Here is a 57,671-nt window from a genome sequence, read left to right on the forward strand (position 1 = left end):
GGAAAATGACTCAGGCCATAGATGGTTAAGGCAGATCATCGTTAACGGATGCCGCGAATTGTCTAGCCGATAATTGCAGGCGCCAGCCAAAAGCGCTACCGTAACCGGATCAGCTTGCTGCCGTCGTCAGGGTGATTAAGGCACAGGCTTGGCGCATCCCCCTGGGATGACCTCAACAAAAAGGAATAGAGACAGATGCAATCAGTGATTTCTCAACGCGTGGCACAGATCCGCGAGTGGCTGGCCGCAGAACAGCTTGACGCTCTGGTGATCCCGCATGAAGACGAATTTCTGGGTGAATACATCCCGGAACACAATGAACGCCTGCTGTGGGCAACCGGGTTTACCGGCTCTGCCGGTGCAGCCGTCATTGCCCGTGATAAGGCTGCCGTCTTCGTGGATGGCCGTTATGTGGTTCAGGTTCGTAAACAAGTGCCGGGCGACGTGTTTGAGTACCGTCATCTGATCGAAGAACCACCGATGCACTGGGTGGAAACACAACTCGCTTCGGGCAGCAAAATTGCCGTCGACCCGCGCCTGCACAGCGGTGCCTGGCTGAAGCGTACTCAGCAAACCCTGAACAGCGATCTGACGCTGGTGCTGCTGGAAGCCAATCCGATTGATACGCTGTGGGCAGATCGCCCAGCCCCTACTCTATCGGATGCCCGCCTGATGGGGCTGGATTTCGTCGGCCAAAGCAGCAGCGACAAACGCGCTAAGATTGCTGCCAGCCTGCAAAAACAAAAGGCTGATGCCGTTCTGCTGACTCAGCTCGACAGTATTGCCTGGCTGCTGAACGTACGCGGCAGTGATGTTGCCTGCTTGCCTGTGCTGCTCTCCGCAGCCATTCTGCACAACGATGGCAGCGTCGATTTCTTCATTGATCAGGCCCGTCTGCCAGCTGAGTTTGCGGCACACGTCGGCGAAGGTGTCCGCGTTCAGGCTCCGGAAACCCTGAAAAACAGCTTAAATGCCCTGCAAGGAAAACGCGTCCTGCTCGACCCGGCCACCAGCAATGCCTGGGCCGGACAAACCCTGCGTGACGCTGGCGCCATCATCCTTGAAGGCGCAGATCCCTGCATGCTGCCAAAAGCGGCGAAGAATGCCACCGAAGTTGCTGGCATGAAGGCCAGCCATATCCGTGATGGCGTTGCGGTTTCCAAGTTCCTGGCCTGGGTCGATCGTCAGGTCGCAGACGGTAAATTGCTGGATGAAGCGACGCTGGCCGACCAGCTGTGGCAATTCCGCATTGAAGACCCAAGCTGTACGGATGTCAGCTTCGACACCATTTCTGCAGCAGGCGGCAATGCCGCCATGTGTCACTACAATCACAATAATCAGCCTGAGCCAGGTGTGCTGGAAATGGACAATGTCTATCTGGTGGACTCCGGCGGTCAGTACCCGGACGGCACCACAGATATCACCCGGACCATCGCCATCGGCACGCCGGGCGAGGAAGTGAAGCAAACCTTCACGCTGGTCCTGAAAGGCCATATCGCGCTGGCCAGTGCCCGTTTCCCGCGCGGCACCACAGGTTCGCAGCTTGATGCACTGGCCCGCCAGCATCTGTGGGCTTATGGCTTTGATTTCGACCATGGCACCGGCCATGGCGTCGGCCACTTCCTGAATGTGCATGAAGGCCCGCAGCGGATCTCCAAAGCACCGAACCCAACCGCGCTGCTGCCGGGTATGGTGCTGTCGAATGAGCCGGGCTACTACCGTGCCGATGCATTCGGCATCCGGATCGAAAACCTGGAACTGGTGGTGGAAGTGGCAACCGAAGGCGACATGACAGTGCTGGGCTTTGAATCCCTGACCCGTGCGCCGATTGACCGTCGTCTGGTGGATCTCAGTTTACTGAACGATGTCGAGCTGGACTGGCTCAACACCTATCATCAGAAGGTCTTTGATGTGATCAGCCCATCTCTGGAAGGTGCCGATCTGGACTGGCTGAAACAGGCAACGGCACCGATTCATCGCTAAGCGCTCGTTCCGAGGATGCTTCTGAAAGTCCGGCCATCGTGCCGGGCTTTTTTTTATGGATCGCCGTTCATGCGGCGTCACGTAAGAAACAGCCACTATTAACTCTTTTCACACCAAACATTCACCCGTTAGCATGCCTGACTGAAACGATAATTAATGAAATTCATAAGGTTATGTCATGAAAAAACCACTCTTACTCGTCCTCCCTTTCTTATCGCTGAGCGCGTTTGCCAATACCAATCCTCATCTGGACATATACAATAAAGCGATCAGCCAGACCATTTACAAAGGTCAGCGGGTCAACATACCGGTCAAATTCAATCTGCCGACTGACCGCCGCCATCTGGTGACGCTGGGGTTTGACAACAATGAACCCCGGGCGGTGGACTGTAAGATCGAAATTTATAATGCAGCGAACCAGCGCGTCCATAATCTGGATTGTCGCCCTGGCCGCGGCGAACATGCTTTCGAGACGCCTATCGCGTACTGGCAGGATAATTACCGCGCGATCATTTCATTGTATAACGCAGATTTCACGCAGGGCAGCCAGCGCTTTGAAGGAAACTTCCGGTTCAATTACGGCGAAAGCACATCCATTGACAACGATCACCTGCCCACCTGGTGGAAAAAGACATATGACGTGGTGGGTCTGGATGCCAACACAGATCACGATGGTGACAATTTTACCCTGCTGCAGGAATATTTCGGGAACAGCAAACCGAATGACGCCACCAGCTTTCCGGATCACGATCCGGTGATCGATTTCGATGAGACGCTTTCAGCCGGGACATCAATCTATGCCCGCTTCGGCACTCCGGTCACGAAGACCGTTGAAATCACACCCTACAACAACAAAAAAGTAAAATCGCTGGAGCTGATCGTCGAGACCACTGCCAACGCTCGCAACCAGTCGGTAGTCGCTTTCTTCTACGACGAAAACAACGAACAGATTTACCCGAGCTACCTGAAATACCCATCCGGTAAACTCTCGGTGTTCTTTGAACAGCCTGTCGAAGTTCAGAAACTGAAAATTGAACTGACCGCCAAACATTTCTCATCCAACATCCATGCGCGTTACGACGCCAAGGTTAACGCCGTCTTTACGGAATAATCCGATTGAATCCATAAAAAAACAGGCTGAAGTTATGCTTCAGCCTGTTGTTTCAGAGCTCCTGTGCCAGGGTTCATCAGGTCAGGATGACTGAACCCCGGAATACGCGGGATGCCAGTCCTTCCACACCACTTCAAAACCGTGCTGCTTCACCGAATGTGCAACATCGGCGACAGCTCTTTCATCACTGATCGCGAATTGCTCCAGCTCCGGTTCGTCATCGGCATAGCCGCCCGGCTGGGTTTTCGAACCCGCAGACATGCTAGTGATCCCAAGCGGCAGTACATTGTCGCGAAAATGCGGAGATTCCCGGGTCGACATCGACAATTCCACTTCCGGATTAAACAACCGGTAAGCGCAAATCAGTTGCACCAGCTGGCGATCGTTCATCACTGATTTCGGTTCTAAACCACCGGTACATGGCCGCAGGCGCGGGAACGAAATCGAATAACGACTCTGCCAGTACGTGCGTTCCAGATAATCCAGATGGCTGGCGACAAAGAAGCAATCCGTGCGCCATTCCTCCAGACCAATCAGCGCACCAATGCCGATTTTATCGATCCCTGCCCGGGCCAGCCTGTCCGGGGTCTCCAGCCGGTATTCAAAGTCCATCTTATTGCCGCGCAAATGATGCTGAGCATAGGTCGGAGCGCTGTAAGTTTCCTGATACACCATCACCGCATCCAAACCCAGAATTTTCAGTTCGGCATAATCGTCCTGATCCAGCGGCTGGACTTCCATTGATAAATAGCTGAAATGGCGCTTAATCGCCGGGACAGTCTCACGGAAGTAGTCCATCCCGACCTTACGCTCATGCTCTCCCGTCACCAGCAGCACATTGTCAAAATTCATGGCCTTGATCGCGTCGCATTCCCGCTCAATCTCTGCCAGATTCAGGGTACGGCGCTTGATCTTATTTTCCATGGTAAAGCCACAGTAAGTACAGCTGTTCGCACAGAGGTTCGACAGATACAAAGGCACATAAAACCCGATGGTCCGACCAAACCGCTGCCGGGTCAGGGCTGCCGACTGCTGGGCCATCTGCTCCAGATACGGCTCTGCCGCCGGGGAAATCAGCGCTTTGAAATCTTCCAGATCCCGCTTGCGGCGGCTCAGCGCCCGCTCAACATCGGCGGCCGTCTTGCTGTAAATCGACATCCGGACATCATCCCAGTCCAGTTGCCGCCATACATCGACATAACTCATGGGGCCTCCTTAGCTGCCGGCATCCAGAAATGCGGTCAGCGGACTGGAAGCCACCGCCTGATTGACGGTGCCCGCAAGGCCCGCCTCAAACGCCATCCGACCGCTTTCCACTGCCAGTTTAAAAGCCCGGCCCATGGCAATCGGATCGGCAGATGCCGCGATGGCCGTATTCACCAGCACCGCATCCGCACCGCGTTCCATCGCCTCAGCCGCATGAGAAGGCGCACCAATCCCGGCATCCACAATCACAGGGACGCGCGCCTGATCGATAATGATGTCGAGAAAATCCCGCGAAGCCAGCCCCTTGTTTGAGCCAATCGGCGCCCCCAGAGGCATGACCGCAGCACAGCCCACCTCTTCCAGGCGCTTGCACAACACAGGATCAGCATGGCAATAAGGCAACACAATAAAGCCTTGCTGTACCAAGGTTTCTGCCGCGGCAAGGGTTTCAATCGGGTCTGGCATCAGGTACTTGGGATCCGGATGAATTTCCAGCTTCAACCAGTTGGTGCCCAGCGCCTCCCGGGCCAGTTGCGCGGCAAAAATCGCCTCTTTGGCATTTTTGGCCCCCGAAGTATTGGGCAACAGATTGACACCAGCCTCCCGCAGCGGGGCAAGAATATCGTCATCCCGGTTTTCAATGTCGACCCGCTTGAGTGCCATGGTCACCAGCTCAGAGCCGGATGCCAGAATTGACTGTGCCATCGCGTCCCGGCCGGCATACTTACCGGTACCGGTGAAAAGACGGGAAGAAAATGTTTTATCAGCAATGGTCAGCATCTTAACCTCCGGCAATGGCTTGAAACAGGGCAATGGTATCGCCATCACTGAGCCGGGTATCAGCCCAGCTGTCGCGACTGATAATGCCTTGATTGAGTGCAACCGCCGTCGCATCCAAAGGCAGCGCGAGTTGTTCCAGCAATTGCAGCAGCGATGTTTCGGCTGTCAGTTGCAGGGCTTTGTCGTTCACTTGAACGGTCATCGTGGTCATAAAGATTCCTTACTGCATACAGGACATTGCGGGTTCATCGGCAGTCCAAATTGCTGCCATTGCAGGGTTAGTGCATCAAACTGGCGAAACTGGCCGACACCGGGCTCACCGCTGCCCGTAATGGCTTTGATCGCCTGCAGGGCCTGAAATGTCCCCATAATGCCGACCACAGGTCCGGCAATCCCGGATTCACTGCAGTTCTGCGGAGCTTTCATCTCGCCGTTCGGAAACAGGCAGTGGTAACAGGGCCCCTGCTGCGCGCGAAAGTCAAAACTCATCAGTTGCCCCTGCCAGCGGATCGCCGCGGCAGAAATCAGCACTTTCTGATGGGCAAAACAAGCCTGATTGATCGCATGACGACTGTCGAAATTGTCGGTACAGTCAAGCACGACATCAGCCAGACTGATTTCCATCGCCAGTTGCAGTTTGGCCAGATTTGCCGTGACGGCACGGGCACGGATATGCGGGTTCAGCGCTTTGACCTGCGCGACTGCCGCCTGCGCTTTGCTTTCTCCCTGATGCCGATCGCGGTAGATAATCTGACGCTGCAGATTCGAGCGCTCGACCCGATCGCCATCCGCAATCACCAGACTACCCACACCTGCGCCGGCAAGATAGAGCGCAGCCGGTGCGCCCAGACCACCCGCACCGATAATCAGAACCTTCGCCTGCTCAAGGGCCTGCTGACCCGACTCACCAATCTCGGGCAACTGCACCTGACGGTGATAGCGCATAAATGATTCATCAGACAACACGGTTCACCTCACCAGTTTGTCTGCGAAGGCTAACAATGCCTGCGCTGTATCCGGGGCGACAGTCACGGCACGCACCACAGCGATACTGGAGACGCCGGTCTGCCAGACTGCATCGACGTTGGTCAGGTCAATGCCGCCAATCGCCACGGTCGGGAATCGGCCCCCAACGGTCGCCAGATGTTCTGACAACTGCGCAACGCCTTGCGGCGGGGTTGGCATCTCTTTGGTCGGGGTCGGGAAAATATGGCCAATCGCCACATAACTGGGTGCGATCGCCATACCACGCTGAAGCTCTGCTGCGGTGCGGGTTGAAACGCCCAGACGGATCCCGGCAGCCCGCAATGCATCCAAATCAGCAATATCCAGATCTTCCTGTCCCAGGTGTATACCATAAGCACCGTGCTTCAGAGCAAGTTGCCAGTAATCATTGATAAACACCTGTGCCTGATACGCCCGTCCCAGACGGATGGCCTCAATGATTTGTGCTTCCAGTTCAGGATGCGCCGGATCCTTGATACGTAGCTGAACGGTTTTCACCCCTAACGGCAACAACTGAGCAATCCAGCGAACATCATCCACCACGGGATAGAGCGGCCCGATGCCGCCCTCCATCGCAGGAAATCCCTGTTTTACATCACCACTCATGCCTGCTCCGCCTCATGGTTTTTTGCCTGATGATACAGCTCGCTGCCTTTCTCACGGAATTCCTCTGCCTTCTGACGCATCCCTTCCAGCGGGTCCTCAAGCATCTGAATCACCTGCGCTTCTTCATTCGCTTTGGCGTACTCGCGCACTTCCTGAGAGATTTTCATCGAACAGAATTTCGGACCGCACATCGAGCAGAAATGTGCGACCTTGCCGGATTCCTGCGGCAGCGTTTCATCGTGATAAGCACGGGCAGTATCCGGGTCGAGGCCCAGATTGAACTGATCTTCCCAGCGGAACTCGAACCGCGCCTTAGACAGCGCATTGTCACGTACCTGTGCCCCCGGATGGCCTTTCGCCAGATCCGCGGCATGCGCACAAAGCTTGTAGGTGATCAGGCCGGTTTTGACGTCATCCTTATTCGGCAGACCTAAGTGCTCCTTCGGCGTGACGTAGCACAACATGGCACAGCCATACCAGCCAATCATGGCCGCGCCGATCCCCGAAGTGATATGGTCATAACCCGGTGCAATATCCGTGGTCAGCGGGCCCAGGGTGTAGAAAGGCGCTTCATCGCAGTGTTTGAGCTGCTCTTCCATGTTCTCTTTGATCAGATGCATCGGGACATGCCCCGGTCCTTCAATCATCACCTGAACATCGTATTCCCACGCAATTTTGGTCAGCTCACCCAAAGTTCGCAGTTCACTGAACTGCGCTTCATCGTTCGCATCGGCCACCGAGCCCGGACGCAGACCATCGCCGAGTGACAGAGAAATATCGTACTGGGCACAGATCTCGCAAATCTCGCGGAAATGCTCATACAGGAAGCTTTCTTTATGATGGGCCAGGCACCATTTCGCCATGATGGAGCCCCCACGGGATACGATGCCCGTGACACGCTTCGCTGTCATCGGTACAAACCGCAGCAAGACACCGGCATGAATAGTGAAGTAGTCGACGCCCTGCTCTGCTTGCTCCAGCAAGGTATCGCGGAACACTTCCCAGGTCAGATTCTCGGCAATACCGTTCACTTTCTCCAGCGCCTGATACATAGGCACCGTGCCGATAGGCACCGGGCTGTTGCGAATGATCCACTCACGCGTTTCATGGATATTACGTCCGGTCGACAGATCCATCACGGTATCGCCGCCCCAGCGTGTCGACCAGACCAGCTTCTCCACTTCTTCTTCAATGGAAGACGTCACCGCAGAGTTACCGATGTTGGCATTCACTTTCACCAGAAAGTTCCGGCCGATAATCATCGGCTCCGATTCCGGGTGGTTGATGTTCGACGGAATAATCGCCCGACCTTCGGCGACTTCTTTGCGTACAAATTCAGGGGTAATGTCTTTAGGCAGGTTTGCCCCGAAGCTTTGTCCCGGGTGCTGCTGGTTGAGGACCTCATCCCGGTAACGGGCGCGTCCCATATTTTCGCGAATTGCGATATATTCCATTTCCGGTGTAATGATCCCCTGACGGGCATAATGCATCTGTGTCACACACTGACCTGCCTGAGCGCGACGGACGCGGGCACGATGTGAAAAGCGAAGCTCATCCAACGTGTCATCCGCCAGACGTTCTTTGGTATACGCTGAACTCAGTTCATCCAGCAGTTCGGTATCACTTCGTTCTTCAATCCAGGATTCACGCAGTTTCGGCAAACCCTGATAGATATCGATGGCCTGTGCAGGGTCGGTATAAAAGCCGGAGGTGTCGTAGACACGAATCGGCTCATTCGGTTCAAAGATCGGGTTATTTTTATCACCACCGACTAATGAATCAGCCTGAGAAATTTCCCGCATCCCGACACGGATATCGTCCCGGCTGCCGGTTACATAGATTTTTCGTGAATTGGGATAGGCTTGGGTGGTGAGAGAATCAATGAATTGTTTCGCTTCCAGTCTCGCTTGTTTGCGACTCGACATAGCAATTTCCTTTTATCCATTTCAGGGAAGTTGCTTGGCGGATGGGCGCGTAAACAAGAGGCAGACACAAGTAGGGCGTGTCGCATCGTCTGATACAGCTGCTATCACGAAAAGATAGCAAGGCAGAAGATTTTTCTCTTGTTCCCTTCGCAGATACTAATCTGATCAGGTTCAACGGATCCCGCGATGCGGTCTCAGCCAGTTGGCACTCCGACAAGTTGAGCCACGAGTATATGCAAGACGGCGGCTTCCAGCAAGCAGCAGCTGATGTTTTATCCACTCAGCGGATCACCAGCAGATCGCAGTCGAGCTTCTGAGCCAGATGATGATGAAGATCGTTCAGCCAGAGTATCTCGTGCCGGGTACGGCCAATAATCACCAATTCAGCCTTCACCTGATGGGCCAGCTTTGTGATTTGTGCTGCAATGTCCCCATCTGCCAGATGAATCGCCCGAACCGGCAGAGGGGAATGCTGCGCCAGCTCAGACAGTTGTTTCATCCTTTTTTGCTGCTGTGCGTTGTGTGCTTCTTCCAGTTGTAATTCAATATCCAGAAAACTGACCTCCCCGGCACCTGGTTCGACATAGCCCAGAAAGTAATCCGCCTGATGATGTGAGGCAATCACACCGGCTTTCACCACCTGCTGTTGCGCCTGCGGATGATCCGGATTCACCGCCAGCAATACGCTCTTATACAGCCTCATCTGATCTCCTTCGCCATCATTCTTTTTTTGCCTGCTTTCAGGCATTCAACATGGGCTCCATTTCATGCTATTAGTATGGCTGAACATTTTATTGTCAGAGAAAACCTATGAATCAATTGATGACGCTGAGTTTCATTGCCGCAGGCGGTGCTTTAGGTGCCTGCAGCCGTTACCTCATTGCTGAGCTCTGCGTAGTCCTGTTCGGACGGGGATTTCCTTACGGTACACTGGCGGTCAATGTGATCGGTTCACTGATCATGGGGGCTCTGATGTCTGCGCTGAACCAAGGCTGGATTGCAGCAACCCCGTGGCGACCACTGATCGGTCTGGGCTTTCTGGGCGCACTCACGACCTTTTCCACTTTTTCAATGGACAACCTGATTCTGCTTCAGCAAGGTGCTCTGGTGAAAGCTGGGCTTAATATCCTGCTCAATGTCGTCCTGAGCCTCGCTGCCTGTTTTCTGGGGTATCAGTTGCTCCAGCGCGGATAATGCTGCTGAGTGCCTTGTAACGCCGAGGATAAACGACATCAACCTCGTTCAGAAGTGGGCTTTATTTCGCAGGGGATGACGGATCGACCGGGCTGGCGCTCCAGCCGCCGACATCAGCGCAACGCGCTGAACCTCAGATACGACAAAGCCCCGTCCGGAGACGAGGCTTTTAAATTTGGCAGGGGATGACGGATTCGAACCGCCGACATTCGGTTTTGGAGACCGACGTTCTACCGGACTGAACTAATCCCCTAGAAGTGATGAGTATTGTATACAGCTTGGCGAGAATTACCAGCCCTAGATCCTGAAAATGATTCATTGCTTTATCAAGCGCTTATAAAAACAGCAGCTTGACGTCGCGTTCAATCCAGCATTCCGGCCCGCAACCAAAGTACGCAGTACTTTTCGGAAGTCCTGATATGAAAAAAGCCCCAGTCTTTCGACTGGGGCTTCTAAGAAGTGGCGGAGCGGACGGGACTCGAACCCGCGACCCCCGGCGTGACAGGCCGGTATTCTAACCAACTGAACTACCGCTCCACACGGTCGAAACCAGAGTGACTCTGATTTCTAAATAGGGTGCCTGGCGATGTCCTACTCTCACATGGGGAGACCCCACACTACCATCGGCGCTGCTGCGTTTCACGTCTGAGTTCGGCATGGGATCAGGTGGGTCCACAGCGCTATGGTCGCCAGGCAAAATCGGTGTGATCATCCCGCTGGTGAGAATCAATCCTGACGGCATTGCCTGCCTCCTTCACTCAGTTATGTACTCATGTACACGCCTTCGTTCAGTGCGTGGGCGGCTTTGTCAGCCTTGATTCTTCCTGCGCTACCCTGGGCACGCAGTTCGGGACAATCTCTGGAAAACTGTCTAGTGTTCTCAGCACATCATTCAAGTGCTTATGGAGTCCGTACTTCAAACCCTTTGGGTGTTGTATGGTTAAGCCTCACGGGCAATTAGTACAGGTTAGCTGAGCGCCTCACAACGCTTACACACCCTGCCTATCAACGTTCTAGTCTCGAACAGCCCTTCAGGAGACTTAAAGTCTCAGGGATGACTCATCTCAGGGCCAGCTTCCCGCTTAGATGCTTTCAGCGGTTATCTGTTCCGAACTTAGCTACCGGGCAATGCGTCTGGCGACACAACCCGAACACCAGCGGTTCGTTCACTCCGGTCCTCTCGTACTAGGAGCAACTCCCTTCAATCATCCAGCGCCCACGGCAGATAGGGACCGAACTGTCTCACGACGTTCTAAACCCAGCTCGCGTACCACTTTAAATGGCGAACAGCCATACCCTTGGGACCGACTTCAGCCCCAGGATGTGATGAGCCGACATCGAGGTGCCAAACACCGCCGTCGATATGAACTCTTGGGCGGTATCAGCCTGTTATCCCCGGAGTACCTTTTATCCGTTGAGCGATGGCCCTTCCATTCAGAACCACCGGATCACTATGACCTGCTTTCGCACCTGCTCGAACCGTCATTCTCGCAGTTAAGCGGGCTTATGCCATTGCACTAACCTCACGATGTCCGACCGTGATTAGCCCACCTTCGTGCTCCTCCGTTACGCTTTGGGAGGAGACCGCCCCAGTCAAACTACCCACCAGGCACTGTCCGCACCCCGGATAACGGGGCGACGTTAGAACATCAACACGACAAGGGTGGTATTTCAAGGACGGCTCCACAGATACTGGCGTACCTGCTTCGAAGCCTCCCACCTATCCTACACATGTAGGGTCAATGTTCAGTGCCAAGCTGTAGTAAAGGTTCACGGGGTCTTTCCGTCTAGCCGCGGGGACGCAGCATCTTCACTGCGATTTCAATTTCACTGAGTCTCGGGTGGAGACAGCGTGGCCATCATTACGCCATTCGTGCAGGTCGGAACTTACCCGACAAGGAATTTCGCTACCTTAGGACCGTTATAGTTACGGCCGCCGTTTACCGGGGCTTCGATCAAGAGCTTCTCCGAAGATAACCCCATCAATTAACCTTCCGGCACCGGGCAGGCGTCACACCGTATACGTCATCTTTCGATTTTGCACAGTGCTGTGTTTTTAATAAACAGTTGCAGCCACCTGGTATCTGCGACTGCCAGCAGCTCCAAGAGCAAGTCTCTTCACCACCGGCAGCGTACCTTCTCCCGAAGTTACGGTACCATTTTGCCTAGTTCCTTCACCCGAGTTCTCTCAAGCGCCTTGGTATTCTCTACCCGACCACCTGTGTCGGTTTGGGGTACGATTCCTTACTATCTGAAGCTTAGAGGCTTTTCCCGGAAGCATGGCATCAATGACTTCACCACCGTGGTGGCTCGACATCGGGTCTCAGCCTTAAAGATGGTCCGGATTTGCCTAAACCATCAGCCTACACCCTTGAACCGGGACAACCGTCGCCCGGCCCACCTAGCCTTCTCCGTCCCCCCATCGCAATAGTAAGCAGTACGGGAATATTAACCCGTTTCCCATCGACTACGCCTTTCGGCCTCGCCTTAGGGGTCGACTCACCCTGCCCCGATTAACGTTGGACAGGAACCCTTGGTCTTCCGGCGTGGAGGTTTTTCACCCCCATTGTCGTTACTCATGTCAGCATTCGCACTTCTGATACGTCCAGCATGCCTTACAGCACACCTTCAGCCGCTTACAGAACGCTCCCCTACCCAATACGATAAATCGCATTGCCGCAGCTTCGGTGTATCACTTAGCCCCGTTAAATCTTCCGCGCAGGCCGACTCGACCAGTGAGCTATTACGCTTTCTTTAAATGATGGCTGCTTCTAAGCCAACATCCTGGCTGTCTGAGCCTTCCCACATCGTTTCCCACTTAGTGATACTTTGGGACCTTAGCTGGCGGTCTGGGTTGTTTCCCTCTCCACGACGGACGTTAGCACCCGCCGTGTGTCTCCCGGATAGTACTTACTGGTATTCGGAGTTTGCAAAGGGTTGGTAAGTCGGGATGACCCCCTAGCCTTAACAGTGCTCTACCCCCAGTAGTATTCGTCCGAGGCGCTACCTAAATAGCTTTCGGGGAGAACCAGCTATCTCCAGGTTTGATTGGCCTTTCACCCCTAGCCACAAGTCATCCGCTAATTTTTCAACATTAGTCGGTTCGGTCCTCCAGTAAGTGTTACCTCACCTTCAACCTGCCCATGGCTAGATCACCTGGTTTCGGGTCTAATCCCAGCAACTGTACGCCCAGTTAAGACTCGGTTTCCCTACGGCTCCCCTAGATGGTTAACCTTGCTACTGAAATTAAGTCGCTGACCCATTATACAAAAGGTACGCAGTCACCCCGAAGGGCTCCTACTGCTTGTACGTACACGGTTTCAGGTTCTATTTCACTCCCCTCACAGGGGTTCTTTTCGCCTTTCCCTCACGGTACTGGTTCACTATCGGTCAGTCAGGAGTATTTAGCCTTGGAGGATGGTCCCCCATCTTCAGACAAGATAACACGTGTCCCGTCCTACTCGTTTTCACGTTTAAGGTATCGTCGGTTACGGGGCTGTCACCCTGTATCGCGGCACTTTCCAGAGCCTTCACCTGACACAAAAAACGCTTAAGGGCTAATCCGGTTTCGCTCGCCGCTACTGCCGGAATCTCGGTTGATTTCTCTTCCTCGGGGTACTTAGATGTTTCAGTTCCCCCGGTTCGCCTCACCAGGCTATGTATTCACCTGATGATAACTGCTTATGCAGCTGGGTTTCCCCATTCGGAAATCGGTGACTCAAGTGGCTCTTACTGCCTCATCACCGCTTATCGCAAGTTAGTACGTCCTTCATCGCCTCTGACTGCCCAGGCATCCACCGTGTACGCTTAGTCACTTAACCATACAACCCCAAAGGGTCTGTATCGCAAACAACCAAGGTTTGATTTGTTTCGCCGGACTCACTTTATCTTCACTTTGAAAAGTGAAGATAAAAAATACAAGACACTTGAATGTGTATTGCTTGAGAACTCTGTTTCTTTCGAAACAGTTTGATTCAATCGTCATATCGATTGAATTACTAGTCAGCTTTCCAGATTGTTAAAGAGCATGTGCATCTTTTCTCCAGAGAGAAAAAACCACTTTCTAATCACACTCGTAAGTGCAGTTAGAAAGTGGCGTCCCGTAGGGGAGTCGAACCCCTGTTACCGCCGTGAAAGGGCGGTGTCCTAGGCCTCTAGACGAACGGGACACGATGCGTCTTTACATTTTAACCAGGCAATCTGTGTGGACACTGCGTCAACAACGCAGTCTTTAGGTAAGGAGGTGATCCAGCCCCAGGTTCCCCTAGGGCTACCTTGTTACGACTTCACCCCAGTCATGAACCACACCGTGGTAAACGCCCTCCCGAAGGTTAAGCTATCTACTTCTGGTGCAGCCCACTCCCATGGTGTGACGGGCGGTGTGTACAAGGCCCGGGAACGTATTCACCGTGGCATTCTGATCCACGATTACTAGCGATTCCGACTTCATGGAGTCGAGTTGCAGACTCCAATCCGGACTACGACGTACTTTGTGGGATTCGCTCACTATCGCTAGTTGGCTGCCCTCTGTATACGCCATTGTAGCACGTGTGTAGCCCTACTCGTAAGGGCCATGATGACTTGACGTCGTCCCCACCTTCCTCCGGTTTATCACCGGCAGTCTCCCTGGAGTTCCCACCCGAAGTGCTGGCAAACAAGGATAAGGGTTGCGCTCGTTGCGGGACTTAACCCAACATTTCACAACACGAGCTGACGACAGCCATGCAGCACCTGTCTCAGAGTTCCCGAAGGCACCAATCCATCTCTGGAAAGTTCTCTGGATGTCAAGAGTAGGTAAGGTTCTTCGCGTTGCATCGAATTAAACCACATGCTCCACCGCTTGTGCGGGCCCCCGTCAATTCATTTGAGTTTTAATCTTGCGACCGTACTCCCCAGGCGGTCTACTTAACGCGTTAGCTCCGAAAGCCAGTGTTCAAGACACCAACCTCCAAGTAGACATCGTTTACGGCGTGGACTACCAGGGTATCTAATCCTGTTTGCTCCCCACGCTTTCGCATCTGAGCGTCAGTCTTTGTCCAGGGGGCCGCCTTCGCCACCGGTATTCCTTCAGATCTCTACGCATTTCACCGCTACACCTGAAATTCTACCCCCCTCTACAAGACTCTAGCATGCCAGTTCCAAATGCGATTCCGAGGTTGAGCCCCGGGCTTTCACATCTGGCTTAACACGCCGCCTGCATGCGCTTTACGCCCAGTAATTCCGATTAACGCTCGCACCCTCCGTATTACCGCGGCTGCTGGCACGGAGTTAGCCGGTGCTTCTTCTGCAGCTAACGTCAAAGATGGTATCTATTAAACACCACCTCTTCCTCACTGCTGAAAGTGCTTTACAACCCGAAGGCCTTCTTCACACACGCGGCATGGCTGCATCAGGGTTTCCCCCATTGTGCAATATTCCCCACTGCTGCCTCCCGTAGGAGTCTGGACCGTGTCTCAGTTCCAGTGTGGCTGATCATCCTCTCAGACCAGCTAGGGATCGTCGCCTAGGTGAGCCGTTACCCCACCTACTAGCTAATCCCACCTGGGCCAATCTTAGCGCGCGAGGCCCGAAGGTCCCCCGCTTTGCTCCGTAGAGATTATGCGGTATTAGCCATCGTTTCCAATGGTTATCCCCCACACTAAGGCATGTTCCCAGGCATTACTCACCCGTCCGCCGCTCGCCGCCCATCAACGCACCCGAAGGATTATTGATGTCGCTGCCGCTCGACTTGCATGTGTTAGGCCTGCCGCCAGCGTTCAATCTGAGCCATGATCAAACTCTTCAATTAGAATTTTGTTGCCTCTCCGAAGAGAAGCGGCTCAGTGATTACTGATGTTTCAACCGAAGTTGAAACGAATTGACTGTGCCGGTAACTCTTTCAAGAAAGTGCTACCAATTGGTCACTCAGTTCACTGATAAAATCTTTTGACTGTATCATTGTCGAGTGCCCACACAGATTGCATGGTCAAATTGTTAAAGAACTTTGCCAGATTCGCGCTTTGCTCCTCGTGGACAGGGCGGCCATTCTATCGAAATGAAAAACCGTGTCAAACACTTTTTTCAATCTATTTCAGAACAACTTTCCCGTGAACCTTTGGTTTTCAGCTTTCTTTGCCGTAACCCCGTTCAGTGAGGCGGCATTATAGGGACTTTCTTTCAGGGCGCAAGCGCATTTTTAAGATTTTTTTGTTTTTTCTTTTTTTCGGACAAAAGTTAACCAAAACCGCCTTTTTTTTGCCCTTCAGAGTTGCTTAAATGCCTTTGAAAAGGCGGAAACACGTTTCCAGTCCGTATATTCCACTTCTTTTGTCGTATCCGTTTCCCCACCGGTCATTCGCATAATGAACCGAATCATGGTGCGATCGAACCAGTTATACCTCGGATAACGCAGTGCGCCGGCAAAGACTTCCAGTAAATCAGGACGCCAAGGGGACTTCTGTAAAAACTTCTGCATATACACACTGGTCTCGGGCGTATCTTTACCCGGTTTTCTTGCTGTCAGGTTCACACAGTAAAAAGCCACTTTCTGTGCCTCAAGCTGTACCTGATGGTGTGCAATGAACTGATATAACTTTTTGTTCAGATGTCCGTAACGGACAGAGGCCCCATAAGGACTTTGCTGTACTGAGCAAAGTTGATCTCTGGCAACTGATGAATATCCAGAACGTCACACTGAAACTCTGAGCCCAGCTCCTGCTCTATCTGTCTGAGTATTTTGATGGTCTGCCCTTCACGACTGGAGTGCAGCATCAGCACCTTTTCCATAATGATCTCCTTAGTTACGCCAGAATGTCGGGGTAAACAGAACCAGTAGCGTAAAGACTTCAAGGCGGCCAAACAACATGGCGACAATTAAGGTCCACTTCGCAGCGTCATTCACTTCACCAAAATGAACTGAAACCTGGCCCAAGCCCGGCCCCAGATTGTTCAATGTTGCAGCGACGGCCGAAAATGCAGTCAGTTCGTCCATGCCGGTTCCAACCAACACCAGCATACACATCACAAATACCAGCGCATAAGCAGAGAAAAAACCCCAGACCGCATCGACCACTCGTTGTGGCAAAGCCTTATTCCCCACTTTAATGGTGTACACCGCTCGGGGGTGCACCAGACGCTTCAGCTCACGCACACCCTGTAAAAACAGCAACAACACTCGAATCACTTTGATACCACCACCGGTTGAGCCGGCGCATCCGCCTATAAAAGAGGAGAATAAAAGCAGCACAGGCAAAAACAGCGGCCACTCAGAAAAACTGGTGGTCGTAAATCCAGCCGTCGTCGAAATCGATACCGTCTGAAACAGCGCCTGATCCAGTGTCTCCCACCAGCTGTCGTAAGTGTGGTGCTTCATCAGTAAGCTGTAGCAAATCGCAAACAAAATCACCTGCACCACCAGAAAGGCTTTGAATTCAGGATCGCGAAGATAGGTTCGCAAATGCGTTCCCCGATTTGAAAAGGCTGCAAAGTGCAATGAGAAATTACAGGCAGAGATCAGCAAGAAGACGACGGTCACCATATTGATCGCAGGGCTGTTGTAATGCCCGATACTGGCGTCATGCGTCGAAAACCCGCCAATGGCAACCGTAGAAAAGCTATGGGCTATCGCATTAAACACATCCATTCCGGCAGCCCAGAAAGCCACAGCGCAGGCGATGGTCAGCGTCAGATAGATGTACCAGAGCGTCTTCGCGGTTTCTGCGATCCTCGGGGTCATCTTACTGTCTTTCACCGGGCCCGGAATTTCAGCACGGTACAACTGCATACCCCCGATGCCCAGCACCGGCAAAATCGCGACAGCTAGGACAATAATCCCCATCCCGCCGAACCATTGCAGCATCTGACGATAAAAAAGAATCGCCTTCGGCAAAGCATCCAGTCCGACAATCACAGTTGCCCCGGTCGTTGTCAGGGCGGAGAAAGATTCAAAAAATGAGTCTGTAAAGGAGAGGTCCGGGTTTTTCGACAGAATAAAAGGCACAGCCCCGGCACTGCCGATAACGGTCCAGAATAAAACAACAATCAGAAATCCATCCCGGGCTTTCAGTTCTCGCCGGTGATGCCGGTTAGGTAGCCACAGTGCCGCACCACCCGCCAGTAAGATAAAGAAGGTCACCACAAAGGGAAAACCTGCACCATCCCGGTACAGTAAGGCGATAAAGGCTGGAACCAGCATGGTGACACTAAACAGTGCCAGCAGCAGGCCAACGATACGGATAATGGAACGAATTTGCATAATCTTGCGGGCGCTCAGTCTAGTTTGTTTTATAAAGCCGTGTTTGCGTCCTGAATCCGAATCCGGTCGCCACTGCGATTTATCAGACAGGTCTTAAAGTCCTCAACCCGACGACTGTCGATCTCAATCAGCAAAGTGACATCCGCGCCATAGTCGGCTTTTGTCACGTCAGCGCCATACTCAGCCATTACAGCTTCTAATAAAGGCACCTGATTATACGCACAGCACAGATAAATCGGTGAAGTAATCACCTTTTCTTTGGACACGAGCACAGAGAGAGCTTGCTGAACGCCGCCACCATAAGCTTTCACCAAACCGCCAGTTCCCAGACGGATCCCACCATAATAGCGCGTGACCACTGCAGTGATCTCCCCGACCCCAGAACCACTCAATTGAGCCAGAATCGGTTTTCCGGCTGTGCCGGAAGGCTCGCCGTCATCACTGAATCCCCACATCATTGAGTCTTCCGGACGCCCCGCCACAAAAGCCCAGCAGTTGTGGCGCGCATCACCATGACGGGTTTTGATGGTCTGAACAAACGCTTTGGCAGCCTCTATCCCGGACGTATGCGCCAGATAAGTGATAAACCGACTTTTTTTAATTTCTTCCTCGGTCACAACCGATTCTGCCGGGATAAGATAAGGAGCCTGTGCCATGTCTTCCTTTTCGCGATTCACGTCATACAAAAGCGCAAGAATAGCACAACCTTGCTCTGTGTCTCACAGCATCAAAAAAAGGAGCCGAAGCTCCTTTCTTTCACCATGCACAGCCTGAGTTACTGCGGCTCATTGAGCTGTTGATTGAGTTCCAGCGCGACCTGCTCGACCTGGTGGCTTTGCTCCAGTTGCTCCAGTAAAGGCAGCAGGTTCACCCCCTCTTTGGCTTTCAGCAACGCGATCTCATCACCGGTAAAGACCAGTTCCAGCTGATGCTGTGCTGCAAATGCCGCGACATGCACACCCGGCTCCAAACGGATCAGGAAGCTGCCGGTGATCTCAACCGCTCCTTCGGTTGAATTCACTGCGACCAGCTTGTCGCCTTTCCGCAGAATGGGATTGACCGACAAAGAACGTTTCTGCCGCGTTTCCCCTGCCAGATTCTCGGACAACTGTTGATAAGCAACGCCATTAATCATCAAAATGTCGCCACGCCCCTGAGAAAGCGATTCAGCCAATGGAAGCGACGAATCATCCGCCAGCAACGGTGCAGCAAATAATAATGACGTACACAGAATTAAAGTTTTCATAATAATTTACCCCTGATGACCGAAGAAACGAATATCCCATGATTTCAGCACACCGTCCTGAGTGTTGTTTTGCTGGCTGAACAACAACGGTTGTTGATTATTGGGTTCCGCGAGCCAATGAGAAACGGCCTGATTCGTATCCCGAACAACCAGTTGCCATCGCCCCTGTGCAGATTCACCATAAAAATGGTTTGACAGCAGGAGTTGCTGCTCAAAACCGCGCACATTCTCATTCACGGACTGCCCGACTAACCCTGAACGTGGCGACAGAATGACACTGCGCGTCCCTGAGGGTGAAACGAGCTCTATCGCCAGATCGTGCACTCGCTCATGATCGATATCAACTTTGACCTGAACCGCCTCGACCACAAAGTCACTGGCCTGCTGATAGTTGCTCACCGTACCGGCCAGATCGGCATCCGGAATATCATTGGTCGCTGTAATGCGGTACCACGGTGAGATCGTCAATGGCGGTAACGCGTCTGGGTAGGTTTGAGCCATGGCAACCGCATCATCGATATTCACCCGGCCAAATCCATAGAAGTTGTGGAAATCATAGCCCGCGGCATTGGTTTGCCAGCCCGGAATCGCGGAATAAGTCATTTCCGCTTGATTTGAGTCGGTAAAAGTTAGATTCACACCAGGATGGTCCGGGTCAATCTTCGTCGCCGTTGATGCCAGAATATGTTTGATATCACGCCAATTTAAGTCTGGGTTGGCAGACATAATCATGGCAACCGCACCCGATGTATTTGGCGCAGCAGAAGAAGTGCCGTTCATCACACCGTTATAATCACACAAGGGATCCATTTGATTGCCGCCATGCAGCCCATTGGTCAGACGATTCACCGTATTGTAACCCGCATCACAGCCTGAGATATCAGTCGTAATCATTGCTGGAGAGGCCGTACCGTATTCTCCACCGGGTGCAGAGACAAATACATTCGAACCCACGGAAGAGTAAGAAGAACGTACGCCATTGGCATTCACTGCCGACACCACTAAATTCCAGAAGTTGGCATTGTCTGAAGTGATGTTACTGTCCTGCATTGGTAGGCCATGGTTCGCCGGACCAACACGCTGACTATCATAATAATCCCCTGGCAAAATACGGGTATTCCCCAGGGTTTGATCGAAAGTCATACGGAAACTTTGATAACTATTTCCCGCAGATTTCACGAAAATACTGCCCAAACCAGAATGCGACTCCCGAGTTACCCGTTCGTATGATTGCTCTTTCAACGCTGTATTCAAATTATTCAGATCGTACTTAACAGGCACCATCGTTGAAGCACCATAGCTTTGGTTAAATACACGGACATCAGCCGTATTCTCAGCTTCCCCATGCGACAGCAACCAAGCCCCCATCGATTGATATTTCAGCCAGTTAAATCCTTTCAAGCCCGCATAGGGTGCAACGCCGCGAACACCGATATCATTCCAGCCAACTGCAGCTGCAATCCCAGCGACTGACGTGCCGTGTGCATCATTTGGGTTATCCGGTGTGGGGTCATCGTCATTATTGAGCACATCACGAGATCCCGGACGGATATTCGCAGCCAAATCCGGATGTCCAATTTCAAGGCCATCATCAATGACTGCAATCGTCACGCCCTGCCCGCGAACTCGATTATCATGACTGACATACAAATTCATATCCTGGCCCACAATACCTCCAGAGAGCGAAAATGCGGTTTGACCAAAATTTCGTAAGTGCCATTGATGTATATAGAGGGATCAGAAGGAAGCGAATTCAGCACCCCGAACCTCTCAGCATCAGCATCCAGTGCTGGAGCCGGAGCGGATTGGGGCAATATCGTAGCATGACCAACTGACGGTAAAAACGCCACCGTTACCATGACTGGTAGTGATTTCAGCATTGTCTTCATGAGTGTATCCTTATGTAATTGAACTCATTTTACTTCACCAGAAAACATGCCAAAAACTAATGTAAAGTCAGTATTAGTATCTACCTCAAACCAATTTCATCGATGAATATAATGAAATTGCTCGCAAACATCGTTCAAAAAACAACCACCCCCAAGACGAAAATGACCCAATCTATTTCTGTGAATCAGTTTTTCACAGCATATTGATAACAAGTTTAAACAATTGTTTAAAATAGGTGTTGAAATCGCATTACAACAGGTTCAGACTAATCTTTAATCTGGTTGCAGGTCAAACCAGTCAAAATCAAACCGGCAATGCACCGGTATTCACGGAGATAGAACATGATTTACCAAGGTGAAACCCTGTCCGCACGCTATCTGGAGGATGGCATTGCGGAAATCAACTTCAATGCACCAGGCAGCGTGAATAAGCTGGATCGCAAGACCCTGGAAAACCTCAGTGAAGCTATCAACGCCCTCTATCAGCAAAATGATCTGAAAGGTGTTCTGCTAACGTCCGGTAAACCTGCTTTTATCGTCGGTGCAGATGTCACCGAGTTTCCGGACATCATGACACAGGAAGCCGAGACGCTTTCCAGCTGGCTGGCAGATGCCAATGCTATTTTTAATCGTCTGGAAGATATTTCTGTCCCGACTGTTGCAGCCGTCAACGGCTTTGCACTGGGCGGCGGCTGTGAATGTATCCTGGCGACAGATATTCGTGTGGCTGACACCACGGCACTGGTTGGCCTGCCAGAAACCAAACTGGGTATCATGCCAGGCTGGGGTGGCTCTGTTCGTCTGCCTCGCCTGATCGGTGCTGACCCGGCCATGGATATCATTGCAGCCGGTAAAGCGAAGAAAGCTCCGGAAGCACTGAAACTTGGGCTGGTTGATGCCGTTGTTGCACCCGAAGCCCTGCATGATGCCGCACTGACGATGCTCAAAGATGCCATCGCCGGAAAACTGGACTGGCAATCCCGCCGTGCTCAAAAACAAGCACCACTTAAGCTGAACAAAATTGAAGCGACGATGAGTTTCACCATGGCCAAAGGCATGGTGATGCAAGTGGCTGGTCCACACTATCCTGCGCCAATCACCGCCGTGAAGTGTATTGAAGAAGCGGCAGGCATGCGCCGTGATGAAGCACTGAAAGTCGAAAACAAAGGATTTGTTGCGCTGGCAAAAAGCGAGGTGGCCCCTGCACTGGTTGGCATCTTCCTGAATGACCAGTACATCAAAGGTAAAGCCAAACAAGCCGCCAAAGAAGGCAAAGAGACCCAACGCGCCGCCGTTCTGGGTGCCGGGATCATGGGCGGCGGTATTGCCTATCAGTCTGCCCTGAAAGGTGTGCCTGTCATCATGAAAGACATCGCACAGCCTTCACTGGATCTGGGCATGACCGAAGCATCCAAGCTGCTGAACAAACAATTGGAACGCGGCAAACTGAATGGCCTGAAGCTGGCAAAAATTCTGGCATCCATTCAGCCAACCCTGCACTACGCCGGGATTGAAGAAGCCGATGTCATCGTTGAAGCCGTCGTTGAAAACCCGAAAGTAAAAGCTGCGGTGCTGGCTGAAGTAGAAGATCGTGTGAGTGAAGACACCGTCATCACTTCGAATACCTCGACCATTCCAATCAACGTGCTGGCAAAATCACTCAAGCGCCCGGAGAAATTCTGTGGCATGCACTTCTTCAACCCGGTACACCGCATGCCGCTGGTTGAAATCATCCGGGGTGAACACACATCAGAAGAAACCATTTCCCGTGTGGTGGCTTACGCGGCCAAGATGGGCAAATCGCCGATTGTTGTGAATGACTGTCCGGGATTCTTCGTGAACCGTGTTCTGTTCCCTTACTTTGCCGGTTTCAGCCTGCTGCTGCGTGACGGTGCCGACTTCACCAAAGTCGATAAAGTCATGGAGAAGAAATTCGGCTGGCCGATGGGCCCTGCTTACCTGCTGGATGTTGTGGGGATTGATACTGCGCACCATGCGCAAGCGGTGATGGCGGAAGGCTTCCCTGAGCGCATGGGTAAAGACTACAAAGATGCTGTCGACGTGATGTATGAGAACCAGCGTCTGGGTCAGAAGAACGGCAAAGGCTTCTACGCTTACTCCGTTGATAAAAAAGGCAAGCCGAAGAAAGATGCAGCGCCGGAAGTTGCGAGCCTGCTCACCCCGGTTGTCAGCCGCGCGGCCGACTTCAGCGATGAAGACATCATCGCCCGCACCATGGTACCGATGATCAACGAAGTGGTTCGCTGCCTGGAAGAAGGCATTATTGCCACGCCAGCAGAAGCGGACATGGCACTGGTTTATGGCCTGGGCTTCCCTCCGTTCCGTGGTGGCGTGTTCCGTTATCTGGATGCGATGGGTCTGGCGAACTATGTCGCGATGGCCGATCAGCTTGCTCACCTTGGCGCTGTGTACGAAGTGCCGGCCGGTCTGCGTGAAAAAGCAGAGCAAGGCGAACGCTATTACAACGCAACCGTAAACGCTTAAGGACGAGGATAAACACATGAATAACGTCGTAATTGTTGACTGCATCCGTACCCCGATGGGTCGTTCTAAAGCCGGTGCATTTCGTAACAAACGTGCTGAAGACTTGTCAGCACATCTGATGAAAGGTCTGCTGGAACGCAACCCTCAGGTTGAACCGGCAGCGATTGAAGACATTTACTGGGGCTGTGTACAGCAAACACTGGAGCAAGGGTTTAACGTCGCGCGAAATGCGTCGCTGCTGGCCGGGATTCCTCATACTGTCGGTGCCACCACGGTCAACCGTCTGTGTGGCTCCTCCATGGATGCCCTGCACAGTGCCGCCCGTGCCATTATGGTTGGTGATGCTGAGATCTGCATGGTCGGTGGTGTGGAACACATGGGCCACGTGCCGATGAACCATGGTGTTGATTTCCATCCGGGTCTGTCCAAATCGGTCGCACAAGCTGCAGGCATGATGGGCCTGACAGCAGAAATGCTGGGCCGGATGCACGGTATCAGCCGTGAGCAGCAAGATGCCTTTGCTGCCCGCTCGCACCAGCGTGCACATGCTGCAACTCTGGAAGGTCGCTTCAAAAACGAAATTCTTCCCACCGAAGGTCACGATGAAAACGGCATCCTGAAAGTGTACGATTTCGACGAAGTGATTCGTCCGGAAACAACGGTCGAAACTCTGTCTGCGCTGCGTCCGGTCTTCGATCCGGCCAACGGCACAGTCACCGCAGGGACTTCCTCCGCCCTGTCTGACGGTGCTTCAGCCATGCTGGTGATGAGCGAAAGCAAAGCGAAAGAACTGGGCCTGAAAATCCGTGCGCGCATCAAGTCGATGGCCATCGCGGGTTGTGATCCGTCCATTATGGGTTACGGTCCTGTACCGGCAACGAAAAAAGCACTGAAGCGCGCAGGCCTGACGATGGAAGATATCGGCATGATTGAGCTGAATGAAGCATTCGCAGCTCAGTCCCTGCCTTGCGCCAAAGATCTGGGTTTGCTGGATGCGGTTGACGAGAAAGTGAACCTCAACGGCGGTGCGATTGCATTGGGCCACCCTCTGGGCTGTTCCGGCACGCGGATTTCGACCACGCTGATCAATCTGATGGAACACCATGACGTGAAATACGGCCTGGCAACCATGTGTATCGGTCTGGGTCAGGGCATTGCCACCATCTTTGAGCGTGTGGACAGCTAAGCTGCTTTCATCTGACGCTATCAAGCCCGCCATTGTTGCGGGCTTTTTTGTGATTTTTTTTCGCAAGCATTGTTCCCGATCAGAATTTGAGACATTCTGACTCAATACAATCACAATCCACCGATACCTGAGCGCGGAGAAATCATATGCTGAAAGCTCTCATCCTCAATCAGCAGGACAAGCAAACACTGGCACAGGTCAGTGATATCGAAGAACATCAGCTGCCGGAAGGTGAAGTCACTGTGGCGGTTGAATACTCGTCCCTGAACTACAAAGACGGACTGGCAATTACCGGCGCCGGGAAAATCATCCGTGAATTTCCGATGGTGCCGGGAATTGATTTCGCAGGCACGGTCACCCAGTCCAACAACGACCGTTATCAGCCGGGCGACAAAGTTGTGCTGACCGGCTGGGGCGTGGGCGAAACCCATTGGGGCGGACTGGCAGAGCGTGCCCGCGTAAAAGCAGACTGGCTGGTGCCACTTCCCGAGGGCCTGAGCTGCGAGCAAACCATGGTGATTGGCACCGCAGGTCTAACCGCTATGCTGTGTGTACAAGCCCTGCAGGATGCCGGTCTGACACCGGAATCGGGAGAGATTCTAGTGACAGGTGCCAGCGGTGGGGTTGGCTCCGTTGCCATCACGTTGTTATCGGCGCTGGGTTACCGGGTTGCCGCGGTGACCGGCCGTGCCTCGCAGAATGGGGCTCTACTGAAACAACTCGGTGCCTCGACCATCGTCGAGCGCAGCGAACTGGAAGAACCCGCCAAGCCGCTGGAAAAACAACGCTGGGCCGGTGCCATCGACACCGTCGGCAGCAAAATGCTGGCGAAAGTCCTGGCACAGACAGACTACAATGGCGCCGTTGCGGCCTGTGGTCTGGCGGGCGGCTTTGATTTACCCACCACTGTCATGCCTTTCATTCTGCGCAATGTCCGGCTGCAAGGGATCGATTCCGTCTACTGCCCAATGGAAAAACGTCAGCAAGCCTGGCAGCGCCTGAGCGAATTGCTGCCTGAAAGCTTTTACCAGCAGGCTAGCCAAACAATCAGCCTGGAAGAAGTTCCGGCATTTGCACAGGCCATTATTCAGGGACAGGTCACCGGCCGAACGCTGGTGAAGTTGGGTTGAGTTGAACTGAGGCGATGCAATTCATGTTCATCCGGCCAGGCCGGGTGAACTTTTTGACTCGCCAAATAAAAAAAATCCCGCTATAAAAGCGGGGAAGCCCAAGAAAACTGGGGAGTGTAGTAGATGTGAAAGTTAGCTTTCCTCTTCTTCGAGCTCAGGAGAATGTGATAGCTCGAGCCAGAGTCCTATCGCAGCGGCAATCAACCCCGCCAGCGAGAAGATTGTTAAGTCATCGACGTTGCGCAGTACAATCGAGCAGAAAGCGATAAAGCACAGCACGCAGTAAATAGTCAGTCTATCCATCTGAGTAATCATCCTCGCCTCCTTGTGATGACAACAAAGTTAACAACTTGTTAACTAAGTTACACATAATTGTTACCTTTGCCAACCCCTGGTTGATTATTTAATCTCCGTGAGTATGATCTAGGTCTCATTTACGATATGGTTTCACGATGAACACGAATTTTGATTCCGCCACTCTCAGCCTGGAGGCACAAGGACTGCGTTGTCCGGAACCTGTCATGATGGTTCGTAAAACAGTCCGCAAAATGGCCGAAGGCGAAACACTGCTGGTGCTTGCCGATGATCCATCCACAACCCGGGATATCCCGAGTTTCTGCCGTTTTATGGATCACACACTGCTGGCGGCGGACACAGAATCTTTGCCCTACCGGTTTCTGATTCAGAAAGGCAAAGCGTAAAATGAATCAGGCAGCCTAACGCTGCCTGATGACAATTTCATTGCGCTGGTTCAAGACTGGCCTGAATCGCACACTTTTCTGGATTACAGGCCAAATACAGCGCCCAACGCCAGCAACACAAATAAACCTGCCGTCACTTTCCGGATCAGCCCCAGCGGCATTTTATCTGCAGACAGTTTTCCAATCAGAACCACAGGCACATTGGCCAGCAACATCCCAATCGTGGTCCCTAAAATTACCAGCATCAGACCGTCATGATATTTTGCGCCCAGCATGGTTGTTGCCACCTGAGTTTTATCGCCAATTTCGGCGATAAAAAATGCAATGAAACTGGCAACAAACGGGCCCCGGTTTGAAATGGTCTCGTCATCGTCCAGCTTATCCGGGATCAGAATCCAGCCTGCCATCACCACAAAACTGACAACCAGGACCCACTTCAGAATGTCAGGAGAAAGATAATCGGCAACAACCACACCCAGCCAGGCAGCCAATGCGTGATTGGCCAGCGTAGCGAGAAAAATCGCCAGAATGATAGGAACGGGTTTACGGTAGCGACTGGCCAGCAGTAGGGATAGCAATTGGGTTTTGTCCCCAATTTCTGCCAGTGCAACGGTAGTAATGGATACAGCTAAAATGCTCACGACATGCTCTTTGGGGCGAGGATTATAGTTTTAAACCAAAGACAAACAGATATGCCCCACCCCGGTTCATATCGATTTGCCTATGGTCTCGCCAAACTGACCGGAGAAATTGGTCAGTCACAATCACCATGAAGATTTTGCTTCAATTATGTTGATGATTGTGCCGTCAGAACGGCAGGCTACTCCCCAAAGGAATCGGCATCATAGCCAGAAGTCGCGCCAGAATCAAGCCACGAAAAAGGGAAGCTTCGCTTCCCTTTCGTTGTTTCCCGGCAAATTGACTCGGTTAAGACGCCGTCGGGCTCAGAACAATCTCAACACGACGGTTCTGAGAGCGGCCCTGCTCATTGGCATTGGAAGCAATCGGATGGGCTTCACCCATGCCTTTGGCCAGAACGCGTTTTGCGGCAACGCCACTACGCACCAGGTAGTTACTCACTTCACTGGCACGTACCTGAGACAAGCGCAGGTTATAAGATTCAGAACCTGTGCTGTCGGTAAAACCATAAATGTTCAGTTGCGTTTTATCGTACTCGTTCACCACCAGTGCCACGTTATGCAGGGCATCCATGGCTTGCTTGCTGAGGTTTGACTGATCAACGCCAAAGGTAATCGCATTCGGCATGTTCAGAACAATCTGATCGCCATTACGGGTCACGCTGATCCCGGTCGATTCCAGTTGCTGGCGCAGCTTCGTTTCCTGCACATCCATGTAGTAGCCGATACCGCCACCCAGCGCGGCACCGGAAGCTGCACCAATCAGCGCCCCTTTACCACGGTCGCTCTTGCTTGATGAGGCCACACCGATAGCCGCACCAGCAACAGCACCAATCAGTGCACCGCTGGTTGATTTTGCTGTCTGATCTTCACGCGTATATGGGTTGACCGTTGTACAACCTGTTGCCACCATCGCTGTGATGCTCGACAAAAGGATAGCGCGTACCCACTTACGTGAGTTCGAAGAGGTGTATTGTTGCATACTCATTCCCCATTGGTTAATCATGAACTGATCCGAGCCATGGCATCGTCTCAGCATATTTTTGCTGCATTGTAGTCAAGATTGACCCGCAGATATCAAAAACCTGTCAATTTTTTACCCTGTTTCTGCTTATGGCGGAAGTCTGATGACAAAAATTTACACAAGGCGCCACAATGCGCAAAAAACGTGCGCGGCCCCTACTCCCGCAAAGCCAGCCAAGGTATACTGGATTGTTATCTTTTCTACTTTTATCAACGGATCTCGTGAAGCTGACAATGCAAAAATACGACATTAAGACCTTTCAGGGCATGATCCTGACGCTTCAGGACTACTGGGGCCAGCAAGGTTGTACTATCGTGCAGCCGCTGGATATGGAAGTGGGTGCAGGAACTTCGCATCCAATGACCTGTCTGCGCGCGTTGGGACCAGAGCCAATCGCCGCTGCCTATGTGCAGCCTTCCCGCCGCCCGACTGACGGCCGTTACGGGGAAAACCCGAACCGTCTGCAGCACTATTATCAGTTCCAGGTCATCATCAAACCTTCCCCGGACAACATTCAGGAGCTGTATCTTGGCTCTCTGGAAGCGCTGGGCGTTGATACGCAGGTTCACGACATTCGCTTTGTAGAAGACAACTGGGAAAACCCAACACTGGGTGCCTGGGGGCTGGGCTGGGAAGTCTGGCTGAACGGCATGGAAGTGACGCAGTTTACTTACTTCCAGCAAGTGGGTGGCCTGGAGTGTAAACCCGTCACCGGCGAGATCACTTATGGGATTGAACGTCTGGCGATGTACATCCAGGGTGTCGATTCTGTTTACGATCTGGTCTGGACTGATGGCCCACTGGGCAAAGTGACTTACGGCGATATCTTCCATCAGAACGAAGTCGAACAATCGACGTATAACTTTGAACACGCGGATGTCGATTTTCTCTTTACCTTCTTCGATCAGTGCGAGAAAGAATGTCAGTCGCTGCTGGCACTGGAACAGCCACTGCCACTGCCCGCTTACGAGCGTATTCTGAAAGCGGGCCACGCCTTCAACCTGCTTGATGCCCGCAAGGCAATCTCGGTTACCGAACGCCAGCGTTACATCCTTCGGATTCGTAACCTGACCAAGCAAGTGGCAGAAGCCTACTATGCCTCTCGCGAAGCCCTTGGCTTCCCGATGTGTAAAAAAGACAAGTAAGGATTTCGCATGGCTGAGAAAAATTTCCTGATTGAACTGGGCACCGAAGAGCTGCCGCCAAAAGCACTGCGAACCCTTGCGGAAGCTTTTGCCGAGAACTTTGCTGCCGAGCTGAACACGGCCGAGCTGGCTTACCAGCGCATAGACTGGTACGCGGCCCCTCGCCGGCTGGCACTGAAAGTGACCGCACTGGCTGAAGGCCAGGCCGACAAAGTTGTTGAAAAGCGCGGCCCTGCGATCAGTGTTGCCTTTGACGCCGACGGCAACCCGACCAAAGCAGCACAAGGCTGGGCGCGTGGTAACGGCATCACAGTTGAGCAGGCCGAGCGCCTGACAACCGACAAAGGCGAATGGCTGCTGTTCAAAGAAGCGGTGAAAGGCAAACCTGCCACCGAACTGCTGTGTGAGCTGGCTGCCGCTGCGCTGGCAAAACTGCCGATCCCAAAACCAATGCGCTGGGGTGATTCAGATACGCAGTTTATCCGTCCGGTGAAAACCCTGGTGATGCTGCTGAATGACGAACTGATTCCAGGCACCATCCTTGGCGTTGAATCTGCCCGCACCATCCGCGGCCACCGCTTTATGGGTGAATCTGAATTCAGCATCGAGCATGCCGATCAGTACCCTGCGATTCTTGAAGAGCGCGGAAAAGTCATTGCCGATTACGAAACCCGGAAATCACAAATCATCGCAGATGCCAAAGCAGCAGCTATTGCAGTCGGCGGTACAGCTGATCTGGAAGATGATCTGGTTGAAGAAGTCACGTCTCTGGTGGAATGGCCGGTTGTGATGACCGCTTCTTTCGAAGAAGAATTTCTGAACGTGCCCGCTGAAGCGCTGGTGTACACCATGAAAGGGGATCAGAAATATTTCCCGGTTTACGATGCGAACGGCAAACTGCTACCGAAGTTCATCTTCGTGTCGAACATCATTTCAAAAGAGCCGCGCCACATCGTCGAAGGCAACGAAAAAGTTGTTCGCCCTCGCCTGGCTGACGCTGAGTTCTTCTTCAACACAGACCGCAAGCGCCCGCTGGTCGATCGTCTGCCAGAGCTGGACAATGTCCTGTTCCAGAAACAACTGGGTACTTTGCGTGATAAGACAGACCGCATCACTGCGATGTCCGGCTTTATTGCTCAGCACATTGGTGCCAACGTCGAGCATGCCGAACGTGCCGGTCTGCTGTCCAAGTGTGACCTGATGACCTCCATGGTGTTCGAATTTACCGACACTCAGGGCGTGATGGGAATGCATTACGCGCGTCTGGACGGTGAACATGAAGATGTGGCCGTTGCCCTGAATGAACAGTACATGCCACGTTTTGCCGGGGATGCACTGCCAGGATCTGATGTGGCTGCTGCTGTCGCGCTGGCTGACAAGATGGACACTCTGGTTGGTATTTTCGGCATTGGTCAGCATCCAAAAGGTGCCAACGACCCGTTTGCCCTGCGTCGTGCCGCATTGGGTGCATTGCGTATCATGGTTGAAAAAGGTTACGCGCTGGATCTGGTCGATCTGATCCGCAAGGCCAAAGAACTGTTTGGTCAGAAGCTGACAAACCACAACGTGGAAGCCGACGTCATTGATTTCATGCTGGGTCGTTTCCGTGCCTGGTATCAGGACGAAGGCCACAGTGTCGATGTGATTCAGGCCGTTCTGGCTCGTCGCCCGACTACCCCGTCTGATTTCGACAAACGTGTGAAAGCTGTCAGTCACTTCCGCTCGCTGGATGCTGCTGAATCACTGGCAGCGGCGAACAAGCGTGTGGGGAATATCCTGGCGAAATTTGAAGGTGAACTGTCTGCGTCAATCGACAGCAGCTTACTGGTTGAAGATGCCGAGAAAGCACTGGCGAACGATGTCGAAACTGTGACTGCGAAGCTGGCCCCTGTGTTTGCAGCTGGTGATTATCAGCAGGCGCTGTCTGAACTGGCGACACTGCGTGACACCGTCGATGCCTTCTTCGATAACGTCATGGTGATGGCAGATGACGAAGCACTGAAAGTGAACCGTCTGACCATGCTGAACCAACTGCGCAATGAATTCCTGAAAGTGGCTGACATTTCAGTACTGCAGAACTGAACCTGACCACTTCCCGATTTCATCTCGCTCCAAAAGCAATAAAGATCCCTCGACAATGTTCGAGGGATTTTTTTATGCCGTCCTCAAAGAGCTGAGCATGCCCTCGCCTTCAGGCTGATGTTCCACGTGAAACATTTCACAACTACCGTCATAGCAAATGAAGGCGCGCATTACGCGCATTAGATGTCGATGTTTTCAAACTTCAGGGTACTGAGCGATTCATGATCCCAAATCCAACACGACTCGGGACGGACACAAATGCCACCCACCCAATATTCTGACAACCTGACTCTCGCCTTGCCAGAGAGCACCGCACGTCCAAACGCCGTGATCGAAATTTCATGATCCAGCCAGCTTTGATGAGGTTCAATCCCGGCCGCCGATATCAAAGGCGTCTCGCACTCGAGCAAGGGTTTCAAGAGTACCCAAAACATCAAATCACCAAGATACGGCAACGGCTCTTCAGGCTGATACGCCTGAAACCAGTCCGACACACGAAGCGGTGCAGACGCGTTTTCAAGCACGCGCAACGCCAGCATTTGTGTCAGGCTAAGACCGGTCGAACCATGAGGTAATTCCTGCAAATGCCGGACAATCACAGCCGGCAGATTCGGAAACACGGTCATCGCATCCGACCGGCTTGCTGCGATCAAAGCCGCAGGCGAAGGCGAACAAAATGCCTGCCATATTTGTTGGGCGAACTTGAAGTGTCCTGTATCCAGACGCCGCCTTTGTTGCCATAAAGCCCGAAGTCCTTCCGCAGGCAACTGCCCCAGGCCAATAAACCGGCTCCGCCCCGGATACTGGTTCACTTCAATCAGTTCAATCTCACGCGACGATGCTGCGGGCTCATCCGCCAGAAAAGCCAGTAACCGAAGCAGCATCAATTGATCGTAACTATCGTGCTCGACCCAAAAGACCAAACGCTGAAACTTGTCGTCCAGCAGAGAATCCAATTGTTGCCGAGTTTGAGCAATCAGATGTTCTACCGAACGATCGTCCCCGACTTCAGACAACAAAAACTGATGAATATATGTTGCGCGCATGCGCTCAAACGCCATTCCAGCAGACAAAGGCCCCATACAATGGGGATCGATAAACGGCAGAAACTCTCCCTGAAAACCGGCCGTTTTTAAGGGTTGCTGAATGTCATGACCGCAACGGATATGGAGGGTGAACAGCTCACGATCCAGAGACGGACTCCCCTGCGCGATCGCTTGCTTGTGGACTTCGAGCGTTTGCAGATGATGCTTGAGTTTCGGCCAGCTTGGCATTCCCAAAGAACGTGCCAGTGCAAGCTGAACATCAGCAAGCCGGATCGTTTCGATGGTAATCTGTTGCGGCACCGGATGGTTCTTCTGCAGAAAACTACGCGCGGCTTCGTCACCGCGTCGCACAGCTTTGAGGGTTCGTTTCGCCTGAGATTTTAACTGCACCAGACTGAGGGAAAATGCATTGTCAGCTTTCATCATGTCACCATTCTCATGATTCTGGGCCCGCATTACAGAGAGAAGGTAGATGACAAACGTCTCTGCTGCACATGGTGTGCAGCACATCAGATTACCCTGGATAACATCCTTTCCGCGAGCTGGTTGCTTGGGTCAAGCTGCACCAGACTACAACAGTCCAATCCATTTGCAAAGCAAAGCTCTCGGCTTGAACGCGACCTGCCCGCTCGTTTCTATTGGAGCCAGAACAAAGCAAACCAGGAAGCAAAATACGAATTGGGGATCATCTAAACTTAATCATAAAGGACATGATTTCTTCTGTGTTTCACGTGAAACACACGTCGAACACATTGTTGACATCGCTCGAACAAAGTCACTTTCACTGTAAGATTCATTGCTGTATGTTGTCTGGCTCACCCACAATAAAAATCACAACAGACGCACACTGAGGTCGAAGCAAGATGGAGTTTTCTACGTTCGGTAACAAGTTTGCCCGTTACTCGGGTATCACCCAGTTAATGGATGATTTGAATGATGGCCTGCGCAACCCAAATGCAGTCATGCTGGGCGGCGGCAATCCGGCTCAAATTCCAGCCATGGTTGACTACTTTACTCAGCTCAATGCCAGCCTGAATGAAACCGGTGAACTCGCAGCCGCGATGACAAACTACGATGGTCCGCAAGGAAAAAACACCTTTATTCAGGCACTGGCCGATCTGCTCCGTGAACGATATGGCTGGGATATTTCTAGTAAGAACATCAGCCTGACCAACGGCAGTCAAAGCGCCTTCTTCAGCTTGTTTAATTTGCTGGCCGGTGAATTTCCAGACGGCAGCCATAAAAAGATTCTGTTGCCGCTCGCCCCGGAATATATCGGCTATGGTGATGCCGGCCTCAGCCCGGACATGTTCATTTCATACAAGCCGGAAATCACCCTGCTGGACAATGGTCTGTTCAAATATAATGTCGACTTCAAAGCCCTGACCGTCGACGAGAATGTCGGCGCAATCTGCGCATCCCGCCCGACCAATCCAACCGGAAATGTGCTGACCGATGAAGAAATCCATCACCTGGATGCGCTTGCACAACAACACGGCATTCCACTGATCATCGACAATGCCTACGGGATGCCCTTCCCAGACATCATTTTTGAAGATGTCACCCCGTTTTGGAATGCTAACACCATCCTGTGCATGAGCCTGTCGAAACTCGGTCTGCCCGGGGTGCGTTGCGGGATTGTGATTGCCAGTGAAGAGATCACCACGGCGCTGGCCAATATGAACGGCGTCCTGAGTCTGGCACCGGGCAGTGTCGGACCTGCAGTGGTCAACAAGATGATCGAAAAAGGTGACCTGCTTCATTTAAGTGAAACAGTCATCAAACCTTTTTACTATGCGAAATCACAGCAAGCTGTACATTGGCTTCAGGAAGCAATTCCGGATCCGCGCTTCCGGATTCACAAACCAGAAGGCGCGATGTTCCTCTGGCTGTGGCTAAAAGATCTGCCGATCACCACCATGGCGCTCTATCAGCGCCTGAAAGCGCGTGGCGTGCTGATTGTACCGGGTGAGTATTTCTTTATTGGTCTCGATGAAGACTGGTCGCACGGCCATGAATGCCTGCGAATGAACTATGTGCAGGATGATGACAAGATGCAACGCGGGATCGCGATCATTGCAGAGGAAGTAGCAAAAGCTTACCAGCAAGGTTGAGTGTCTCACTGAACACGCGCGTTGAAAGACAACAAACAGGGCAATCACTGCCCTGTTTGTTCATCTGAGCCAGGCTAGCATCGTCTTCACACGGTGTTGTTGAGGCCGCAGAGAAATTCACTCAAACGATTGGCTGTGTACTCGGATCGTAAACCATCGTGACAAACTGAGAATCCTCAGCGACCATTTCAAATCCAAACCGCCGATACAAAGTACCGACAGGGTTGCCCTGTAAATACATCAAGCGACAGGGTCGCTGGTCTGTATCAGACCACGCTATCACTGCGCCTAGCACCGCACTGCCAATCCCCCGCCCTTGCCATTGCGGAAACAGAAAGAAACGGCTGAAATAACTTTGCGGGAGATCGCGACTGTCTTGTTCGGTATTCGAATGACATTCGGGCGCAATCATTTCCAGCAACACACTGCCAATCGGGGTTCCGTCCATCAGAATCAACAAGGGTTTACAATCCTGCCACTCAGACAGATGCAGTTGGTACTGTAAGGTTTCATCCCATCCAAAGATCTGAGTGACAGCCTCTCGTTCTGCGGCTTTCTTTAATTTGAAAACAAAACGTTCATGGTGGTCTGCAGCCGTAACGAGGGACAATCCGTCAGGTGTATTCGCTGGCAACAACGGCTGCAGGCAGGCTGCACTGACACGCTGACGTTTCGGGTTTAATTGTGGTTTGGTTTCCTTACCCACACTTTTCTTCCTTCAAAATAGATCACAGCTTGAAGAAGATAATCCAAACCAAAGCGTCAATGAAGCATTGTTTCACGTGAAACCTTCATCATGAGATAGCACCTGTGTTTCACGTGAAACATAGCCTGCTTCTCATCAGGTTGGCTCACATATAAAAAAGGCCAGCCCACAGGCTGACCTTCCATACAGTACTTTCACAAGTCTTATTCAGCGGAATGACTCACCACCGAGTCTGCTTGTCCCAACAGACGTTGTCCGTTAATCGCAATACGACGCGGTTTCTCTTCTTCTGGGACTTCGTGTTCCAGTTCAATATGGAGTAAACCATTTTCCATCGCAGCACCAATCACTTTGACATGATCGGCCAGTTGGAATTTACGTTCAAAATCGCGCTCAGCAATGCCCTGATACAGGTACTGGCGTTTTTCATCCTGCTCTGAAATGGCACGTTTCCCGGTGACAATCAGACGATTTTGATGTTGGCTGATTTCGAGCTGATCATCCGAGAATCCAGCGACCGCCATCGTGATCCGGTAGTGGTTTTCGTCTTGCTGTTCAATATTGTATGGGGGATATCCGCCATTGCTGTTATTCAGGTTCTGTTCCATCTGATTAAACAGACGATCAAAACCAATGGCAGAACGATACAGTGGGGAAAAATCTAATGTACGCATCATCACTATCCTTCTCTGAAGCAATAATTGAATGGTTAAACAACTGAAGCGGGTTTTCCTCTTGGACAAACCGTCGAAGGCCCATCTCGCTGGCACCTCCTGCTTCACCCATAGATATAAGGGCATTCAAATCCGCTTCAAGGAGAAAATTGAAAATTTTTTCAGGCATGTTTTTCGCGAAAGGTATTTTGAATTGATCACTGTTCACAACATTCAACCCCACTCTCGTCTTGTCGTAGTCAATGTCGCCTGAACGGTCTAAGTTAATTGAGGCAGATTGCGAGGAATAGAGAACACCACAGCGAGCAGCTCTCCGCCACTGCCGATTTGGTTCTGAGCAGTCGTGCGCAGAAAGGAAACCACCAGCATGGACACAAGGATATGGCAATGACAGCATCGAGTCAGGACACCCATCACGTCTTTAATCAGCCCGCGGCACTGGAACATTTCAATGCTTATGACACCAACATCATCTTGAGAAACTGGGTTCGGCAATTTGAAGGCGCTTGGGCTGAGTCGCAGTTGTCTGCTTTTGGTCATCACGTCGGTCACACATTACAGGAGGCGGGTTTTCTCGCCAACAAACACCCGCCTGAGTTCCAGCCGCATGACAGATTTGGCTATCGGATCGATCAGGTGGATTATCATCCGGCGTATCACCAGCTGATGCGACATGCCATTGAGGCCGGGCACACTAGTCTGCCCTGGACAATGCCCCGCCCGGGTGCCCATGTTGCCCGCGCCGCCATGGCTTTCTTGCATACTCAGGCCGATCCTGGCTCAGGTTGCCCGTTAACCATGACCTTTGCCAGTGTCCCAGCAATCAAACATCAGCCGGATATAGCTGAACAATGGCTGCCGAAAATTACCGCGACACAGTATGACGGTAGCAATCGTCCCTATTTCGAAAAACAGGGGGTAACCATTGGCATGGCGATGACCGAGAAACAAGGCGGCTCCGATGTGCGGGCGAATACAACCCTCGCAACGCCGGTTCACGCTGCCGGTGCGGGGAAAAACTACCGCCTGACGGGACACAAATGGTTCTGCTCTGCTCCCATGTGCGATGCCTTTCTGGTGCTGGCAAAGACAGGCGAACAACTCTCCTGTTTTCTGGTGCCACGCTGGCGGGAAGACGGTAGTAAGAACCCGATCCACATCCAGCGGTTGAAAAACAAACTCGGGAACCGCTCAAATGCCAGTGCTGAGATTGAATTTCGTGCTGCCCATGGCTGGCTGCTGGGCGAGGAAGGCCGGGGAATCCGGACCATTATCGACATGGTTGCCCTCACCCGCTATGACTGCATGATTGGCTCCAGCGCCTTGATGGCACAAGCAGCCCGGGAAGCCATCTGGCATACTTCAGGCCGAAATGTGTTTGGCAAAAATCTGCATGATCAGCCTCTGATGCGAAACGTTCTGGCCGATTTAGCTTTGGAAGCAGAAGCCGCACTGGCGATCACCCTGCGGATTGCCCATGCTCTGGATCAGCAGGAAAATCCCAAGGAAGCTGCACTGGTGCGCTGTGCCACGGCGATCGGAAAATACTGGATCTGCAAACGTGCCATTCAGCACAGTGCTGAAGCCATGGAATGTATTGGCGGTGTGGGTTATGTCGATGAGAATGTCGCCAGCCGCTTATACCGGGAAGCGCCCGTCAACTCGATCTGGGAGGGTTCAGGAAATGTCCAGTGCCTGGATTTGCTCAGGGTGCTGCAGCGTGAGCCGGAAACGTTTGATGCCTTATTCAGTGAATTCGAATCTGCGAAAGGACTGCATCCACTGTTTGATCAGCAACTGACAAGATTCAAACAGGAATTCGCCGATCAGCATCAAATCGAATTTCGTGCCAGAAGTATCATGGAGCACCTGGCCTTGCTCTGGCAAAGTGCCACCCTGCTGGTCTATGGCGACCCTCAGATCGCACAGGCCTTTGTGCGAGCCAGACTGTCAGAGCGCAGCAGTTATCAGTTTGGCACGCTGCCAGCAGACATCGACACGCAATACATCATTGAACGAGCCCTGCCCAACCTGCCACAACAACCGCCAGCACGTCACAGGTAGCCACCTGCGAATCAACAACGCCATAAAAAAACGCCGCTGTTCAGCGGCGTTTTCAATTCAATCGGAGCGGTTAAACATCCAGATTTGCGTTCAATGCATTTTCTTCAATGAACTGACGACGCGGTTCAACATGGTCACCCATCAGTGTGGTAAACAGCTCATCCGCTGCGACCGCATCATTGATGGTTACCTGCATCATCCGGCGTGATTCAGGATCCATCGTGGTTTCCCACAACTGATCCGGGTTCATCTCACCCAATCCTTTGTAGCGCTGACGGCTCAGACCACGGCTGGAATCTTTGATCAGCCACTCCAGTGCTTCATTGAAACTGGAGACCGGTTGTTTACGCTCGCCACGTTGAACAAAGGCCGATTCTTCCAGCAGATCACACAATGCTTCCGACAAGTCAGCCAGTTTGCCGTACTCTTTCGAATGCAGCAGATCGTAACTGAGCGGGTACTGGTAATCGACACCGTGCGTTCGAACCACAATCTTCGGCAACCAGACATGATGTTCTTCGTCCTGGAACACCTCATAACCGTAATGACTTTCGCCGGTTTGCTTCTCGTTCAGCGCATCCACAACAGCCTTCACCCAGGCTTCCACCTGCGCCTGATCAGCCAGTTTCTCGTCACTCAGACGTGGCTGATAGGTCAGCTCATTCAGCAGCAGTGTCGGGTAACGACGGCTCATGCGTTCAACCAGCTTCACCACACCATTGTACTGCTTCACCAGCGTTTCCAGCGCCATCCCGGAAATTGCCGGCGCCGTTTCACTGGTAAACAGAGAGGCATTTTCCAGAGCCAGAGCAATCTGGAACTGGCTCATGTCTTCATCGTCTTTGATGTACTGCTCTTGCTTCCCTTTCTTCACTTTATACAGCGGTGGCTGAGCAATGAAGATATGGCCACGCTCGATCAGTTCCGGCATCTGACGGTAGAAGAACGTCAGCAGCAGCGTTCGGATGTGCGAACCATCGACGTCGGCATCGGTCATGATGATGATGCTGTGATAACGCAGTTTGTCCGGGTTGTACTCATCCCGGCCGATGCCACAACCCATCGCAGTGATCAGCGTTGCGACTTCCTGAGAAGACAGCATTTTGTCGAAACGGGCTTTTTCAACGTTCAGAATCTTACCTTTCAGCGGCAGAATCGCCTGATTCTTCCGGTTACGACCCTGCTTGGCAGAACCGCCTGCAGAGTCACCCTCCACAATGTAGAGTTCAGACAACGCCGGATCTTTTTCCTGACAGTCGGCCAGTTTGCCCGGCAGGCCAGCCAGATCCAGTGCGCCTTTGCGGCGGGTCATTTCGCGGGCACGACGTGCCGCTTCACGGGCACGGGAAGCATCGATAATCTTGCCGCAGACAATCTTGGCATCGGTTGGGTTTTCCAGCAGGTATTCACTCAGCTTCTCACCCATGGCCGACTCAACCGCCGGTTTCACTTCGCTCGACACCAGCTTATCTTTGGTCTGGCTGGAGAATTTAGGATCCGGCACTTTTACCGAAACCACAGCGGTCAGACCTTCACGGGCATCGTCACCTGAGGTCGCCACTTTGGCTTTCTTGGTATAGCCCTCGGCATCCATGAAATTGTTCAGGGTACGGGTCAGTGCACCGCGGAAACCGGCCAGGTGGCTACCACCATCGCGTTGCGGAATGTTGTTGGTGAAACAGTAAATGTTTTCCTGGAAGCTGTCGTTCCACTGCATCGCAACTTCAACGGAAATACCGTCTTCACGTTCAAACGCAAAGTGAAACGCTTTCGGGTGAATTGGGGTTTTGTTCCGGTTCAGGTGCTCCACGAACGCACGGATCCCGCCTTCATACTTGAAGTGATCCTGCTTGTTATCGCGCTCATCAATCAGCTTAATCGACACACCAGAGTTCAAAAACGACAGCTCACGCAGACGTTTGGCCAGAATCTCGTAATGGAAGGTGGTGTCCGTGAAAATCGTATCACTTGGCCAGAAACGAATCCGGGTCCCAGTCCGGTCTGAATCCGCAATCACACCCAGAGGCGCCTGCGGCTCACCCAGATGATAAATCTGCTGGTGGATATGGCCATGACGGTGAATCGTCAGTTCCAGCTTGTCAGACAAAGCGTTGACCACCGAAACACCCACCCCGTGCAGACCGCCGGAGACTTTATAGGAGTTATCATCAAACTTACCGCCGGCGTGCAGAACAGTCATAATGACTTCCGCAGCCGACACCCCTTCTTCCGGGTGCATATCGGTTGGAATACCACGACCGTCATCGCTGACAGAAACTGAACCGTCTTCGTGGATTGTCACCACGATATCTTCACAGTGACCAGCAAGAGCCTCATCGATGGAGTTATCGACGACCTCAAAAACCATGTGGTGCAAACCTGTACCGTCATCCGTATCGCCGATGTACATCCCCGGACGCTTACGTACCGCATCAAGACCCTTTAATACCTTGATACTTGATGAATCGTAATTGTTGGACATTGAGTTACTCTCGCTTTATTTATCCTGCGGTTATTTTACCCTGTTCGACATGAAACATCTTGCCCTTTTCGTCCTTCATGTCACCCAGTTGCTCCTCGCTGATGGCACTGATGACCACCTGAGCCTGCGTATCGTGTAATCCTTTCGCCAGCAAAGCCCGCTTCCCGCTATCGAGCTCAGAAGCAAAGTCATCGATCAGGTAAAGGCATTGCTTGCCGGTTGCCTGTCGCAGCTGTTGCCCCTGCGCTAACCGAAGGGCACACATTAGTAATTTCAGCTGGCCCCGGGACAGTACATCATCCACTGGCATGGCCGACACCTTCAGGCGGAGATCGGCTTTATGCGGGCCACTGACGGTGTACCCCAGCTGGAGATCCCGCTCAAAGTTCGCCGCCAGTAATTCTTGATATGGAGTCGTTTTTTCCCAGCCCCGGTAGTAACCCAGCTGGATGTCATACTCCGGCAGAAAATCTGCACAGAATGCGGCTGCCTGCTCTCGCAGCGCGGCAACATAATCGGCTCGCCAACCGTCAATGGTTTCTGCCAACAGAGACAATTCCTGATCCCAGTAGCTGAGTTCCCGGTAACTGCGGGCGGTTTTCAGTAAGGCGTTGCGCTGTTTGGTTAACCGCTTCACGCGGCTCCAGGCCTGATAGAATCGGGGTTCCACGTGAAACACGCCCCAATCGATAAATGCGCGGCGAAATTTCGGACCGCCCACCATCAGCTCAAAACCTTCCGGCGTGATCAACTGCAGCGGCAGAATCTGCGCCAGTTGTGCAACTTTCTGGCCAGCCTGGCCGGCTATTTTAACCTGTGTCGTCCCGTCCCGCTGCTTTTGAATGCCCAGCGGTCGCTCCAGATCACTCTCTGTCCGGACACGGCCATGCAACACCAGTTCATCCTGACCATGTCGGATAATCCGGCTGGTCAGGTGACTGCGAAAGGAGCGGCCATGGCCAAGGAAGTAAATGGCTTCAAGCAAACTGGTTTTCCCGCTGCCATTGGCACCGACCAGAAAGTTAAAGCCATCGGACAAGGTGAGATCACAGGCTTCAAGATTACGAAAATCTTTGACTATAAATCGCGTCAGCGCCATGGGTTACAGCCGGATCGGCATCACCACGTACACGGCATCACTGTCCGCGACATCTTCGATCAGGGTGCTGGCCGTGGCGTCTGTCATCGAAATCCGGACCTGATCGCACTTGAGCGTATTCAGCACATCCAGGATGTAACTGACGTTGAAGCCAATCTCCAGTTCATCGCCCTGAAAATCAACATCCAGTACTTCTTCTGCTTCTTCCTGCTCCGGGTTGTTCGCGGTGATTCGCATCTCGTTGTTTGCGAGATTGACCCGCACTCCGCGGAATTTCTCGTTCGACAAAATAGCCGCACGGGAAAACGCCTGACGCAGTTCATCGCAGCCCGCCTGCAGGAACTTACTACTGTTTTGCGGCAAGACCCGGCGATAATCCGGGAAGCGACCATCCACCAGCTTGGAGGTAAAGATGAAGTTGTTGACCACTGCGCGCAGGTTAGACTGACCAATCTGCAGCACGACCTCGGCATCCGGAGTATCGAGCAGGCGAACCAGCTCCATCACCCCTTTACGAGGCAGAATAATTTGTTTGCCGGGCAGCTCACTTTCGGTGTCCACCGTGCAGACCGCCATCCGGTGACCATCAGTCGCCACCGATCGCAGCTGTTTGCCGTCGGTTTCCAGCAGCATGCCGTTCAGGTAGTAACGCACATCCTGATGGGCCATGGAAAACTGAGTGCTTTCGATCAACTGGCGAACCTGCCCCTGCGCCAGATGCAGTTCGACTTCGCTTTGCCAGTCTTCAATATTGGGGAAATCATTGGCCGGCAAGGTTGTGAGTGAGTAACGACTCCGGCCAGAACGCAGTAATAACCGGTCGCCCTGTAATTCAATCTTCAACTGAGCACTGTCGGGTAAGCCACGACAGATATCGAGAAACTTCCGCGCTGGAACCGTCACCGCACCCGGCTCCCATTCGCCGTCCAGCACCAGTTTGGCGACCAGCTCGACTTCAAGATCCGTTGCGGTCAGCGACAATGCACCCGCGTCAACTTTGAGCAGCAGGTTTCCCAGAATCGGCAGCGCCGGACGACCGCCCAGCGCACCATTGACCTGCTGCAGCGGCTTAATGAGATGTTCTCGTTCAACGGTAAATTTCATATTAAGACGACAGTGTCCTGATCAGGTTAGAGTAATCTTCTTTAATATCATGGCTTTCTTCACGCAACTGCTCAATCTTACGGCAGGCGTGCAGCACTGTGGTGTGGTCGCGTCCACCAAACGCATCGCCGATTTCCGGCAGACTGTGGTTGGTCAGCTCTTTCGCCAAGGCCATCGCCATCTGGCGCGGACGGGCTACAGAACGGGAACGACGCTTGGACAGCATATCAGCCATCTTGATTTTATAGTACTCAGCCACTGTCTTTTGAATGTTATCAATGGTGACCAGCTTTTCCTGTAAGGCCAGCAAATCGCGCAGCGCTTCACGGACAAAGTCGATGGTAATTGCACGACCGGTAAAGTTCGCGTTCGCGATCACCCGGTTCAGCGCCCCTTCCAGTTCCCGAACATTCGAACGCAGGCGCTTGGCAATAAAGAAGGCCACTTCGTCGGCCAGACGAATATTGTGGTCCTCTGCCTTTTTCATCAGGATCGCGACCCGGGTTTCCAGTTCCGGCGGCTCAATCGCTACCGTCAGTCCCCAGCCGAAGCGGGACTTCAAACGATCCTCCACCCCACTGATTTCACGGGGATAGCGGTCCGACGTCAGGATGATTTGCTGGTTGCCTTCGAGCAGCGCATTGAAGGTATGAAAAAATTCTTCCTGAGAGCGCTCTTTGTTGGCAAAGAACTGAATGTCATCGATCAGCAGCGCATCGACGCTGCGGTAATAACGTTTGAATTCTTCAATGGCGTTGTTCTGCAGGGCTTTCACCATGTCCTGCACGAAACGCTCGGAATGCATGTAAACCACTTTGGCATTGGGTTTACGATCCGCAATCGCATTCCCGACCGCATGCAGCAAGTGCGTTTTACCCAAACCCGTGCCGCCATACAAAAACAGCGGGTTATACGCTGCGCCCGGGTTATCCGCCACCTGACGGCAGGCTGCGAGACCCAGCTGGTTCGATTTACCCTCAACGAAGTTGTTGAAGTTATGTTTGGGATTCACATTCGATCGATACCCTTTTGCCGATTCAGGCTGTACCGGTGACGGTGCAGGCTCCCAGGTCGGGGACGGTGGATCGATCCGGTCGTCTGCTGCAACAGTGGCCACGGCCGCAGTTGGCTGAGGCGGCGGTGCGGTCACCGGCTTGCTGCCCACTTCAAAGCGCAGCATCGGCGCATCGGCGCCGCAGAAATCGTTCAGCAGCCGATTGATACTGTTGAGGTACTTGTCCCGCACCCAGTCCAGCACAAAACGGTTCGGGGCGAACAAGGTCAAGGTGTTGTCGTTTAACTCGGCCTGTAGCGGACGAACCCACATGCTGAATTCCGTGGCAGGGAGTTCTTCCTGAAGGCGTTGAAGGCACTGCAGCCAAAGCGAAGATGACAAGTTCGACTCCACATTGAATAACGAAAAAACGAAAAGGGACGCAATTTTATACCTGCTGGCGAAGGATCTCCAGCAAAGAGATCCCAGATCCAGTGAATAAGATCGAAGTTATTCACACAGATCCCACAAGCGTGGGCCAGATCAACACAGTTTAGCCGACCCTTACTCACAGTTGTTTACACAATGTACAGGATCCTGGGCTTGAGGCTGAGTGAATTTTCACCACACCTGAAATTCACGCTCTATAGTTATTACAAATAACTTTTAGTTATTTAAGCATTGTTCTTACTGACAAGTAGGATGATATGAATAACCCGATAAAAACAGCATCATCCTAGGAGTAGACAGATGAAAAACTGGGTCAAAGCATCTTTTACCGCACTGGCACTGGGCCTGACTGTCAGCCAAGCAGCATTTGCTGCCACAGACGTGAAAGTCGGCATGTCCGGCCGCTACTTCCCGTTCACCTTCGTGAAGCAGGATGAACTGCAGGGCTTCGAAGTCGATCTGTGGAACGAAATTGGCAAACGCAACGATTATAAAGTGGAGTTTGTCACCGCAAACTTCTCCGGTCTGTTCGGTCTGCTGGAAACCGGTCGTATTGACACCATTTCCAACCAGATCACCATTACCGATGAGCGAAAAGCCAAGTACCTGTTCAGCGATGCCTATGTCATTGATGGCGCGCAGCTGGTGGTGCGTAAAGGCAACGACACAATTAAGAATACGACCGATCTGAACGGTAAAACCGTCGGTGTTAATCTGGGTTCAAACTACGAGCAATTACTGCGCGGGCTGGACAATGCAGATCAAATCACCATCAAAACCTACGACACCGGCATTGAGCACGATGTCGCACTGGGCCGCACCGATGCCTTCGTGATGGATCGCCTGTCTTCTGTGGAGCTGATCAAAAAAGCAGGTCTGCCACTGGAACTGGCCGGTTCTACGTTCGAGACAATAGAAAATGCCTGGCCATTCCTGAACAACGAAAAAGGCCAGAAGCTGCGTGATGAAGTCAACACAGCGCTGAATGCCATGCGTGAAGACGGCACACTGACCCAAATCTCACAAAAATGGTTCGATGCTGACATTACCCGCTAATTTCTGACAAGAAACCCTGCCATTTCAGGTCACCATCCTTATACTACCAGTAATCTCAAGACTCACCTTTCCGGTGGGTCTTGTCACTTTTGTTATTCATACGCCACGGAACACATATCCCTATGGGCTTCGATTTTGATTACATGCTGTCGCTCATGCCGATTCTGCTCAAGTATCTGGGTACGACCATGGGCATGGCTGTCTGGGGACTGATTTTTGCGCTGATCATTGCGGTCTCTCTCGCACTGGTTCGGGTTTATCGCGTGCCGGTGCTGGATCAGATCAGTCAGGTTTATATCAGCTTCTTTCGCGGCACACCGCTGCTGGTGCAACTGTTTCTGCTGTACTACGGGCTGCCTCAGGTCATGCCTGTGCTGGTTGGGCTGGATGCCTTCAGTGCTGCGGTTATCGGCCTGAGCCTGCACTTTGCTGCCTACATGGCCGAAAGTATCCGGGCCGCAATCATCGGCGTCGATCACAGCCAGCGCGAAGCCAGTCTCTCAATTGGTATGACCGAAATGCAGGCCATGCGCCGCATTATCCTGCCGCAGGCAACCCGGGTCGCACTGCCTTCGCTGATGAACTATTTTATCGACATGATCAAATCCACCTCGCTGGCCTTTACGCTGGGCGTGGCCGAGATTATGGCCAAAGCTCAGATGGAAGCCTCTTCCAGCTTCAAATTTTTTGAAGCCTTCCTGGCTGTGGCCCTGATTTACTGGGGCATCGTGGTGATCCTGACCCGCATTCAAAACTGGGCAGAAGTGAAACTCAACAGGGCGTATGTACGATGATTCAGTTGCACAACTTCAGCAAGCGCTTCGGTGAAAACACCGTCTTCTCCGGCATTGATCTGGCCATCAAGCAAGGTGAGATCGTCGTTATCATCGGCCCGTCCGGCACCGGCAAGTCCACCCTGCTGCGATGCATTAACTTTCTGGAAAAAGCCAACAGCGGTCACCTGACTATCGACAATATCCATGTCAAAGCGCCGGTCGCGACCGCCAAAGACATTCTGGCGATCCGCCGGAAAACCGGCTTCGTGTTTCAGAACTACGCCTTATTTGCGCATCTGACCGCCCGTCAGAACATTGCCGAAGGCCTGATCACCGTCAAAGGCTGGAAAAAGCAGGACGCCTACGACAAGGCACAGCAAATCCTGGATGACATCGGCCTGGGTGATAAAGGAGACAGCTATCCGGCAGCGCTGTCCGGCGGCCAGCAGCAACGGGTCGGCATTGGCCGGGCTATGGCACTCAACGCTGAGTTACTGCTGTTCGATGAGCCCACCTCAGCGCTGGATCCGGAATGGGTTGGCGAAGTGCTGAATCTGATGAAAATGCTGGCCACCCGCAATCAGACCATGCTGGTGGTCACGCACGAAATGCAGTTTGCCCGCGAAGTGGCGGATCGCGTGATCTTTATGGCGGACGGCATGTTTGTTGAGCAAGGATCACCGCAGGAAATCTTCTCCAATCCACAGGATCCGCGACTGAAGAAATTCCTGCGCCAGGTGGGGATCCAATCAGGATCCTTGCACTTAGCTAAACACCCAGTATAATTCAGCGCCCGGGTTTGGCCGTGAAAAACAGGCGAAAAACCGGGTCTGAAAAGGTGGCGAAATATTGACTCGAAGCGGGTCAGTGATTACAATTCCGCCTCTTTGTGGACTTGAAGGGTTATTGATAACCCGTTTGGTGTCTCGCAAGAGAGACCCAAAGCACACAAAAACTTAAAACTGATCAGTAATTTTAAGGTAAAACCATGAAACGCACTTTTCAACCTTCAGTTCTAAAGCGCAAGCGTACTCACGGCTTCCGTGCACGCATGGCAACGAAGAACGGTCGCGCTGTAATCAACGCACGTCGTGCGAAAGGCCGTAAGCGTCTGTCTAAGTAATCACCACGATTATTTTGAATAAGTACGCTTTTTCTCGGGAGTTACGTCTGTTAACTCCCGAAGATTACAAACACGTCTTCCAGCAAGCGCACAGTGCTGGCTCTCCTCACTTAACCATTCTGGCCCGAAAAAACACCCAGAACCATCCAAGGCTCGGGTTGGCAGTCCCCAAAAAACAAATCAAAACCGCTGTAGGCCGAAATCGTTTTAAGCGTCTGGCACGGGAACGTTTCCGTCTCAAACAACACGATTTACCTGCAAAGGACTTTGTGGTGATCGCCAAAAAAAGTGCCGGTGAACTGAGCAACGCCGAACTGTGTCAGTTGCTAGATAAGCTATGGCATCGCCTGTCTCGCCCTTCGCGCGGCTAGTCGTCGGACTGGTCCGCTTTTACCAACTGGCAATCAGCCCGCTGATCGGGCCACGTTGTCGTTTCACCCCCACCTGCTCCCAATACGCGATCGAAGCGGTAAAAACCCATGGAGCAATAAAAGGTTGTTGGTTCGCGGCGAAACGTCTATTAAGATGTCACCCTTTGACTCACGGTGGTTACGACCCCGTTCCGCCAACCCAGGATAACGACAGAGAACATTAACGATGGATTCCCAACGCAATATTCTGTTAATTGCCCTGCTGTTTGTATCTTTCCTGCTGTTTCAGCAGTGGAATGCCGACAACAGCCCGCAAACTCAGAACCAGACAGCTGCGCAAAGCGCGACGACTCAGGGCGATGTACCGTCACATGCCAGTGACAGTGCGACGATTCCGGGGCCAAGCAATTCCGACAAGCTGATCCACATCCGCACCGATGTGCTGGATCTGACTGTTGATACCCTGGGTGGTGATATTGTTGAAGCCAAACTGCTGGCTTATGACAACGAACTGGACTCTTCTGATCCGTTCGTTCTGCTGAAAAATGACCCAGCGCACCAGTATACGGCGCAATCAGGTCTGATCGGTCCAAACGGTATCGATTCCACCGCTGGCCGTGCCCAGCTGCACGCTGATCAAAAAGATTATGTCCTGGCCGAAGGTCAGAACGAACTGCGTGTCCCGCTGACATACAGCAAAGACGGCATCGAATATACCAAGACTTTCCTGCTTCAGCGCGACAGCTATGCGCTGGAAGTGTCTTACACCATCGACAACAAATCTGACAAACCAGCAACCGTACAAATGTATGCGCAGCTGAAGCAGACACTGATGGATGACGGTGGCAGCCTGACCATGCCGACCTATCGTGGCGGCGCATTCTCTACCGACGAAGAAAAATACAAGAAGTACAGCTTTGATGACATGGCAGACAAGAACCTGAATCTGTCCATGGAGAAAGGCTGGGCTGCAATGATGCAGCACTACTTCGTGACCGCTTGGATCCCGACACCGCTTCCTGAATCAACTGATCAGAGCGTACAAGGCCCAACGCACAACCTGTTCTCTCGTACCGGTCAGGGACAAGGCTACATTGGCGTGCGGATGCCAAGTGAAACCGTAGCACCGGGCGCAGGCGTGATGACCACCGCGAAACTGTGGATCGGTCCGAAACTGCAAGACAAACTGGAAGCCACCGCAGACAACCTGGATCTGACCGCCGACTACGGCTGGTTGTGGTTCATCGCGAGTCCGCTGCATAAGCTGCTGTCGCTGATCCACGGCTTTGTGGGCAACTGGGGTATCGCCATCATCATCCTGACCTTCATTGTTCGTGGTGTGATGTTCCCGCTGACCAAAGCACAGTACACCTCTATGGCAAAAATGCGCATGCTGCAACCTAAGCTGCAGGCAATGCGTGAGCGTTTCGGCGAAGACCGTCAGCGCATGAGCCAGGAAATGATGGAGCTGTACAAGAAAGAGAAAGTGAACCCGCTGGGTGGCTGTCTGCCACTGCTGCTGCAGATGCCGATTTTCATCGCTCTGTACTGGGCGCTGATGGAATCAGTCGAGCTGCGTCACGCACCTTTCTTCGGCTGGATCCACGATCTGTCCGCACAAGACCCGTACTACGTGCTGCCGATTCTGATGGGTGTGACCATGTTCCTGATTCAGAAGATGAGTCCGACCACAGTGACGGATCCGATGCAGCAGAAGATCATGACCTTCATGCCTGTGCTGTTCACCGGTTTCTTCCTGTTCTTCCCATCCGGTCTGGTACTGTACTGGCTGGTGTCGAACATCGTGACGCTGATTCAGCAGTCCATCATCTTCAAACAACTGGAGAAGAAAGGCCTGCACAGCAAGTAAGCCTGCTTCCCGAAGATGAGACCAAGGCGGCCAACCGGGCCGCCTTTTTGTTTCCTGCGCCATCGCCGGCTCACAGAGTTGGCTATCCTGTAAACACTGATTACAATGGCGCCCACGCCAATTGACGAAGCATTCATGATGACACAGACGACCGACACTATCGTTGCTCAGGCCACCCCACCGGGACGGGGCGGGGTCGGCATTATCCGCGTTTCCGGCCCGCTGGCGGGCCAGGTGGCTGAAACCGTCACCGGACGCTCACTCAAGCCCCGTTACGCTGAATATCTGCCGTTCCGCGCCGCAGACGGAACCGCGCTGGATCAGGGCATTGCCCTGTACTTCCCCAATCCGAACTCTTTTACCGGGGAAGACGTGCTGGAGCTGCAAGGCCACGGCGGCCCGGTCCTGATGGACATGCTGATCAAGCGCATCCTGCAAATCGACGGTGTTCGTCCGGCCCGGCCGGGTGAGTTCTCAGAGCGGGCTTTCATGAACGACAAACTGGATCTGGCGCAGGCCGAGGCCATTGCCGATCTGATTGACGCCAGCAGCGAGGAAGCCGCCAAGAGTGCATTTCAGTCGCTGCAGGGTGCTTTTTCAAACCGGGTCAATGATCTGGTCGAAGCCCTGATCCGTCTGCGCATTTATGTGGAAGCAGCGATTGACTTCCCGGAAGAAGAAATTGACTTCCTCAGTGACGGCAAAGTCAGCGCTGATCTGGATGCGGTGATGGCACAGCTCGACGCCGTGCGCCGCGAAGCCAATCAGGGCGCGATTATGCGCGAAGGCATGAAAGTCGTGATTGCCGGGCGGCCGAACGCAGGCAAATCCAGCCTGCTCAATGCCCTGTCCGGCAAAGACAGCGCCATTGTCACCGACATTGCCGGCACCACCCGTGATGTCTTGCGCGAGCACATCCACATTGATGGCATGCCACTGCACATCATCGACACTGCCGGACTTCGGGACGCCAGCGACGAAGTCGAGCGCATCGGCATTGAGCGGGCCTGGGATGAAATCCAGCAGGCAGACCGCGTGCTGTTTATGGTCGATGCCACCACCACAGATGCGACCGACCCGGCAGAGATCTGGCCCGATTTTATCGAGCGCCTGCCCGACAGCATGGGCCTGACGGTGATCCGCAACAAAGTAGAGCTGACCGGTGAAACCGCCGGGATCTGCCATGTCAGCCAGCCCACCCTGATCCGCCTGTCGGCCCGAACCGGGGACGGCGTGGAAGCCCTGCGCGAACACCTCAAAGCCTGCATGGGCTTCGCCGGAACCACAGAGGGCGGCTTCATGGCCCGCCGTCGCCATCTGGATGCACTGGAACGCGCTGCGACGCACCTTGACACGGGCAAGGCACAGCTGGAAGGTTACATGGCGGGCGAAATCCTGGCTGAGGAACTGCGTCTGGCTCAGCAACACCTGAGCGAAATTACCGGGGAATTTACCTCCGATGATTTGCTGGGCCGCATCTTTACGTCCTTCTGTATCGGGAAGTGAAGTAACTTACCAATCAGCGAAACGCGGTAAAACCCTTCAAAACACATCAAATAAGCATCTGTTTTTAATGATTATTTTTTATTTTTGTTTATGGAGCGGTTTTACTGCCTTTCACATACCATTGCCCCATTTTGCTAAAAATTGATCCCGATTTACTCCCGAGCAAGAAATTTGGAGTAACGGGAGCAAAGTGGACTAGTGATGAAGGTGCCAGTATACAAGCGTAATCCTAACTCGAGAGAGCTTCAGCAACTTAGACTGGTGTACTACTACGGTGTTGCTGAAGGGGAAGATGGTAAGAAACGTCCGAAGCGCGACTACGAGCCGTTCGATCTCTATATCTCTCACAGGGCGGGAGCATACTTTGCTCACTTTATAACCCGAAGAAAACTCTTGTCCGATAATCATCACTCCAAGCTGCCTTTTTCAGTTTTACTTTCTGGCTTGGGGCGCCACAGTCACACTGTTTTAGCATGTTCATCACAAAACGCCTGAACAGCGCTATATTTTCAACCGCACCAATGAACACAAAAAAAACAAGCAATTAACTATATAAAATGACATAAAATATATAATCATGGCATTATTTAAAGATGCCATAAAAAGATAAAAAACACCTTTTAATCATTATTTAACATAGCATATCATCTATTATAAGTTTACTTTTAAATAATCTGTTACAGTTCTAACACTCTTGGAAAAATTAAAATTACCAAGTTCATTCAATGGAACAAACTTGAGTTCATCAATTTCTTCCTCTTGCATTGATAAATTATCAATCGATTCTACTATAAAGAGATACCTTACATCAAAGTGAGTATGCTCCGGTTCTTTTTTGACTGTATTTTCTGATATAGAATGGCTATTAATCTCAATAATAGAACATTTTTCCTTAGCTGACTTGGGTAATATAACCCCCGTTTCCTCTTTCAATTCACGGATTGCAGCATCTAAAGGTAATTCACCTTCATCAATATGTCCTCCGGGCAATAACCAAAGCCCTAATGCTTTGTGCTTAATTGCAAGTAATCCTTGGCTTTTAGAGTACAAGGCAGCACTTGCTGTTAAATGTCTTGGAAATGATTTTCGGCTAAGGACATCAACTCCATGATCAATATCTTCAAACAAATGTGATACTGAAATATTCCCAGTATGTTCACAGCTATTAATCATATTTTTTAATTGAACTTCATTCATTGTACTTCCCTTATTTTTTAAAGAATTATAGCCAATCGACATCAATTTTTTCTTTCCACACCATCTAATCCATTAAGACCTGGAGGAAACAATTCTACATAAGAAGTTTACTAGAAACCAATATTTCTGCTTTAACTAAATATATAAAATAACCCACAACAGCATTATGTTCAAAGTTAGCAGCATCACCTCCACGAAGCATCACGAACTTCTTTCCTGTTTTCAGATTTACATATGTCCACTTCCCCTATGCTGAGACAGTCTAAACTGGAGATTTCTGCCACATAACAGCATAAGCGCCAAAGAAGCTTTTGTCCTAGAAGCTTGTGTGTTTGTTGGTTGTGAACAAAAAATTTATTCCATCTTTTCTCCCCAAAAACATGCAAAAACATTTAATTTTAAAAGCATTTTGCATTATGTATCGGGAAGTAAGCCTGCGCAGAATCGGATTGCCAACGATATAGCCCCGCCAATGAGCGGGGCTTTCGCGTTTAAGCGGGCACCACAGCAACTGAGATCGCAATCTCGCCATGCTCGGTCGAGAACACCTGCCCCTTGCCTGATGCACTGTCCGTGAACGCTTGTACCTCCAGCACAACCGCCAGCGTCTCCGCCATCAGATAGGCCTGATGCCGGGTCACCCAGTCCGCCAGCATGTCCGACGCCTGCAGGTCGATCCGGATCCGGTCGCTGACCGCAAATCCACTGTCCTTACGGAGTTTCTGGATCCGGCTGATCACCTCCCGGACAGCTCCTTCCCCGATCAGCGCATCCGTGAGTTCCGGATCCACATCCAGCGAAATAAACCGGTTCGACACGGCATGGGTGCCTGTTTTCGCCTGACGGTAAAGCACAATGTCCTCATCGCTGAACACTTCCCCGTCGAGCGTCAGCTGACCCCGCGTTTGCAAATCCATCAGCTGGGCTTCCGTCAGGGACTGGATCAGGGCTGAGTAATGCTTCATCTTCGGCCCCAGCCGCCGACCCAATCCGGCAAAGTTCGGTTTGGCGTAGAAATCGATGTAGTCCGCTTCATGCTCGCTGAACAATACTGTCTTCACATTCAGCTCGGTGCGGATATAGTCCGACAACCGGGCCACATCCGCCAGCACAGCCGGATCGCGGTGCAGCACCGTCATTCGGTTCAGCGGGGTTTTGATTTTGATTTTCAGCTCGTTGCGCTTCTGCCGTCCCATGATGACCAGATGCTGAAACCGCTCGACGGACGCTTCCAGCATCGGTTGCTGCAAGGCCGTTTCGGCGACCGGATAAGTACACAGATGGACCGATTCCGGCACACTGCCGGGCTGACGGAAGGCCAGCATCGCCTGATAGAGATGTTCCGACAGAAACGGCGCAAACGGGGCCATCAGCGTGCCGAATGTCTCCAGGCAACGGAACAGCGTCTGATAGGCGTGCGCCTTATCCTCAGTCATCCCCGACTGCCAGAACCGGGCCCGGTTGAGACGGATATACCAGTTGGTCAGCTGTTCGAGAAACTCAAACAGTGCCGGCACCACCTGATACAGGCGATACTGCTGCATCTCGGTGTTCACCTGCCGGATCAGCGTCTGAAGCCGGGACAGGATCCATTGATCCAGGATGTTGTCGCTGGGCACGGGCTCCGGCGCAGCCTGCCACTGATCCAGCCCGGCGTAGGTGGCGAAGAACTGGTAGCCGTTGTACCAGGGCAGCAGCACCCGACGCACCATGTCCTGCACGCCATTGTCCGAAAATCGCTGCTCCTCGGCTTTCACCAGCCCGGAGTTGATCAGATACAGCCGCAGGGCATCCGCGCCATATTGCTCCATCAGCACATCGGGGGCGGTATAGTTTTTCAGGCGTTTCGACATCTTCTTGCCGTCTTCAGCCATCACGATGCCATTGACGATGACATTATTGAACGCCGCTTTGCCAAACAGGCAGTGACTGAGCACCTGCAGGGTATAAAACCAGCCCCGGGTCTGATCGACCCCCTCCGCAATAAAAGCGGCCGGGAAATTTTTCTCGAACTGATCTTTATTCTCAAACGGATAGTGCACCTGTGCATAAGGCATGGCACCCGACTCGAACCAGCAGTCGAACACTTCATCAATGCGACGGTAGACCCCGGCTTCTCCCGGCAGAGTAAATGTCAGAGCGTCCACATGGTCCCGGTGCAGATCCGCAACCGTGACGCCGGTATAGCGGGCTAACTCTTCCCGTGAACCCAGACACAACCGATTGCCTGTGGTGTCATTCACCCAGATCGGCAGCGGCGTTCCCCAGTAACGGTTGCGGGAAACCGCCCAGTCTTTCGCCCCCGCCAGCCAGTTGCCCATCCGGCCTTCTTTCAGATGTTCCGGCACCCAGTTCACCTGCTGATTGTTTGCGACCAGTGCATCGCGCATCGGCTCGACCCGGATATACCAGGACGGGACGGTGCGATAGATGATCGGGGTGTCCGAACGCGGGCAGAACGGATAGCTGTGGACGATCGTTTCCTGCCGGTACAGCTGACCCCGGGCCTGCAAGGCACGAATGATAGGTTTGTCGGCATCTTTGATGTACATCCCCTGAAAGGCAGCCACCTCCGCGGTAAAACATCCGCGACTGTCCAGCGGACAGGGAGCGGCGTCCAGGCCATGGGCTCTGGCCACCCGCTGATCATCTTCCCCGAAAGCCGGCGCCAGATGCACAATACCGGTGCCGTTGTCTGTCGAGACGAAGTCATCGGCCAGCACCCGGAACGCCCCGTCTGCCTGCATGTGGGCAAAATCATCAAACAGCGGCAGGTAACGCATCCCGGCCAGATCAGCGCCGGTTTTGTGGGCCAGTACGGTCAGTGAACGCCCCTTGCCGATCACATCCAGCTGAGCCTGCGCCAGCCAGAAGGTGCAGCCTGCTGTTTCATCTCTGACTTTGACATAGTCGATTGCCGGACCGACACAAAGCGCCAGATTTGACGGCAGTGTCCAGGGCGTGGTCGTCCAGGCAGCAAAATAAGCATCCTCATCCGCCAGCCGGAACAGCACGGTCAACGCAGGATCCTGAACATCCTGATAGTTAGAGGTAGCCTCAAAGTTCGACAGCACGGTCTCCAGCGCCGTGGAGTAAGCCACCACTTTCTCGCCCTGATACACCCGCCCTGATCCCACAGCTGACGGAAGACCCACCACACCGATTCCATATACCAGGGCTCCATGGTGCGGTAGTCATTCTCAAAATCCACCCAACGCCCCAGCCGGGTGATGGTTTTCTCCCACTCTTTCGTATAGCGCTGCACAATGCCCCGACAGGCGTCGTTGTATTGCGCCAGACCATGCTCGGCCACGGCCTCTTTGGCCGACATGCCTAAGGTTTTGTCGATCTCATGCTCAATTGGCAGACCATGGCAATCCCAGCCAAACCGGCGCTGAACATGAAACCCCTGCATGGTGAAGTATCGTGGAATGACATCCTTGATGGTTGAAGCAACCAGATGGCCGTGATGCGGCAGGCCGGTGGCAAAAGGAGGGCCGTCATAAAACACATAGTCCGGCTGCTCGGCCGAAGCCTGAAGCGACTGCCGGAAAATCTGCCGGTGCTGCCAGAAGTCGAGGACCGCATGCTCCGCGGCCACAAAGGAAAATGCCGGGGACGACGCAGCGTCCTGGCCTGAACTGGATTCTTTACGCATCAAGGACCTCTTTCGTTGTCAGAGCGCCCAAGATGCAGTTTACAAAAAACCCGCCTCTTGGGCGGGTCAGTTAAATTTCGGCAACACGAACCCACCACTCCTAAGGAATGATGATAATAATTCGCTGTTGGCTAAAAAATGTCTTCATGGCTATTAACCTAATCCCCTTCATCAAAGGTGTCAAATACTAGAGGTACATCAAGCCCCAAAGCAGTCATCACCGTCCATGTAGTGCAATGATTGCAATTTTTCGCTGTCGCGGTCCGCTTTGTCCACAGATCCGGATCAGGGATCCGTCAAATGAAGCCAGACTGCAGAAGATCTCAGCCAGATCGCCAGTCGATAATGATCACAGTGTCCAAACAAGATACCAACAGCCTGCTCAGCATAAGGATCAATCGACGTGTCGTTGTGCACCATTCAGCCAGGATCCTGTTGACATGAAAGACTGTTTGGCTGGCGATCAAGGCCAGACAAGGCGTGGGCATCACATTGATCCTTGGGATTTCCTGTAGACAAGTCACCTAAAGGCCCCAAATAAATGACGTTGTCTGATTCAGCGCTGAAAATTGCCCGACAACGTGTCAACCTGATGGACTCAATCCATCGGCGATGTCATCTCACATCAAGCCAGACAGCCTGTATATCTCCTCAAAACCGGAGAGAAAGCACAATATTCCGGGGGTTTTATTCAGATCGATTGCGGGTACAATCCGCTCAACACTGACGACTTTTGCAAAGAGGACACAATGGCCACTATTACTCTGATCACCGGCAGTACCCTCGGTGGAGCCGAATATGTAGCCGACCATCTGGCCGACCAATTGGGTAAAGCCGGCCACCAAACGGATATCTTGAACCAAGCCGATCTGGCCGCCCTGGATCCGGAGGGGATCTGGCTGCTGATCTGCTCGACCCACGGCGCCGGTGAGTTTCCGGATAATATTCAGCCTTTCGTGACACAGCTCCGTGAGGAACAACCGTCCCTTCAACAGCTGAAATACGGCGTGATTGCCATTGGCGACAGCAGCTACGACACGTTCTGCCAGGCCGGAAAAGATCTTGACCAGCTGCTACAAGACTGCGGCGCGCAACGACTGGGCGAACGACTGGAAATTGATGTGCAGCGCGATCCTGTTCCGGAGGATCCGGCAGAAATGTGGCTTGAAACGTGGCAGCCATTCCTAAGTTAAGTCAGATTCAGAGCGGAAATTACTCCCATTTCCGCTTTTTTTCACTTTTCTCTTGTGGATAACTATTGATCTAAACGGTGATCAACCCCTTGTTATCCAATGAACAACTTGATCGTCTTCCTCCCCCTGTGCATAACCAGCCATTTAGCTCCCAGCCTTTCCTTATGAAGATCCCGGACACCTCACAAGAAGTGATCCTCCCTAAACACATGATCATTCGGATCAAAAACCACTTATCCACACGATCGGGGGATCCTAATAGTAGATCCAATAAAAGATCTTCTTTAAAAGATCTTATATATATTTAGGATCTCATCCTTGGATCATTTGATCGAATCAGAGTGATTCTTTCTTGCTCTGAAACAAGGTAGAATATCCCCCTTTGCTTCTTGCAAATTGACTGGCTAATTGATCACCTGAGGTAGTTTCATGTTTTACCAGGAAAATTTTGATGTCATCGTCGTCGGTGGCGGTCATGCCGGAACGGAAGCCGCACTGGCAGCAGCTCGGATGGGTCAGAAAACCCTGCTGTTGACCCATAATATTGATACGCTGGGTCAGATGTCCTGTAACCCGGCAATCGGCGGGATCGGTAAAGG

The 57,671-nt window shown here is 52.5% G+C and carries 45 protein-coding genes, 3 tRNA genes, 3 rRNA genes, 4 pseudogenes and 2 riboswitches (2 of these 57 only partly in view); of the genes and pseudogenes, 22 read left to right on the forward strand and 33 right to left on the reverse strand.

Features of this window, described 5'->3' with window-relative positions:
* The 3 genes and pseudogenes from KDD30_RS15605 to KDD30_RS15615 all read left to right on the forward strand — a co-directional run.
* Positions 1-73, forward strand: a pseudogene (locus tag KDD30_RS15605) (LysR substrate-binding domain-containing protein) (it extends 886 nt beyond the left edge of the window).
* A 122-nt stretch (positions 74-195) separates the two neighbouring features.
* Positions 196-1,983 (forward strand): aminopeptidase P family protein, encoded by a 1,788-nt coding sequence (locus tag KDD30_RS15610; RefSeq protein WP_211646651.1) that lies wholly within the window; start codon positions 196-198, stop codon positions 1,981-1,983.
* Between the two features lie 178 nt (positions 1,984-2,161).
* Positions 2,162-3,094, forward strand: coding sequence for a hypothetical protein (locus KDD30_RS15615; protein WP_211646652.1), 933 nt, complete (start codon positions 2,162-2,164; stop codon positions 3,092-3,094).
* A gap of 81 nt (positions 3,095-3,175) precedes the next feature.
* Here KDD30_RS15615 and thiH read toward each other — a convergent pair whose 3' ends face one another.
* The 7 genes from thiH to KDD30_RS15650 all read right to left on the reverse strand — a co-directional run bounded on the left by thiH (position 3,176) and on the right by KDD30_RS15650 (position 9,319).
* Positions 3,176-4,300, reverse strand: a complete 1,125-nt coding sequence (gene thiH / locus KDD30_RS15620) for a 2-iminoacetate synthase ThiH (protein ID WP_211646653.1) — start codon at positions 4,298-4,300, stop codon at positions 3,176-3,178.
* A gap of 9 nt (positions 4,301-4,309) precedes the next feature.
* The gene (locus KDD30_RS15625; protein ID WP_211646654.1) at positions 4,310-5,080 is read right to left on the reverse strand and encodes a thiazole synthase; all 771 of its coding nucleotides are present in this window, start codon (positions 5,078-5,080) and stop codon (positions 4,310-4,312) included.
* Position 5,081: 1 nt separating this feature from the next.
* Complete coding sequence (gene thiS, locus KDD30_RS15630) at positions 5,082-5,291, reverse strand: sulfur carrier protein ThiS (RefSeq protein ID WP_211646655.1); 210 nt, start codon at positions 5,289-5,291, stop codon at positions 5,082-5,084.
* The gene (locus KDD30_RS15635) at positions 5,288-6,046 is read right to left on the reverse strand and encodes a HesA/MoeB/ThiF family protein (protein ID WP_211646656.1); all 759 of its coding nucleotides are present in this window, start codon (positions 6,044-6,046) and stop codon (positions 5,288-5,290) included. The genes thiS and KDD30_RS15635 overlap by 4 nt, the downstream gene beginning before the upstream one ends.
* 3 nt (positions 6,047-6,049) lie before the next feature.
* Complete coding sequence (gene thiE / locus KDD30_RS15640) at positions 6,050-6,691, reverse strand: thiamine phosphate synthase (RefSeq protein ID WP_211646657.1); 642 nt, start codon at positions 6,689-6,691, stop codon at positions 6,050-6,052.
* A complete protein-coding gene (gene thiC, locus KDD30_RS15645; protein WP_211646658.1) occupies positions 6,688-8,616 on the reverse strand; it encodes a phosphomethylpyrimidine synthase ThiC in 1,929 nt (642 codons plus the stop codon). Before thiC ends, thiE begins: the two co-directional genes overlap by 4 nt.
* A 125-nt stretch (positions 8,617-8,741) precedes the next feature.
* Positions 8,742-8,839: riboswitch (TPP riboswitch) on the reverse strand.
* Positions 8,840-8,896: 57 nt separating this feature from the next.
* The gene (locus KDD30_RS15650) at positions 8,897-9,319 is read right to left on the reverse strand and encodes a universal stress protein (protein ID WP_211646659.1); all 423 of its coding nucleotides are present in this window, start codon (positions 9,317-9,319) and stop codon (positions 8,897-8,899) included.
* Between the two features lie 107 nt (positions 9,320-9,426).
* Here KDD30_RS15650 and crcB point away from each other — a divergent pair, with 107 nt between their 5' ends.
* Positions 9,427-9,810 carry a fluoride efflux transporter CrcB gene (gene crcB, locus KDD30_RS15655; protein ID WP_211646660.1) on the forward strand — a complete coding sequence of 128 codons (384 nt, stop codon included), beginning with the start codon at positions 9,427-9,429 and terminating at the stop codon, positions 9,808-9,810.
* 176 nt (positions 9,811-9,986) lie between these two features.
* Here the strand turns inward: crcB and KDD30_RS15660 are convergent.
* The 12 genes and pseudogenes from KDD30_RS15660 to KDD30_RS15715 form a co-directional block, all read right to left on the reverse strand.
* Positions 9,987-10,063, reverse strand: a tRNA-Trp gene (locus KDD30_RS15660).
* 207 nt (positions 10,064-10,270) lie between these two features.
* Positions 10,271-10,347: transfer RNA gene (locus tag KDD30_RS15665), tRNA-Asp, on the reverse strand.
* 41 nt (positions 10,348-10,388) lie between these two features.
* Positions 10,389-10,504: ribosomal RNA gene (gene rrf, locus KDD30_RS15670) — 5S ribosomal RNA — on the reverse strand.
* Between the two features lie 242 nt (positions 10,505-10,746).
* A 23S ribosomal RNA gene (locus tag KDD30_RS15675) occupies positions 10,747-13,631 on the reverse strand.
* 272 nt (positions 13,632-13,903) lie between these two features.
* Positions 13,904-13,979: transfer RNA gene (locus tag KDD30_RS15680), tRNA-Glu, on the reverse strand.
* 67 nt (positions 13,980-14,046) lie between these two features.
* Positions 14,047-15,598 (reverse strand): 16S ribosomal RNA (locus tag KDD30_RS15685).
* The 16S, 23S and 5S rRNA genes sit together here with 3 tRNA genes alongside, the layout of an rRNA operon.
* A gap of 453 nt (positions 15,599-16,051) precedes the next feature.
* A pseudogene (gene hemG / locus KDD30_RS15690) lies at positions 16,052-16,575 on the reverse strand (menaquinone-dependent protoporphyrinogen IX dehydrogenase).
* A gap of 10 nt (positions 16,576-16,585) precedes the next feature.
* Positions 16,586-18,043, reverse strand: a complete 1,458-nt coding sequence (locus KDD30_RS15695) for a TrkH family potassium uptake protein (protein WP_211646661.1) — start codon at positions 18,041-18,043, stop codon at positions 16,586-16,588.
* A gap of 29 nt (positions 18,044-18,072) precedes the next feature.
* Complete coding sequence (locus KDD30_RS15700; protein ID WP_211646662.1) at positions 18,073-18,699, reverse strand: YigZ family protein; 627 nt, start codon at positions 18,697-18,699, stop codon at positions 18,073-18,075.
* A gap of 119 nt (positions 18,700-18,818) precedes the next feature.
* Positions 18,819-19,289 carry a hypothetical protein gene (locus KDD30_RS15705; protein WP_211646663.1) on the reverse strand — a complete coding sequence of 157 codons (471 nt, stop codon included), beginning with the start codon at positions 19,287-19,289 and terminating at the stop codon, positions 18,819-18,821.
* A gap of 6 nt (positions 19,290-19,295) precedes the next feature.
* The gene (locus tag KDD30_RS15710; protein WP_211646664.1) at positions 19,296-20,957 is read right to left on the reverse strand and encodes a S8 family peptidase; all 1,662 of its coding nucleotides are present in this window, start codon (positions 20,955-20,957) and stop codon (positions 19,296-19,298) included.
* Positions 20,942-21,178 carry a hypothetical protein gene (locus KDD30_RS15715; RefSeq protein WP_211646665.1) on the reverse strand — a complete coding sequence of 79 codons (237 nt, stop codon included), beginning with the start codon at positions 21,176-21,178 and terminating at the stop codon, positions 20,942-20,944. The genes KDD30_RS15710 and KDD30_RS15715 overlap by 16 nt, the downstream gene beginning before the upstream one ends.
* Before the next feature lie 342 nt (positions 21,179-21,520).
* On the opposite strand from KDD30_RS15715, the gene fadB reads away from it, so the two are divergent.
* The 3 genes from fadB to KDD30_RS15730 all read left to right on the forward strand — a co-directional run bounded on the left by fadB (position 21,521) and on the right by KDD30_RS15730 (position 25,999).
* Positions 21,521-23,683 (forward strand): fatty acid oxidation complex subunit alpha FadB, encoded by a 2,163-nt coding sequence (fadB, locus tag KDD30_RS15720; RefSeq protein ID WP_211646666.1) that lies wholly within the window; start codon positions 21,521-21,523, stop codon positions 23,681-23,683.
* A 16-nt stretch (positions 23,684-23,699) separates the two neighbouring features.
* Complete coding sequence (gene fadA / locus KDD30_RS15725; RefSeq protein WP_211646667.1) at positions 23,700-24,869, forward strand: acetyl-CoA C-acyltransferase FadA; 1,170 nt, start codon at positions 23,700-23,702, stop codon at positions 24,867-24,869.
* A gap of 146 nt (positions 24,870-25,015) precedes the next feature.
* On the forward strand, positions 25,016-25,999 hold the full coding sequence (locus KDD30_RS15730) for an MDR family oxidoreductase (RefSeq protein ID WP_211646668.1): 984 nt from the start codon (positions 25,016-25,018) through the stop codon (positions 25,997-25,999).
* Positions 26,000-26,131: 132 nt separating this feature from the next.
* On the opposite strand, the gene KDD30_RS15735 is transcribed toward KDD30_RS15730, so the two are convergent.
* Entirely contained in the window at positions 26,132-26,314 is a 183-nt protein-coding gene (locus tag KDD30_RS15735; protein WP_211646669.1) for a hypothetical protein, read from the reverse strand.
* A gap of 137 nt (positions 26,315-26,451) precedes the next feature.
* On the opposite strand from KDD30_RS15735, the gene tusA reads away from it, so the two are divergent.
* A complete protein-coding gene (tusA, locus tag KDD30_RS15740) occupies positions 26,452-26,700 on the forward strand; it encodes a sulfurtransferase TusA (RefSeq protein WP_046222073.1) in 249 nt (82 codons plus the stop codon).
* Between the two features lie 83 nt (positions 26,701-26,783).
* On the opposite strand, the gene KDD30_RS15745 is transcribed toward tusA, so the two are convergent.
* Both KDD30_RS15745 and KDD30_RS15750 read right to left on the reverse strand, forming a co-directional pair.
* Positions 26,784-27,341, reverse strand: a complete 558-nt coding sequence (locus tag KDD30_RS15745) for a TMEM165/GDT1 family protein (RefSeq protein WP_211646670.1) — start codon at positions 27,339-27,341, stop codon at positions 26,784-26,786.
* A gap of 94 nt (positions 27,342-27,435) precedes the next feature.
* Positions 27,436-27,534: riboswitch (yybP-ykoY riboswitch) on the reverse strand.
* 93 nt (positions 27,535-27,627) lie between these two features.
* A complete protein-coding gene (locus KDD30_RS15750; RefSeq protein WP_211646671.1) occupies positions 27,628-28,320 on the reverse strand; it encodes an OmpA family protein in 693 nt (230 codons plus the stop codon).
* 275 nt (positions 28,321-28,595) lie between these two features.
* On the opposite strand from KDD30_RS15750, the gene glyQ reads away from it, so the two are divergent.
* Both glyQ and glyS read left to right on the forward strand, forming a co-directional pair.
* Positions 28,596-29,507, forward strand: coding sequence for a glycine--tRNA ligase subunit alpha (gene glyQ / locus KDD30_RS15755; RefSeq protein WP_211646672.1), 912 nt, complete (start codon positions 28,596-28,598; stop codon positions 29,505-29,507).
* A gap of 9 nt (positions 29,508-29,516) precedes the next feature.
* Positions 29,517-31,589: a glycine--tRNA ligase subunit beta gene (glyS, locus tag KDD30_RS15760; protein ID WP_211646673.1), complete on the forward strand. Its 2,073-nt coding sequence runs from the start codon at positions 29,517-29,519 to the stop codon at positions 31,587-31,589.
* A gap of 179 nt (positions 31,590-31,768) precedes the next feature.
* On the opposite strand, the gene KDD30_RS15765 is transcribed toward glyS, so the two are convergent.
* The gene (locus tag KDD30_RS15765) at positions 31,769-33,061 is read right to left on the reverse strand and encodes a DUF1835 domain-containing protein (protein WP_211646674.1); all 1,293 of its coding nucleotides are present in this window, start codon (positions 33,059-33,061) and stop codon (positions 31,769-31,771) included.
* A gap of 437 nt (positions 33,062-33,498) precedes the next feature.
* On the opposite strand from KDD30_RS15765, the gene KDD30_RS15770 reads away from it, so the two are divergent.
* The gene (locus KDD30_RS15770) at positions 33,499-34,749 is read left to right on the forward strand and encodes a valine--pyruvate transaminase (RefSeq protein ID WP_211646675.1); all 1,251 of its coding nucleotides are present in this window, start codon (positions 33,499-33,501) and stop codon (positions 34,747-34,749) included.
* A 121-nt stretch (positions 34,750-34,870) separates the two neighbouring features.
* Here the strand turns inward: KDD30_RS15770 and KDD30_RS15775 are convergent, their stop codons facing one another.
* Complete coding sequence (locus KDD30_RS15775; protein WP_371826052.1) at positions 34,871-35,455, reverse strand: GNAT family N-acetyltransferase; 585 nt, start codon at positions 35,453-35,455, stop codon at positions 34,871-34,873.
* Between the two features lie 203 nt (positions 35,456-35,658).
* Positions 35,659-36,129, reverse strand: a complete 471-nt coding sequence (locus KDD30_RS15780; RefSeq protein WP_211650112.1) for an Hsp20 family protein — start codon at positions 36,127-36,129, stop codon at positions 35,659-35,661.
* A 387-nt stretch (positions 36,130-36,516) separates the two neighbouring features.
* Between KDD30_RS15780 and KDD30_RS15785 the strand changes: the two genes are divergently transcribed.
* Positions 36,517-38,193 (forward strand): acyl-CoA dehydrogenase family protein, encoded by a 1,677-nt coding sequence (locus KDD30_RS15785; RefSeq protein WP_211646676.1) that lies wholly within the window; start codon positions 36,517-36,519, stop codon positions 38,191-38,193.
* A 70-nt stretch (positions 38,194-38,263) separates the two neighbouring features.
* Here KDD30_RS15785 and gyrB read toward each other — a convergent pair whose 3' ends face one another.
* Genes gyrB through dnaA form a run of 4 tightly spaced genes read right to left on the reverse strand, consistent with a single transcriptional unit; the run spans position 38,264 to position 44,274 of the window.
* A complete protein-coding gene (gene gyrB / locus KDD30_RS15790) occupies positions 38,264-40,675 on the reverse strand; it encodes a DNA topoisomerase (ATP-hydrolyzing) subunit B (RefSeq protein WP_211646677.1) in 2,412 nt (803 codons plus the stop codon).
* Between the two features lie 19 nt (positions 40,676-40,694).
* Positions 40,695-41,774, reverse strand: coding sequence for a DNA replication/repair protein RecF (recF, locus tag KDD30_RS15795; protein ID WP_211646678.1), 1,080 nt, complete (start codon positions 41,772-41,774; stop codon positions 40,695-40,697).
* Positions 41,775-41,777: 3 nt separating this feature from the next.
* Positions 41,778-42,878 (reverse strand): DNA polymerase III subunit beta, encoded by a 1,101-nt coding sequence (gene dnaN, locus KDD30_RS15800; RefSeq protein ID WP_211646679.1) that lies wholly within the window; start codon positions 42,876-42,878, stop codon positions 41,778-41,780.
* Position 42,879: 1 nt separating this feature from the next.
* Positions 42,880-44,274: a chromosomal replication initiator protein DnaA gene (dnaA, locus tag KDD30_RS15805; RefSeq protein ID WP_211646680.1), complete on the reverse strand. Its 1,395-nt coding sequence runs from the start codon at positions 44,272-44,274 to the stop codon at positions 42,880-42,882.
* Between the two features lie 348 nt (positions 44,275-44,622).
* Here dnaA and KDD30_RS15810 point away from each other — a divergent pair, with 348 nt between their 5' ends.
* The 8 genes from KDD30_RS15810 (at position 44,623) to mnmE (ending at position 51,024) form a co-directional block, all read left to right on the forward strand.
* On the forward strand, positions 44,623-45,378 hold the full coding sequence (locus KDD30_RS15810; protein ID WP_211646681.1) for an amino acid ABC transporter substrate-binding protein: 756 nt from the start codon (positions 44,623-44,625) through the stop codon (positions 45,376-45,378).
* A gap of 122 nt (positions 45,379-45,500) precedes the next feature.
* A complete protein-coding gene (locus KDD30_RS15815) occupies positions 45,501-46,172 on the forward strand; it encodes an amino acid ABC transporter permease (RefSeq protein ID WP_211646682.1) in 672 nt (223 codons plus the stop codon).
* Entirely contained in the window at positions 46,169-46,939 is a 771-nt protein-coding gene (locus KDD30_RS15820; protein ID WP_211646683.1) for an amino acid ABC transporter ATP-binding protein, read from the forward strand. Before KDD30_RS15815 ends, KDD30_RS15820 begins: the two co-directional genes overlap by 4 nt.
* Positions 46,940-47,142: 203 nt before the next feature.
* The gene (gene rpmH / locus KDD30_RS15825) at positions 47,143-47,277 is read left to right on the forward strand and encodes a 50S ribosomal protein L34 (protein WP_081669218.1); all 135 of its coding nucleotides are present in this window, start codon (positions 47,143-47,145) and stop codon (positions 47,275-47,277) included.
* 14 nt (positions 47,278-47,291) lie between these two features.
* Complete coding sequence (gene rnpA / locus KDD30_RS15830; protein WP_211646684.1) at positions 47,292-47,648, forward strand: ribonuclease P protein component; 357 nt, start codon at positions 47,292-47,294, stop codon at positions 47,646-47,648.
* The gene (gene yidD / locus KDD30_RS15835) at positions 47,615-47,872 is read left to right on the forward strand and encodes a membrane protein insertion efficiency factor YidD (RefSeq protein ID WP_211646685.1); all 258 of its coding nucleotides are present in this window, start codon (positions 47,615-47,617) and stop codon (positions 47,870-47,872) included. Before rnpA ends, yidD begins: the two co-directional genes overlap by 34 nt.
* A 2-nt stretch (positions 47,873-47,874) precedes the next feature.
* A complete protein-coding gene (yidC, locus tag KDD30_RS15840) occupies positions 47,875-49,518 on the forward strand; it encodes a membrane protein insertase YidC (RefSeq protein WP_211646686.1) in 1,644 nt (547 codons plus the stop codon).
* Positions 49,519-49,656: 138 nt separating this feature from the next.
* A complete protein-coding gene (gene mnmE, locus KDD30_RS15845; RefSeq protein WP_211650114.1) occupies positions 49,657-51,024 on the forward strand; it encodes a tRNA uridine-5-carboxymethylaminomethyl(34) synthesis GTPase MnmE in 1,368 nt (455 codons plus the stop codon).
* Between the two features lie 373 nt (positions 51,025-51,397).
* Here the strand turns inward: mnmE and KDD30_RS15850 are convergent.
* From KDD30_RS15850 to ileS, 4 genes and pseudogenes are all read right to left on the reverse strand, one after another.
* Positions 51,398-51,541: pseudogene (locus tag KDD30_RS15850) on the reverse strand (ISAs1 family transposase); the annotation flags it as partial.
* A gap of 134 nt (positions 51,542-51,675) precedes the next feature.
* Positions 51,676-52,263 carry an NUDIX hydrolase gene (locus tag KDD30_RS15855; RefSeq protein ID WP_211646687.1) on the reverse strand — a complete coding sequence of 196 codons (588 nt, stop codon included), beginning with the start codon at positions 52,261-52,263 and terminating at the stop codon, positions 51,676-51,678.
* A 449-nt stretch (positions 52,264-52,712) separates the two neighbouring features.
* The gene (locus KDD30_RS24905; protein WP_371826102.1) at positions 52,713-53,360 is read right to left on the reverse strand and encodes a DUF5915 domain-containing protein; all 648 of its coding nucleotides are present in this window, start codon (positions 53,358-53,360) and stop codon (positions 52,713-52,715) included.
* 15 nt (positions 53,361-53,375) lie between these two features.
* Positions 53,376-55,879 (reverse strand): annotated as a pseudogene (gene ileS / locus KDD30_RS15860) (isoleucine--tRNA ligase); the annotation flags it as partial.
* Positions 55,880-56,628: 749 nt separating this feature from the next.
* On the opposite strand from ileS, the gene mioC reads away from it, so the two are divergent.
* Complete coding sequence (mioC, locus tag KDD30_RS15865; RefSeq protein WP_211646689.1) at positions 56,629-57,072, forward strand: FMN-binding protein MioC; 444 nt, start codon at positions 56,629-56,631, stop codon at positions 57,070-57,072.
* A gap of 429 nt (positions 57,073-57,501) precedes the next feature.
* Positions 57,502-57,671, forward strand: the 5' end (the start) of a protein-coding gene (gene mnmG / locus KDD30_RS15870; protein ID WP_211646690.1) for a tRNA uridine-5-carboxymethylaminomethyl(34) synthesis enzyme MnmG. The gene runs 1,735 nt beyond the window's last position; the window shows 170 of its 1,905 coding nt (coding positions 1-170); its start codon is at positions 57,502-57,504; its stop codon lies off the right edge, out of view.

Origin of the sequence: Photobacterium sp. GJ3 (assembly GCF_018199995.1) — a bacterium.
Classification (GTDB): Bacteria; Pseudomonadota; Gammaproteobacteria; order Enterobacterales; family Vibrionaceae; genus Photobacterium.

Excerpts from the sequence above, each read along its gene's own strand:
- mioC (WP_211646689.1), top strand. The coding sequence starts at position 56,629 with ATGGCCACTATTACTCTGATCACCGGCAGTACCCTCGGTGGAGCCGAA.
- KDD30_RS15715 (WP_211646665.1), bottom strand. The coding sequence starts at position 21,178 with ATGAAGACAATGCTGAAATCACTACCAGTCATGGTAACGGTGGCGTTT.
- yidC (WP_211646686.1), top strand. The coding sequence starts at position 47,875 with ATGGATTCCCAACGCAATATTCTGTTAATTGCCCTGCTGTTTGTATCT.
- KDD30_RS15780 (WP_211650112.1), bottom strand. The coding sequence starts at position 36,129 with ATGCGTACATTAGATTTTTCCCCACTGTATCGTTCTGCCATTGGTTTT.
- KDD30_RS15750 (WP_211646671.1), bottom strand. The coding sequence starts at position 28,320 with ATGCAACAATACACCTCTTCGAACTCACGTAAGTGGGTACGCGCTATC.
- KDD30_RS15815 (WP_211646682.1), top strand. The coding sequence starts at position 45,501 with ATGGGCTTCGATTTTGATTACATGCTGTCGCTCATGCCGATTCTGCTC.
- mnmE (WP_211650114.1), top strand. The coding sequence starts at position 49,657 with ATGACACAGACGACCGACACTATCGTTGCTCAGGCCACCCCACCGGGA.
- gyrB (WP_211646677.1), bottom strand. The coding sequence starts at position 40,675 with ATGTCCAACAATTACGATTCATCAAGTATCAAGGTATTAAAGGGTCTT.
- thiE (WP_211646657.1), bottom strand. The coding sequence starts at position 6,691 with ATGAGTGGTGATGTAAAACAGGGATTTCCTGCGATGGAGGGCGGCATC.
- KDD30_RS15650 (WP_211646659.1), bottom strand. The coding sequence starts at position 9,319 with ATGAGGCTGTATAAGAGCGTATTGCTGGCGGTGAATCCGGATCATCCG.
- tusA (WP_046222073.1), top strand. The coding sequence starts at position 26,452 with ATGAACACGAATTTTGATTCCGCCACTCTCAGCCTGGAGGCACAAGGA.
- KDD30_RS15735 (WP_211646669.1), bottom strand. The coding sequence starts at position 26,314 with ATGATTACTCAGATGGATAGACTGACTATTTACTGCGTGCTGTGCTTT.
- KDD30_RS15810 (WP_211646681.1), top strand. The coding sequence starts at position 44,623 with ATGAAAAACTGGGTCAAAGCATCTTTTACCGCACTGGCACTGGGCCTG.
- KDD30_RS15785 (WP_211646676.1), top strand. The coding sequence starts at position 36,517 with ATGACAGCATCGAGTCAGGACACCCATCACGTCTTTAATCAGCCCGCG.
- yidD (WP_211646685.1), top strand. The coding sequence starts at position 47,615 with ATGGCATCGCCTGTCTCGCCCTTCGCGCGGCTAGTCGTCGGACTGGTC.
- fadB (WP_211646666.1), top strand. The coding sequence starts at position 21,521 with ATGATTTACCAAGGTGAAACCCTGTCCGCACGCTATCTGGAGGATGGC.
- KDD30_RS15610 (WP_211646651.1), top strand. The coding sequence starts at position 196 with ATGCAATCAGTGATTTCTCAACGCGTGGCACAGATCCGCGAGTGGCTG.
- KDD30_RS15625 (WP_211646654.1), bottom strand. The coding sequence starts at position 5,080 with ATGCTGACCATTGCTGATAAAACATTTTCTTCCCGTCTTTTCACCGGT.
- KDD30_RS15700 (WP_211646662.1), bottom strand. The coding sequence starts at position 18,699 with ATGGCACAGGCTCCTTATCTTATCCCGGCAGAATCGGTTGTGACCGAG.
- KDD30_RS15695 (WP_211646661.1), bottom strand. The coding sequence starts at position 18,043 with ATGCAAATTCGTTCCATTATCCGTATCGTTGGCCTGCTGCTGGCACTG.
- KDD30_RS15705 (WP_211646663.1), bottom strand. The coding sequence starts at position 19,289 with ATGAAAACTTTAATTCTGTGTACGTCATTATTATTTGCTGCACCGTTG.
- KDD30_RS15770 (WP_211646675.1), top strand. The coding sequence starts at position 33,499 with ATGGAGTTTTCTACGTTCGGTAACAAGTTTGCCCGTTACTCGGGTATC.
- recF (WP_211646678.1), bottom strand. The coding sequence starts at position 41,774 with ATGGCGCTGACGCGATTTATAGTCAAAGATTTTCGTAATCTTGAAGCC.
- KDD30_RS15730 (WP_211646668.1), top strand. The coding sequence starts at position 25,016 with ATGCTGAAAGCTCTCATCCTCAATCAGCAGGACAAGCAAACACTGGCA.
- fadA (WP_211646667.1), top strand. The coding sequence starts at position 23,700 with ATGAATAACGTCGTAATTGTTGACTGCATCCGTACCCCGATGGGTCGT.
- KDD30_RS15765 (WP_211646674.1), bottom strand. The coding sequence starts at position 33,061 with ATGATGAAAGCTGACAATGCATTTTCCCTCAGTCTGGTGCAGTTAAAA.
- KDD30_RS15855 (WP_211646687.1), bottom strand. The coding sequence starts at position 52,263 with ATGTCGATTGGCTATAATTCTTTAAAAAATAAGGGAAGTACAATGAAT.
- rpmH (WP_081669218.1), top strand. The coding sequence starts at position 47,143 with ATGAAACGCACTTTTCAACCTTCAGTTCTAAAGCGCAAGCGTACTCAC.
- thiH (WP_211646653.1), bottom strand. The coding sequence starts at position 4,300 with ATGAGTTATGTCGATGTATGGCGGCAACTGGACTGGGATGATGTCCGG.
- thiC (WP_211646658.1), bottom strand. The coding sequence starts at position 8,616 with ATGTCGAGTCGCAAACAAGCGAGACTGGAAGCGAAACAATTCATTGAT.
- thiS (WP_211646655.1), bottom strand. The coding sequence starts at position 5,291 with ATGACCACGATGACCGTTCAAGTGAACGACAAAGCCCTGCAACTGACA.
- glyS (WP_211646673.1), top strand. The coding sequence starts at position 29,517 with ATGGCTGAGAAAAATTTCCTGATTGAACTGGGCACCGAAGAGCTGCCG.
- KDD30_RS15615 (WP_211646652.1), top strand. The coding sequence starts at position 2,162 with ATGAAAAAACCACTCTTACTCGTCCTCCCTTTCTTATCGCTGAGCGCG.
- glyQ (WP_211646672.1), top strand. The coding sequence starts at position 28,596 with ATGCAAAAATACGACATTAAGACCTTTCAGGGCATGATCCTGACGCTT.
- KDD30_RS15820 (WP_211646683.1), top strand. The coding sequence starts at position 46,169 with ATGATTCAGTTGCACAACTTCAGCAAGCGCTTCGGTGAAAACACCGTC.
- crcB (WP_211646660.1), top strand. The coding sequence starts at position 9,427 with ATGAATCAATTGATGACGCTGAGTTTCATTGCCGCAGGCGGTGCTTTA.
- dnaN (WP_211646679.1), bottom strand. The coding sequence starts at position 42,878 with ATGAAATTTACCGTTGAACGAGAACATCTCATTAAGCCGCTGCAGCAG.
- KDD30_RS24905 (WP_371826102.1), bottom strand. The coding sequence starts at position 53,360 with ATGACGGTGCTGCACCGCGATCCGGCTGTGCTGGCGGATGTGGCCCGG.